The organism is Streptomyces sp. MS19, from assembly GCF_047200595.1.
In the GTDB taxonomy this organism is placed as follows: domain Bacteria; phylum Actinomycetota; class Actinomycetes; order Streptomycetales; family Streptomycetaceae; genus Streptomyces.
In genome coordinates this window covers 1-40,444 of record NZ_JBJZOH010000042.1, presented here as the reverse complement: position 1 = coordinate 40,444, position 40,444 = coordinate 1, and the positions used below count along the sequence as shown (strand labels likewise).

Below are 40,444 nucleotides of genomic sequence, written 5' to 3'. Positions count from 1 at the left end.
ACGCACCGCATCCCCCCACCCTGCATCAGGCAGCACACCGGCTGCGCCAAGCGAGACCGCCAGGGCCGCACGCAGCTCCCCGGCCTCCACCTCGTCAACGGGGTGACGGCTCACCGCTCGTCTCCTCTTCCATGAGGACATCCGCGAACGCCGCCGCGATGTCCGGTGCGTCGGGCAGCCAGCCCCACTGCCCGTTGGGATTGCATTCGATCCAGATCCAGTGCTTCGGATTGTCGGCCGCACCGGTGAGGGCGAAGTCGAAGCATCCGAAGGCCAGGTCGAAAGCCGTCAGGTAGTCAAACAGAGCAGCTTCGATCGATGGCGGAAGCGGGACGGGGATGTGTGTCAGATCTTCCCAGTCGCCTCGCCGCCAGTCCAAGTCGCCGTGCGGTGCGGTGATGCGGGTGGAGAAGGCTTTCCTGCCCACCACCGTCACGCGCACGTCGCTTGTCTTCGGGACCTGCGCCTGAAACAGGTGTGCTGTGACAACGAGCGAGCTGTCAAAAGACCTCGGGTCCACTTGCTGGGTCCAGATCGCACCGGCGGTACCGTCCTCCGAGAGAGGCAAACCGCGAAAGGTCTTATAGATCACCGGTCCTTGCTCAGAGGCGAAACGTCTGGCCGCCTGGACATCGTTGGTGATCAAAGTCGGAGGGACGGTGAAGCCGATTCTGGCGGCAGCGCGGAGCTGCGCCGGTTTGAAGTCCGCTGTGGTCACTGCCAGCGGGTGATTCACATATCTGGCCGCTGGAAGGTTGGCCAACACGCTGCCCAATCCGTGTCTGGCCTCGGTGGCGGCAAACGCCCGCTGCTGTGTCGGCAGGTGCCCGAACCGGTCGGTGTACGGGGTGGGGCGGCGGTGATAGACCGCCGTGATGTCCTCCAGCGCGACGCTTCGAGTGGGCGTACGCAAATGCCCGTGCCATCGCCCGTTGGACGCGTCGAGACGGGCCTCGAAGACGAGGCCCTGCCCGATGTCCGCCGGATCGACCCGCACGACAGAGGCACCGCGCTCGTTCAGCGCCTCGATGACGTCATCGGCCGTGATGTCCTCCAGAGCCGTGACGACGAGGACAGTCGGGCCCACTCGTCGTCAGTCCGACTCGTAGTCGGTCGTGTGATCGTCCTGCGTCAAGGTCTGAGGCGTCTGGCTGTCCCCGCCCCCGGACTTCGAAACGGTGCCCTTCGTCTTGGAGGAACCGTGCTTCCCCATCTCCACGATGCGCCCGCTCGTATCCGTGTAGACGGCGATCTGTGTCTTTCCGTCCAGCCTCACGTTCTCGTACGCTGGGGGCGAGACAGGAAGCCGGTCAGTGACGAGCCTCATCCCCCACGGGATATGGTTCCTCGACGATTCCACTCGATGCTCCTTCGACCAGTACGGAACGGCGGATGGCTACCCGAGTGCAGGGACATCGACTCGTCTCATTCCGGCCGTAATGGGGGCCCTGTTCGCCGGTGCACTCCCCCCTTTTCGTGCCAGCCGAAGGCGTCGGGTGGAAGGGGACATGGACATATGGGCAAACATCGGAGACCCGGCCGCCCGAACCAGCCCTCCCGCGCTGTGCCCGGCGTCGATCCGGCAGATCCGCTCGGACCTTACGAACAGCGACGGCGTCCGCCTGCGGACGAACGGCGGCGACAGCGGCCCGTGTCCGGCGGCGCAGCGCACCTTCGGCCGGAGGAACCCCGGCTGCTGGAGGAATGGAACGGCTTCGCGTACGTGGCGGTCGGCATCGCGGCGAATCGGGCGGTCGCTGAACGCTGGGTGCACCAGGACCGCCCGGACCGGTGAGGTTCACGGGCGGCGGATCGCTGGAAGTCTTCCGGTGGAAGTCAGCTCCCCGCGACCTCGCCGCCCGGAGGCCGGCTCAGGGGAGCAGGAGGTTGGCCTGTCCGTTGCGGATGCCGCCGGTGTAGGCGCGGTAGTCGTCCTCGGAGAGGAGGAGGACGGCGGCGTCGGGGTTGCCGATGTCCTTCGAGTCGCGGAGGGCAACAACGCCGTCTACGAAGGCGACCTCAAGGCAGTTGTCGCCCCCATCACTGAGCGTGCTCTTGGCCCAGGTGGCGTGGGTGAGGTCGACCTTCTTGATCATCAGTTCTGTTCCTTGATCACGTCGTGGATGAAGCCGCGTGAGGCGTCTACGTCGAGCGCTTCGGAACGGAGATGGTTGAAGCTCGTCTCGTAGCGCCCGATGTCGCTATCTTCCTCCAAAAACAGAGTCGTTGTCATCGGCTCGACGACCACCACGGGCGGTCCGGCCGGGAAGTGCAGCAGGTGGAAGCCACCGTCCATGGCCGCGTGCGAGCCCCGGCTGAACGGAAGGACCTGCAAAGTGATGTGCGGGTGCTCGTCGGTGACCGTCAGCAGGTGGTGCAGTTGCTCCTTCGTGACGTCCGGGCCGCCGACCTGCCTGCGCAGCGCCGACTCGTCCAGCACGCACCACAGATGCATCGGGTTGTCTCGGGTGAGGACCTTCTGCCTTGCCATCCGAAGCTTGATGAAGTTGTCGATCTCCCGGCCGGTCTGCCACTTGCGGCTGCCCTGAACGACGGCGCGAGCGTAGTCCCGGGTTTGAAGCAGTCCCGGCACGATGCTGGTGAAGCGCTCGGAACGCGAGGCCAGTTCCTCCAGTTGGAGATAGTCGGCGAACGGGTCGCGGATCGCCGTGCGGTACTCCTCGAAGAGGTTGCTCTGCTTCCCCGAGGCCGCCAGCTTCGCCAGGTACATCAGATAGTCCCGGCGCTCGGTGTCCTGGAGGCCGTAGACCTCGAAGTAGCCGTAGATCGCCATCGGCTGGACGCGCTGGCGGCCGTGTTCTATCCGGCTCAGCGCCGATTCGCCGGACAGGGCAAGCAGCTCGGCGGCCTCCTTGAGCGTGAGGCCGGCGGCGGACCGCAGGCCCTTCAGGGCCAGCCCGAGCCTGCGGCGGTGGATGTTCGGCTGAGCGTCTGTCACTGCGTACCCCTCCCTGGGCGCGTACCTTAGCGTCCCGCCCGCTGGCATATGCCAGATTCCCCGTAGTGCAAGTTTTCGAATGTCCCTGGCTTGCGAGCAAGTTTGCTGGACTGCCATGCTGGTTGAACGCTACCTTACGTAGCCGCGCCGCGACACAAGGATGCGCGCTCTTGGCGACCGCCCTGGAGGAACCATGACCGTTCAGGCATTTGCTCCGTCGAGCCAGCAGGCGTACGCCTGGGCCTTAACGGCTCGTGAGAGGGAGATCGGGGTCTGGCGGCGTGTTGTCGCGGATGTGTTCGGTGGGTGGGGGGCGGCTGAGGAGGCCGTGGAACTCGCGCGGCTGGGTGTCTCCGAGCTGCTGACCAACGTCTGCCGCCACGTGGACGACCCCGCCTGCTACCTCCAGGTCGTCCGCGACGCCGGGCAGGCCGTGGTCCTGGTGATCGACCGTTCGCGGCGGATGCCGAAGAACACCGAGGAGCCCGACTGGGCGGCGGCGACCGGGCGCGGGCTGTGGATGCTGCGCGAGATGGCGGGCGAGTTCGGCGTGCAGACGCTGCCGTACCGGCAGGGGAAGGCCGTCTGGTTCGCCTGCGACCTCGGGGAGGTCGTGAAGTGACGGCGCGGGGGCGGACGTTCAGGTTCCGGGAGTGGACGGTCCGGCCGGAGAACGGCCAGTTCCACTTCTCCGCCGAGTGCGTCGTGTGCGACCAGTACGGGCCGGAGGAGGAGTCGTCCGACGCCGCCCTGCGGTGGGTCTTCGGGCACCTCCGCGACAACCCGGGGCACCACGCGTACCGGGAGCGGATCACCCGCCCCTACCGCGCCGTTCCCGGGAGGTGGCTGTGAGGCGGTGCGCGCTGGTCGTGGCGACGGCCGCTGTCGTGGCCGGGGCGGCGGTGTTCGCCTGGCGGCGTGCCCGTCCGGCCCCCGGCGGCCGCTGTGTCGCGTACACCGGCGACCCGCCCCCGGCGCCGTTCCCGCCCCCGGCCGTCATCAACGTGCCTACCGAAGAGGCGCTGTTCCGCCGGATGTTCCCCGACGGCTGACCCCGCCGCGTACGACGAAGTGTGCAGGCGGGGTCAGCCGGCGGGGGGAGGATCGCCGCCGGGCCGGCTCGTAGCGTCGCAGCATGAACAGCGCTGGAAGGAACCTGGTCGAAGGCGTGGTCACCGGTCTTGGCGGGCTCGCGCTGTGGCAGTTCACGGACGGGGTGGACACACCCGTCGTGACGCTGACCAAGGTCGGGGTGGTGATGATGTGGGTCGGTGGCGCGTTGGTCCTGTGGGGGGCCGCCCAGGCCGCCTATGTCATACGGACCAGGAGCGGAACGTGAACGAACGGGAGCGCGTCCACCGGAAGGTGGCGGCGGAGCTGGCCGGGCTGGACGATGGGCGGCTCGATGCGCTGGTGCGGGGTGCCGAGCCGCTGGGGGCCGGGATCGGGGGGCGTTCGGCGGCGCTCGACGTCGCCGGGGCGCGGGTGTTCGTGAAGCGGGTGCCGCTGACGGACGTCGAGCTGGAGCCGGGGAACGTGCGGTCCACCCGCAACGTCTTCGGCCTGCCCCTGCCGTACCACTACCGGGTCGGGTCCTGCGGGATCGGGGCGTGGCGTGAGCTGGCCGTGCACGAGATGACGACCGCCTGGGTCCTCGGCGGCGCGTACGGCGGCTTCCCGCTGACGTACCACTGGCGTGTCCTGCCCGACACGCCGCCGCCCGGGTTCGTGGACGAGTTCGGCGGGATCGACGGCTCGGTGGCGTACTGGGGCGGTTCACCCGCCGTACGGGCGCGACTTGAGGCGATCGCCGGGTCCCGGCACAGCCTCGTGCTGTTCCTCGAACACATCCCGCACACGCTCGCCGCCCACCTCGCCGGGCAGTCCGACCCGGCCGAGTGGGCGCGGGTGGAGCGCGAGGTGCTGCGCGGCGCGGACTTCATGGCGGATCGCGGACTCGTCCACTTCGACGCGCACTTCGAGAACGTCCTCACGGACGGCGGCGCGGTCTACTTCGCGGATTACGGGCTCGCGCTCAGCGACCGGTTCGAGCTGGCGCCAGACGAACGGGCGTTCTTGGCAGACCACTTGGGCTACGACCGTGCCACCGCCGCCTCCCAACTCCTGCGCCACCCTGTGGTGAAGGGCGTCAGCACGCTCCAGGAGCAGGGCGCGTTCCTCGACCGCTGGGCGGCGGGGGACAGGCCGCCCGGGACGGCCCCGGAGGTGGCGGCGATGATCGACCGGCACCTCGGGCCCGTACGCGCCCTCGGTGACTTCTGCCTGCGGCAGTTGGCGGACAGCCCGTGGGTGCCCTACCCGGCCGCCGACATCAGCGGGGCAGCCTGACCTCCATCAGCGGCAGCACCCGGCCGGGGATCGACCCGGACGGCGTCTCGCCGATCCGCACGGCGCCCATCGCCTCGTAGAACCCCACGGCGTGCGGGTCGGCGTCGAAGACGAGGCGGCCGCAGCCCGAGGCGCGCGCCGTGTCCACCGCGTGCGCGAACAGCAGGCGCCCGACGCCCGCGCCCATCGCCTCGGGCGCCACGAACATCATCCCCAGCACGGCCTGCGGCGGCGCGCCGTCCACCGTGGTGAACCCGACGAGCGCGCCGTCCGCCCGCTCCGCCACGGCCGAGCGCTCCGTGCGCCCGGCCGTGAGCGTCAACTCCTCGCGGCAGGCCGCCATGAACGCCTCGTCGTACCCCCAGTGCGCCTTGGAACGGAGGGCGAGGTCCGTCAGCGCGGCGGCCTCGTCGCGGCGCGCGGGCCTGATACGTACGGTGTCGGTGCCGGTCATCGCGTGGCCTCTCCGGTGGGGGCGCCTGTCCGGCGCACCCTACGGACAAGGGCGCAAGCCGTCACCGGATTTACCGGCGGCCGGCTCAGCCCGCGATCGGGCCGAACAGCAGGCTGCCGGGGGCGTTCAGGTCGGACGAGTAGTGGAACTCCCGTGTCGCGCGCAGGAATTCCTGCTGGCTCACGTACCCGTCGCCGTCGAGGTCCAGCTGGTCGAACGCCTCCACGGCGCCCGGGTGGGCGATGCCCCACACCGTGAGGTACTGCTGGAACTCCGACCTGCCGATGGCGTTGTCACTGTCGCGGTCCATGATGTCGAAGACCGCGTGCGACAGGCCCTCGACCGCGTTGAAGCGGCTGGTGTCCACGCTCGCCAGCCGGTTCGCGTCGATGAACTGTGCGCGGTTCAGGAGCCTCTGGCCGTCCGCGTGCCGCAGCAGCTCCAGCCAGTACATCTGGTAGCCGGCGGTCAGGGCCTGCGCCCTGCGGTCGTCCTTGTCGATCCCGTAGCCGGTCAGGAAGCGGTCCACGATCCGCTCGAAGTCGGACCGTGACGTGCTCGTCGGTGTCGGCGTCGGCGTCGATGGCGGTGAACATCCGGTCCAGCTTGAGCGCGATCGGGTCGGTGGTGGCGGTGGCCATGGGCGGGTCTGCTCCCGTGGGTGTGGGATCCGGCACGTTCCGGACACGCGTCACGCTGGTCACGCCCGCACCGGCCGCGGGGGGATCGGGGCGGGCGGTCCCACGACCGTGTGAACTGTCACGCGCGCCCCGCCGTCCACTGCTCGCGCGTCACCGCGTACTCCACCTCGCCGTGCTCCGAGCCGGGGATACGCTCCGGCCAGTCGCCGTGGTACGCGCGGACGAACGACAGGCCCGCCTTCTCCATCACGCGGCGGGAACCCGCGTTCACCGCCATGGTGTTGGCCGTCACGCGCCGGACGCCCAGCTCCGTGAAGCCGTGCGCGACGAGCGCCCGCGCGCCCTCGGTGGCGTAGCCGAGGCCCCAGGCGGCGCGGCACAGCCGGTAGCCCAGCTCGACCGTGCCCGGCTCGCCGTCCACCGCGACCAGCTCGAACCAGCCCGCGAACGCGCCCGTCCCCCGTTCCCGCGCCGTCCAGTAGCCGGGCCGCCGCAGGCGGGGGAGTGCCACGGCCAGGACGTCCGCGCGGGACTCGGGGACCCCGCCGGTCAGGAAGCGCATCACCTCGGGGTCGGCGTGCAGCGCGGCGATGTCGTCGGTGTCCGCGTCGGTGACGGGCCGCAGGTCGAGACGGTCGGTGGTGAGGGTGCGCATGGGCCGATCCTGGCGTGAACGGGCCGGGCCCGCCACGGGGTTTCGTGACGGGCCCGGCGGACTGCGGTGTTCTTACCTGGTGCGGTAGGCGTCGATGACGGTCTGGGTGCTGGTGTTGCCGTCCTCGTCGGTCGCGGTGGCGCGGAAGGAGACGCTGCCGCCCGCCGCCGGGTTGGCGACCCTCACCTTGCCGTCGCGGACCCGGACGTCCGTCCACGTATCGCCGCTGTCGTACGAGACCTCCACGGCCGGGACCGTCCCGGCGGCCGAGCCCTCGACGGTCACCGGAATGCGGAACGCGCGGTCCGCCGGGGCCGTGCTGTCCGGCGCGAGGCGCGGCGAGAAGCGGACGGCGGAGGAGGGCAGGCGCACCTCTTCGTCGTCCCCGGTGCGCGCCGAGGTGAACGTCCACGCCGAGGTGACAGTGGAGGAGACAGGCGCCCCGCCGCGTTCCACGGTCGCGACCAGCTCGTACTCGGCCTCGCCGGCGGGCAGTTCGAGCGACGACCAGTCCAGCGAGTCCCTGGTGGAGACGTACTCCTCGCCGTTCCGGTAGAGGGTGGTCGTGTAGGTGTCGTACCAGCCCGAGTGGGAGTTGCCGCCGCCGTCGCGGAGTGTCGGGAAGTTCGTGTACAGCCAGTCGCCGCCGCGGTACAGGCCCTCGTCCGGCGAGCGGAACGACGGGCCGAACACACCCGTGTTGAACGTCTCGGTGGTCCGCTCGCGCGGCGCGTACTCCCGGTACGGGCTCTCGAACGAGATCGAGGCCCCGTCCGCCGCGAAGTACTCCACCTGCTGCTGCCAGGCCCCGGCCGCCACCTCCACGTACACGTCCACGGTCCGCGGCACTGGCAGGGCCACGGCGGCGCCGCCCCACACGTTCTCGTTCATCGTGTAGAGCATGCCCTCCGCGTCCGGGACCGGGGAGCCGATCTCCGTCCGGATACGCGCCAGGTCGCGGGGGCGCAGCCGCTTGTCCAGGCCCGTGTACAGCGGGGTCCCGCGGAAGTCCACGGAGTGGTACTCGGCGCCGCCGGCCGCCCAGGTGCCGGAGTAGTACGTGTCGGCGGACCAGCCGCCTGGCAGCCCGCCGATCGTGGCGGTGCCCAGGCTGTCCGCCGCGTCGAGGCCGCCGACGGAGGCGGACCAGCTGACACCCGCGGCCGTGACCAGGTCGTAGCCCACCGTCAGGTCGGTCGCCTCGGTGTCCGGGTCCGGGGTGCGGACGTCGAACGGGCGGGCGTCGGCGGCGTCCACCGTGACCGACGTGTCCTCGGTCAGCGACAGGCGGGGCTGGACGATCCAGTCGGTCGACGCCGGGTCGGCGTCCTCGGGGGAGGCCCAGCCGCGGATCGTGGTGTCCACCACGTAGTCACCCGGGGTGACGCGGAGGCGGGCGGTGCCGTCCCAGTCGGGGTAGACCCAGTACCCGTCGCCCGTGGACGTGTTGTAGAGGACGCCGCTCCAGTCGAGGGCGGTCTCGCCGTCGCGGCCCGTCGCGGTGATGTCCAACTGAAGCTGCGTCGCCTCGCGTTCGACCACGCCCGCGGTGCGGACGGTGGTGCCGTCGTCGCCGGTCGCCGTGACCCACACGCCGAAGCCGCCCGACCCGTCGCCGAGCCGTCCATCGGCTGTCACCTGGACGGTGGCGGTGTCACCCGCCGGGACGGTGACGGTGTCCTGGGCGAGGGTGAACATGCCGTCGGGTGCCGGGTTTCCGTCCGGGCCGAGGCTGGTCGTCGCCAGGTCGAGTGTGGTGTCGGTGTCGCCGAGGTTGCGGTAGGTCAGGTCGCGGGTGACGGGCTCGGCCGTGTCGTGGGGGTAGGGGACGACGCCGAAGCTGAGCGGGCCGGTCTCGGCGATGATGTCCTGGGTGAGGGCGGCGGGGATGTCGATGCGTCCGGTGCCCTGCTGGAATGGGGTGTACGCGCCGGTGGAGATGGCGGAGGAGGTCAGGGCGGCTTTGATCTGCCGGCCTGTCCAGTCGGGGTGGGCCTGGGCGAGGAGGGCGGCGGCGCCGGACACGTGCGGGGTGGCCATGGACGTGCCGCTGATCGCGACGTACCCGTCCGTGACCGGCGTGCCGTAGTCCCAGATGGCGGCGCCCTCGGCCCCGGCGGCGGCGATGTCCACGCCGGGCGCGGTCACATCGGGCTTCACGAGGCCGTCGCCGGCCGTGGGGCCCGCGGAGGAGAAGTCGGCGAGGACGTCCTGCTTGTCCACCGCCCCCACCGTCAGGGCCGCCTCCGCCGTCCCGGGGCTGCCGACCGTACCGGCGCTTGGGCCCTCGTTGCCCGCCGCGACGACGAAGAGGGTGTCCGAGTCGGCCGACAGGGTGTTGACGGCCTCTTCCATCAGGTCGAGTTCCGGGGTGGCGGTGCCGCCGAGGCTCATGCTGACGATGTCGGCGCCCTGGCCGACGGCCCACTGCATCCCGGCGACGATGCCGGACTCCCAGCCGGAGCCCTCGTCGTCCAGGACCTTGGCGTTGAGGAGGTCCGCGCCGGGGGCGACTCCGGTGTAGGTGCCGTCCGAGAGGGCGCCGGTGCCCGTGGCGGTGGACGCGACGTGCGTGCCGTGGCCGTCGTGGTCCTCGGCGTCCGCCGCGTCGGAGAAGTTCTCGGACGCGATGACGTGGCCGGCGACGTCCGGGTGCGTTGAGCTGATGCCGGTGTCCAGGACGGCGACGGTGACGCCCTGGCCGTCGTAGCCCGCCGCCCAGGCTTCCGGCGCCCCGATCTGCGGGACGCTCTCGGCGAGGGACTTGGTGACGATGCCGTCCAGCGCGATCGCCTCGATGCCGGGCGCCGCCGTCAACGCGCGGGCGTCGTCGGCGGGTTCGGTGAGCTGCCGCCAGAGGGCACCGGCCTGGCCGGCGTCCACCGTCAGGGCCTCGCCGTCGATGGCGGGCAGGTCGGCGCGTACGTCCGCCGCCCGCAGCGCCGCCGGGCGTTCGCCGTCGTAGGTGACGATCAGCGGCAGCCCGGCCGCCTCGCGGTACGGGGCGCGGCTCAGCTCGGTGACGTCGAACAGCCGCCGGTCGAGCGTCCCTTCGGCGACGAGGCGTTCCGCGTCGGACGGGATGACGTACGTCGCCCCGTCCGCGCGCTGGACGCGGAAGGGTATGCCTTCGCGGCCCTCCGCCGGTAGGAACTGCACGGGCCCGCCCGTGCCGTTGGTCGCCACGCGGTCACCCGTGACCAGCGTGACGAACGCGGACGGACCCCCGGCCGCGGGCCGTTCGCCCGCCCCCTCCGCCGGTCCGGCCGTGAGCGCGGCGGCCACGGCGGCACACGCCGCCACGGCCGCGACGCGCGCGCGGTGTCGTTGCGTCGACAAGATCTCCCCCACTTCCCCGGGCTGTCCCGATCGGGTCCCGGTCTCTCAACAGACACGTGTGGCAAGGGAGTTCGGTGTCACGGGCCGAAGTCAAGGTTTGGCAAAGGGCCTGGAGTTGCCGGAGAGGCACGGCGGACGGCCCGCGCCGGGTGGGGCGCGGGCCGTCCTGTGGGGGGTGGGGGAAAGGTCAGCGGGTGCGGTAGGCGTCGGTGATGGTCTGAGTCGTGGTGTTGCCCGCCGTGTCGGTCGCGGTGGCGCGGAACGACACGGTGCCGTCCGCCGCCGGGTTCTCCACCGTCACGGCGCCGTCCGCCACCGGGGCCGCCGCCCAGGTGGCGCCGCCGTCGTAGGACACCTCCACGGCCGGGGTCGTCCCGGTCGCCGCGCCCTCGACCGCGACCGGCACCCGTACCGTCTCCCCGGCGGGTCCCGTGCTGTCCAGGGCCAGTTCGGGCGTGAACCGGACGGCGGACGCGGGCAGCGCCACCGTCCCGCCGTCCGCGACGGCCGCCGACGCGAAGGCGTACGCGACGGTGACGCGCGTGCTCACCGACGCGGCGAGACCCGTGCGGTCCACGGTCGCGACCAGTTCGTACGCCGCCTCCTCGGCGGGCAGCGTGAACTGCGCGGTGCCCAGCGGGTCGTTGCTCGCCGCGTACTCCTCGCCGTCGCGGCTGAGGGTCGTGGCGGCGGAGACGTACGCGCTGTCGCCGCTGTTGCCCGCGCCGTCGGCGAAGAGGGGCAGGACGGCGAACAGCGTGTCGCCCGACCGGAACAGCCCCTGGTCCGCGCCGATACGCGGCCCGAACACGCCGACGTTCAGCACCGTCTCGTAGCTCCCGCCCGCCTCGTACGGCACGAAGCCCGTCGTGTGCAGCGTCTCCGGCGTGCCGTCCGGGGCGTCCTGCCACAGGTCCTGGCTCCACGCGCCGGAACCGGCCTCCACCAGCACGTCCGTCGTCACCGGCAGCGGCTCGCCGCGCGCCGACGACCAGGGGACCACCTCGGACGCGGCGAACAGCGAGCCCGTGCGCTCGGGCAGCGAGGCGCCCGCCGAGGTCGCGATGCGCGCCAGCTCGTCCGCGCCGACGCGGTGGGTCAGGCCGGTGTAGAGGGTGCCGGGGCGGCTCTCGGCGAGGTGGTAGCGCGCGCCCTCGCGCTCCCAGGTCGCGCCGGCGTACGCCGTGCTCGTCCAGCCGGCGGGGATGTCGCCGAGCGCGGCGGTGCGCAGGCCGTCGGGCAGCCCGGCGGCCACCCAGGTCGTGCCGAAGCCGACGCCCTCGGGGGAGAGCAGGTCGATGCCCACGGTCAGGTCCGTCTGCTCGGTCGCGGCGTCGGGACCCGTCACGTCGATCGGGCGGGCGTCGGCCGCCGCGGGGGCGACGGTGGTGTCCTCCGTCAGGTCGAGGACGGGGTGGAGCAGCCAGTCCCAGCCGGTCGGCTCGGCGGTGCCGCCGGGGAGGTACGGGATGCTGGCGTCCACGGCGTAGCTGCCCGCCGGGAGGCGGAGGGTGGCGGTGCCGTCCGCGCCGGGCGTGACGTGGTGGAACGTGCCGCCGGACAGGTCGTAGACCATGCCCGTCCAGTCGGCGGCGGGCGCGCCGTCGCGGCCGGTGGGGGTGAGGGCGAGGTCGAACTTCTCCTCCTCGCGCTCCACCGCGCCGACGGTGGTGACCGCGGTGCCGTCGTCGCCGGCCGCGGTGACGGTGAGGCTGTGGGCGCCGTACGTGTCGCCCGCGCCGGTGTCGGCGGTGACCTGGACGGTGGCCGTGCCGCCCGCCGGGACGGTGACGGTGTCCTGGGCGAGGGTGAACATGCCGTCGGGTGCCGGGTTTCCGTCCGGGCCGAGGCTGGTCGTCGCCAGGTCGAGTGTGGTGTCGGTGTCGCCGAGGTTGCGGTAGGTGACGTCGCGGGTGACGGGCTCGGCCGTGTCGTGGGGGTAGGGGATGACGCCGAAGTTCAGCGGGCCGGTCTCGGCGATGATGTCGTGGGTGAGGGCGGCGGGGATGTCGATGCGTCCGGTGCCCTGCTGGAATGGGGTGTACGCGCCGGTGGAGATGGCGGAGGAGGTCAGGGCGGCTTTGATCTGCCGGCCTGTCCAGTCGGGGTGGGCCTGGGCGAGGAGGGCGGCGGCGCCGGAGACATGGGGGGTGGCCATCGACGTGCCGCTGATCGCGACGTACCCGTCCGTGACCGGGGTCCCGTAGTCCCAGATGGCGGCGCCCTCGGCCCCGGCGGCGGCGATGTCCACGCCGGGCGCCGTCACATCCGGCTTGACCAGTCCCTCACCAGAGGTCGGCCCCGTGGACGAGAAGCCGGCCAGCGCGTCCTGCTTGTCCACCGCCCCCACCGTCAGCGCGGAGGCGGCGGTACCGGGGCTGCCGACCGTACCGGCGCTTGGGCCCTCGTTGCCCGCCGCGACGACGAACAGCGCGTCCGACGACGCCGACAGGCTCTCCACCGCCTCCTCCAGCGGGTCCACCTCCGGCGTGGCCGTACCGCCGAGGCTCAGACTCACGATGTCCGCGCCCTCGTCCACGGCCCACTGCATGCCTTCGACGATGTCGGACTCCCAGCCGCTCCCCGTGTCGTCGAGCACCTTGGCGTTGATCAGATCGGCGCCGGGCGCGACGCCGGTGTACGTGCCCCCGGAGTGCGCGCCGGTGCCCGTGGCGGTGGACGCGACGTGCGTGCCGTGGCCGTCGCGGTCGTCGGCGTCCGCCGCGTCGGAGAAGTTCTGCGCGGCCACGACGTGGTCGGCCACATCCGGGTGCGTGGAGCTGATCCCGGTGTCCAGGACGGCGACGGTGACGCCCTCGCCGTCGTAGCCCGCCGCCCAGGCTTCCGGCGCCCCGATCTGCGGCACGCTCTCGGCCAGCGTCTTCGTCGCCACGCCGTCGAGTGCCACGGTCTCGATGCCGGACGCCAGGGTGCGCGGCCCGGTGAGCTGCTCCCACAGGGCGGTCGCGTCGCCCGGCGCGACGGTCAGCGCCTCGCCGTCGAGGGCGGGCAGGTCGGCGCGTACGTCGGCCGCCCGCAGCGTCGCCGGGCGTTCGCCGTCGTAGGTGACGATCAGCGGCAGCCCGGCCGCCTCCTGGTACGGGGCGCGGCTCAGCTCCGTCACGTCGAACAGGCGGCGGTCCAGCGTGCCGGCCGCGATCATCGGGAGCGCGTCAGCCGGGATCGTGTATGTCGCGCCGTCGTCCTCGAAGACGCGGAACGGCACGTCCTCCCGGCCCTCGGCCCGGATCAGCCGCCCGGCCCCGCCGCCGTCGCGGACGACGACGCGGTCGCCCGTGACCAGCGTGACCGTCGTCCCCGTGGCGGCGGCGCCCGGTGGGGCGGCGTCGGGTCCCGCGGCGCCGGCGGGCCCCGACAGCGCGGCGGCCACGGCGGCGCAGGCGGCCGTGACGGCGATGCGTGAACGGTGTGGTGATGTCCTCAACGTGTCCCCTTCGGCTCGTCGGTCCGCGCTCCCGTATCGATTCACGCACCGGGCGCGCGCCATGGGCGCAGAGGGGACAGTGAGAGTTGTGTGGCAGTGGGACGCGGCGCGCGCACGGGTGTGCGCGCCGTCCGGAGGATGGGGAAGTGTCGCCGAGGAGGTGCGGCAAGCGTCGACGCGGGTTTGGCGGCGGCACCGGGGGAGGGGGCGGGCTCAGCCGACCGTGAAGTGGACTCCCAGGTAGCACAGCGCCGCGACGATCCCCGCCGCCGGCATCGTGATGAACCAGCCGGCCACGATGCTCTTCGCCACACCCCAGCGCACCGCGCTGACCCGCCGCGTCGCGCCCGCGCCCATGATCGCCGACGTGATGACGTGCGTCGTGGAGATCGGCGCGTTGAACACGTACGACGCCGAGTACAGCACCGAGGCCGCCGTCGTCTCCGCGGCGAAGCCGCGCGGCGGGTCCAGCTCGATGATGCGGCGCCCCAGCGTCCGCATGATGCGCCAGCCGCCCGCGTACGTCCCGAGGGACAGCATCGTCGCGCAGGACAGCTTCACCCACAGGGGAATCGCGTCGCTCTCGTCCTCGACGTCCGCGATGATCAGCGCCATCACGACGACGCCCATCGTCTTCTGCGCGTCCTGGAGGCCGTGCCCGAGCGCCATGCCCGCCGCCGAGACGGTCTGCGCCATGCGGAAGCCGCGCTGCGCACGGTGCGGGTTCGCGCGGCGGAAGATCCACAGGATCGCGACCATCACGAGGTAGCCGAGGATCAGCCCGATCAGCGGCGAGGCGAACATCGGGATGACGATCTTGGTGACCACGCCGTCCCAGTGCACCGCCGAGCTGCCCGCCAGCGCCGCGCCGATCATGCCGCCGAACAGGGCGTTCGACGACGACGAGGGCAGCCCGTAGTACCAGGAGACGAGGTTCCACACGATCGCGCCGAGGAGCGCGGCGAACAGGATCGTCATGCCCTGCTTGCCGGTCGGCGTGTCGATGATCCCCTCGCTGACCGTCTTGGCCACCCCGCTGCCGAGGAAGGCGCCGGCCAGGTTCATGACGGCGGCCATGCCGAGGGCGACACGCGGGGTGAGCGCCCGGGTCGAGATCGAGGTCGCGATGGCGTTCGCGGAGTCGTGGAAGCCGTTCGTATAGGTGAAGAACAGCGCGGTCAGGACCACGACGACCAGGGCGAAGGTGTCCACGGGCGGGTTCAGGACTCCTTGACGACGATCGTCTCGACCGTGTTGGCCACGGCCTCGAACGCGTCCGCGGCCTCCTCCAGCACGTCCACGATCTGCTTGAGCTTCATGACCTCTATGGCGCCGTAGCTGCCGTTGAAGAGGTGCGCGAGGAGGCGGCGGTGGATCTGGTCGGCCTGGTTCTCCAGGCGGTTGACCTCGATCCAGTACTCGTTCAGGCGCTCCATGGTGCGAAGGTTCGGCATCGCCTCGGCGGTCAGCTCGGCCGCACGGCCCAGGACCTCGATCTGCTGCTCGACACCCTTCGGCAGCTCGTCGATCTCGTAGAGGACGACGAGGTCGACGGCCTCCTCCATGAAGTCCATGATGTCGTCGAGCCGGGAGGCCAGCCGGTAGATGTCCTCGCGGTCGAACGGGGTGATGAAACTGGAGTTCAGCTGGTGGAAGATCGCGTGGGTCGTGTCGTCACCCGCGTGCTCGGCGGCGCGCATCCGGTCGGCGATCTCCACGCGCGTAGCGGGTTCTGCGCCGAGCAGCTCCATGAGCAGTTTCGAGCCACTGAGCACATTGTCGGCCGCTGCGGCGAAAAGTGCGTAGAAGCTTGTCTCCCGTGGTGTCAGGCGAAAGCGCACTACTTTTCCTCTGGCGTTCATCAAGCGGGTGTCCCCGATGATGCTAAGGGCTGTTTCCGGCCACGGCTAACCCTCGGTACGTGGGCTTTTTCTCACCCGCCACCCCTCCGCGCCGTGTGCGGACGGACCGCGGAGGGGGCTCAGCGGTTGCCGTTGTACGGACCATACGGCCCGTCGCTGCTGCTCCAGCCCCCGCCCCTGCTCCCGCGCCCGCCGCCGCTGACCGCGCGCAGGGCCGGACGCACGTCCACCAGGTACACGATCGTCGCGACGGTACCCGCGAGCACCAGCAGCAGCATGCCGACGAAGAGCTGCACCGCGACCGTCACGCCGAGGATCAGCAGCCAGAAACGCTTGGTCTGCTTGTCCGCCGCCCGGTAGGCGTCCTCCCGCTGGAACGCCGCGTTGATCAGGGCGTAGACGCTGAGGATCAGGAGGCCAAGAAAAATGAAGCCCACTACGGAGTTGAAGCTTCCCAACAGCATTCCGTCACCACCATGTCGATTGACCGACCGTCCCCTCCACGCTACCGGCCGGAAGCCTCGGCGCGTAATGCCCGCTCGACCGGCCGGTACCCAAGCGTGGGGACGGTCATGCCTGCGGCGGAGTCTTCTTGGCCGCGGGCTTGCGCGGCGCGCTGCGGCGCTGCCGGGGCACGGCCTTCTCCTGGGAGGCGGCGGGCTCGGTGACGGGCTCGGCGACAGGCTCCGAGACGGGCTCGGCGACCGATGCGGCGACGGTCGGGGCGACCGGCTCGGCGACCGGCTCGGTGACGAGCGTGTCGGCCGTGCCGTCCGTGTCGGTGGCGTCCGCCCCGTCCTTCTCCTCGCGGCGCCGCTCCACCACGGTCCGGCCGCGCTCGGCCAGCCCGTCGTACGTCTCGCGGGCCTTCACGGCGTATTCGAGCGCGATGCCCGCGCCCTGGAGCGCGAGCGTCTGCGCGCGCTCCCGCAGCTTCGGCAGCCGCTCCGGCGCCTCACTGCGCAGCCGGTCGAACGTGGCCGGCAGGTCCCGCAGCTTCTGGGCGGCGAGGTCGGCCGTGCCCGCGGCGAAGTAGAGCGGCGAGGCGTTGGCCAGGGACTTGCGGAGGTCGTCGGTCAGAGGCATCAGCGGTTCTCCTTGCGGAACGATTCGTAGATCTGGAGCAGTGCCTGCTTCTGCGGTTCGGTGAGGGCGGGATCGGCCAGCACCGCTTCCCGCACCCCGCCCGGCGGTTGCCCCCCGGCGGCGTCCTGCACACGTTCGTCGAGGATTCCGGCCTGGACGTAGAGCGTCTCGGCGGAGATCCGCAGGCCCTTCGCGATCTGCTGGAGGATCTCCGCGCTGGGCTTGCGCAGCCCGCGCTCGATCTGGCTCAGATACGGGTTCGAGACCCCCGCCGCCTCCGCGAGCTGCCGCAGCGACAGCTTCGCCTGCCGCCGCTGCTCCCGGAGAAACGCCCCGAGATCCCCCATACCGATCGAAGCCATGCCCCCAGCATGCACCCAACTGCTAACTCTTGCAAGCGCCCGCTTGCGCCAGGCTATCCAGGCGAACCGTCGGGAGCGCGTCCGCGCGCTCGCCGAAAACGAGTGACGCCGAAGGGACGCTCGCCTAGCGTCCCGCCCATGACCGCACCGGACGACTGCACCGACGATGCGGCGCGCGTGACCGTCCGCTGCCAGGACAACGTGTCCGTCGGCGTGACCTTCCGCGACCGGTTCAGCTTCGACGCGGACTCCGTGCACTATGCCGTCGAACTGCGCGCTCCCGGGCTGACCGCCCGCGTCGGCGAGGTCGTCGCCTGGATCTGGGACAGCGACCTCACCGCGTTCCTGGACGCCCTCGCCACCGACTACCGGGGGTGGGACGGCGAACGGAGCTGGCACACCCACGACCGTGACCTGACGGTGGCGGCGGCCTTCCGTTCCGGCGGCTACGTCGGGCTGACCTGGACCGTGCGGCCGTGGACGCCGGCCGCGGGCGGCTGGAGCGCCTCGGTGACCACCTGGCTGGAGGCCGGCCAGCAGATGACCTCCCTCGCGGCCGACGTCCGGGCCTTCTTCGCCGGGGCGCACCGGTGACATCCGCTGTGCGCGTCGCCCGGACCCGCGTGCCGGGAACTGCGTCCGCTGTGGCCGGGACGGGGCGGGCGGGCGCTGCTAGCTTGCGGGCGTGGATCTCTTCTCACGCTCCTGGGCGGCGCTGCTCGCGGCGGTCGCCGGACTCCCGGACGAGGACTTCGCGCGGCCGTCCGGCTGCACCGGCTGGCGCGTGCGGGACCTGGTGTGCCACCTGGTCATCGACGCGCAGGATGTCCTGATCACCCTCGCGACCCCCGCCGCGACGGAACCGACCCGCGACGCGGTGACCTACTGGGACGTCTCCGACACACCGCCGACCGGCGACGACCCGCTCGACGCGCTGACCGTCCGGCTGGCCGCCGCGTACGGGGAGCCGTGGCTGCTCAGGTTCCACCTCGACGACGTCGGCTCCGCCGCCGGACGGGCCGCCGCGCTCGCCGACCCGGGCCTGCGGGTCGGCACCCGCGACGAGGTCCTCACCGTGGACGACTACCTCTCCGCGTACGTCCTGGAGTGGACGCTGCACCACCTCGACCTGGTCGCGCACCTGCCCGGCGCGGCCGGGCCGCCCGCGGAGGGCCTGCGCCGGTCGCGCGAGCTGCTGGAGGCCATCGCCGGAGCCGCGTTCCCCGCCTCGTTCCCGGACGAGGACGTGCTGCTGGTCGGCACCGGACGGCGTGCCCCGACCGGCGCGGAGCAGGCGGAACTGGGCGAGCTGGCCGCACGGCTCCCCCTCGTCCTCGGGTGACCGGGGAGGGGCGTCAGCCGGTCCCGGCCGGCGGTTCCTCCGGGGACGCGGCCCCCCTGGCGGCGCGTTCGACCGCCGCGCGCCGGTCGGCCCAGAACGCGGCGTCCCTGCCCATCGACGCCACCGTGCCGTCGAGCCGCTCGCGCAGGATGTCGGCGTGGCCCGCGTGCCGGCTGGTCTCGGTGAGCATGTGGACCAGGACGTCGAACAGCGTCACCCCGGGCCGCGGCCACCACGGCACGCGCCCAGGGGCGTCGAGGGCCAGGGCGTCGATCGTCGCGTCGGCGTGGTCCGCCGCGCGGCGGTACCGTCCGGTGATCTCCGCGCGCGTCTCGTGCTCGGCCGCCCACATGTCGGTGCCGCGCGCGGCCGCGTCGTCCCACCGGGGCAGGGGCTCGGGGAACGGGCGGCCGAAGACCTCGCCGAAGTACCTGGCCTCCCACAGCGCCAGGTGCTTGACCAGGCCGAGGAGGTTGGTCCCGGTAGGGGTCAGCGGGCGGCGGGAGTCGTAGGAGGAGAGCCCGTCGAGCTGGGAGAGCACCGCCTGCCGGGTCCAGCGCAGGTCGGCGTGCAGGCGGGTCTTCGCGTGGGCGTCGATCATCGCGTCCCACCGCCGGTCGTGGTGGGGGACGCGGTCCCGTTGGCGCGCCGGGTGACGCCCCCGACGCCGCCCGTGAACGCGCCCGCCACGCAGATGAAGTCGACGCAACTCACAACGCTCGCCCCCACGTTGCCGCGCCGCCGGTCTCCTCCGGCGGCATCGGAAGCCGAACGATACGGCCCGCCCCGCCCGGTCAGGCGCCGACCCCGCCCTCCGGCGGGACGGCGAAGGCGCCGGCGGCCGCGGCCAGGGCGGCGGCCCTGGCCGCGCGCCGGGGGAGCGCGGGGTCGGGGGGCGTGCGCAGGAGCACGAGGTGGTGGTACACCGGCGCGGTCGCGGCGATGAGCAGCCTGCGCGCGTCGGTGCGCGCCGGGAGTTCGCCGCGCCGGATGGCCCGGCCCACGATGACCTCGCAGCGGCCGTACCGGTCGTCCCAGAGCCGCCGCTGGGCCTCGGCGGCCTGCGGGGAGCGGAACGAGGCGGCGATCAGGGCCTCCATCACCGGCGGGTCCGCGGTCATGGCGGCCTGGATCTCGTCGCCCAGCGCCGTCAGGTCGTCCTCCAGCGAGCCCGTGTCCGGCGGCTGCCAGTCGTCGTCGCCCGCCGCGTCGAGGACGTCGGCGAGCAGGCCGCCGACGTCCTTCCAGCGCCGGTACACCGTCGTGCGGTGCACCCCGGCGCGGGCGGCGACGGAGTCGGGGGTGAGGCGGTCGTAGCCGTGCTCGGTCAGCTCGGCGAGCACGGCGTCGAGCACCTGCGCGCGGACGCGTGCGCTGCGGCCGCCGGGGCGGGTCCGCGGCGGGCGCGGCCGGTCGTCCTGCGGTTCGAGGTTTCGGGGTGCGGGGTCCTGGGGTGCCGTCATCTGGTGATCCCGATTGCTCGGCGGGGCTGAGGTGTGCCATCTTAATGCATCAGTTGTAGCGATAGTGGGCCGGCCGGTCCGCCGCCGGAGAGGAAGCACCCCGTGACACACCCCGTCCCCGCCGACCCGACCGTCGTCCACCCCATGCCGGACCAGCCGCGCGTGGTCCTGCTCAAACCGCTCATCACCTCACCGCTGATCGACGTCGGCGACTTCACGTACTACGACGACCCCGACGACCCCACCGCCTTCGAGACGCGCAACGTCCTCTACCACTACGGGCCCGAGAAGCTGGTCATCGGCAAGTACTGCGCGCTCGGCGAGGGCGCGCGCTTCCTCATGAACGGCGCCAACCACCGCATGGACGGCCCCTCCACGTTCCCCTTCCCGATCATGGGCGGCTCCTGGGCCGACCACTTCGACCTCATCACCGGGCTGCCCGGACGGGGCGACACCGTGGTCGGGAACGACGTCTGGCTCGGCTACCGGAGCCTCGTCATGCCCGGCGTCCGCATCGGCCACGGCGCGATCGTCGCCTCGGGGTCCGTGGTCGTGGACGACGTGCCCGACTACGGCGTCGTCGGCGGCAACCCGGCCCGCCTCATCCGCCGCCGCCACCCCGACGCCGACATCGAACGGCTCCTGGCCCTCGCCTGGTGGGACTGGCCGCTCCCGCACGTCACCGCGCACCTGCGCACGATCATGTCCGGCAGCGTCGACGACCTGGAGGCCGCGGCACCCCGGGCCCGCTGAGCGGCGGCACAGCGGTTCCACCCACTTTTTTGTGGGTACTTGGCGGCCTCCCCCGCGCCGGGACAGGGTGGGGGAGGCGAACGGGACGGACGGGCGGTGGTGCTTCAGCCGGCGGGCCGGCCGCCGGCGAGGGCGTCAAGGCGCCGGTGACCCCAGTCGGCCAGCGGGGCCAGCGCGTCCGCGAGGTCCTGCCCGAAAGGGGTCAGGGAGTACTCGGTCCGCAGCGGCAGACCGGCGTACACCTCCCGGTGCACCAGGCCGTCGTGCTCCATCTCGCGCAGCGCCTGGGTCAGCACCTTCTTGGTGAGGCCGGGCAACTGCCGCCGCAGCTCACCCGGGCGGCGGGGGCCCGACTCCAGCTGCCAGAGGAGGACCGTCTTCCACTTGCCGTCGATCACCGCGATCGCGGCGGTCACCCCGCACACGCCGGGGTCCTGGGCTCGACTGCGTGTCATGGCCGTCCTCGCTGTCTCGTACGCCGCTGCATGCCGTTTCCGAAAGCCGTGTCCGCAAGGGAGTCGCGCGATGTCCTCGCACACCGAACAGTCTGAAGCCTCCGACCAGACCGACGTCACCGTCATCGGCCTGGGACCGATGGGCCGCGCGCTGGCCGCCGCGTTCGTCGGCGCCGGGCTGCGCACCACCGTCTGGAACCGCACGCCCGGCCGCGAGGGCGACCTGGCCGCGCGGGGTGCCGCCGTCGCGCCGTCGCCCGAGGCGGCCGCCGCCGCGAGCCCGCTGACGGTCGTCTGCGTCGTGGACTACGACGCGTCCGACGCCGTCCTGCGGCGCCCCGCCGTCACCGCCGCGCTCACGGGCCGCACGGTCGTCAACCTCAGCGCCGACACCCCGGACCGCGCCCGCGACACCGCACGCTGGGCCGACGCGCACGGCGTCCGTTACCTCGACGGCGCCATCATGACGCCGACACCGACCATCGGCACCCCGCACGCCGTGCTCCTTGTCAGCGGCCCCGCCGCGCTTTACGAGGCCCACCGGCCCGTGCTGGAGGCGCTCGGCGGCACCCACACCCACCTGGGCGAGGACCCGGGGCGGGCGGCGGCGTACGACGTCGCGCTGCTCGACGTCTTCTGGACCGCCATGGCGGGCTGGGCGCACGCGCTCGCGGTGGCCGAGGCGGAGGGCGTCGGGGCGCGGGAGCTGGCGGCGTTCGCCGGGGGCATCGCGGCGATCCTGCCGCCGCTCTTCACGGAGACGGCGGCCGAGACGGCGGAGGGACGTTTCCCCGGCGACGGCAACCCGCTGACGTCGGCCGCCTCCTCGATGACGCACATCGTCCACACCTCGGAGGCGCACGGGATCGACGCGGGCGTGATGCGGGCGGCCGAGGGGTGGGCGCGGCGGGCGATCGGGCTGGGGCACGGCGGGGACGGGTTCACGCGCGTGGCGGAGGTCATCGCCCGCCGCTGAGCCGGGGCGGCGGCGGGGTCAGGTGGTCCGCGCGGGGGCGCTGTCGGTGGCCAGCTTCACCGCGAGGACGCCCAGGGCCGTGCCCATCACGTACCGCTGCACGCGCAGCCAGGCGGGGTGGCGGACGAGGAAGACGGCGATGGTCCCGGCGGCGAGGACGATGCAGAAGTTGACTGTCACGGCCACGGCGATCTGCACGCCGCCCAGCGCGAAGCCCTGGAGCAGGACGTTCCCCGCCTCGGGGTCGATGAACTGCGGTATCAGCGACAGGTACATGACGGCGATCTTGGGGTTCAGCAGATTCGTCATCAGGCCCATCGTGAAGAGCCGCCTGGGAGAGTCCGCGGGCAGGTCGCGCGGGGCGAACGGGGAGGCGCCGCCGGGCCTGACGGCCTGCCAGGCGAGCCACAGGAGGTACCCGGCGCCGGCCAGTTTGACGGCGGTGTACAGCTCGGGGACGGCGACGAGGACGGCGGACAGCCCGAGGTTGGCGGCCAGCAGGTAGCAGAGGAAGCCGACGGCGACGCCGCCCAGGGACACGACCCCGGCACGGCGGCCCTGGGTGATGCTGCGGGAGACGAGGTACACCATGTTCGGCCCGGGGGTGAGGACCATACCGAGGGCGACCATGGCGACGCCGGTTGCGCCGTGCTGGCTGATCATGCGGGGAGTGCTTCTTCCGTGAGCAGGTGGGCGAGGGTGCGCAGCAGTTGGGCGGTGAGGGTCTCGACCGTGAAGGGGGCTGCCGCGGGGCGGGGGTCGTGGCGGCTCCAGTCGGCGGGGGAGAGGAGCGCGAGGCGGTCGGCGAGCGCGTCGGCGGCGGCCCGGAGTTCACGCGCGACGCGGTGGGGGTCCTCGTCCCGGTAGGCGGGGGGCTCGTGAGGCGGGGTGCGGGGGAGCGCGGTGGACGGCGGGAGCCCGAGGGTGATGGCGAGCCGGGTTTGGAAGGTGAGGCAGATGTCCCGGGCGTGGCAGGCGCGTTCCAGCAGCGGGCGGCCGGGTGGGGCGTACGGGTCGGTGAGGGCGCGCTGCGCGTGCGCGGCGTAACGGCGCAGCCGGGCGGGCGCGCTGACGGGGTCGAACGGCGGGTGACGGCCGGGGGACGGGCGCACGGGCACCTCGGGCGGGGGTCGTGGGAAATGTCGTCGCGGCGGCCGGGAAGGCCGGAGCAATGCGAGCTTATGGACGCCCACTTGGTCAGTGCAATACTTCCTATTGATCTCAGTGCAATGCTGTGCTTCGATGATTCGTGTGCAGGACATCCAGGGCCATGACCTCCAGGAACACGACATCCATGGGCAGGACTTCCGCAAGGTGGCCGACCTCGTCGCGGCGCGGATCCGCGCCGGCGCGCTGCGGCCGGGCGACCGGCTCCCGACCCAGCGGGACTTCGCACGCCACCACGCCATCGCCCCCTCGACCGCCGCCCGTGTCTACCGCGAACTCGCCCGCCGTGGCCTGACGGTCGGCGAGGTCGGACGCGGCACCTTCGTCCGGGCCGCCGCCGCGCCCGACGCCCTCGCGCTCACCGAGCCCGCCACGGCTCGCGTCGACCTCGAACTCAACCACCCCGTCGCCCCGGACCAGGCCGCCCTCCTCGCCCCCGGCCTCGGCCCCCTGCTGCGGCCCGACGTCCTCGCGGACGCGCTGCGCCCGGTCGGCGTCGCCGGGACGCCCGCCGCCCGCCACACCGCCGCCACCGTCCTCGCGCGCGGCGGCTGGCGTCCCGACCCCGGCCGAATCCTCTTCGCGGGGAACGCCCGGCAGGCCACCGCCGCCGCGATCGCCGCCCTCGTACCGCCCGGCGCGCGGCTCGGCATCGAGGAGCTGACGTACCCCGTGGTCAAGGCGGTCGCCGGGCGCCTCGGTGTCACCCTCGTCCCGCTGGCCATGGACGGCGACGGCGTGGTCCCCGAGGCCGTCGAGGAGGCGCACCGCCGGGCGCGCCTGCACGCCCTGTACCTCCAGCCGACCCTGCACAACCCCCTCTCCCTCACCATGCCCGCCACCCGCGCCCACCGCCTCGCCGACGTCCTGCACCGCACCGGCGTCCACGCCATCGAGGACGGCGTATGGGGATTCCTCCGGGACGACCTGCCGCCGCTCGCCGCCCTCGCGCCGGAACGCACCGTCCTCGTCGACAGCCTGACCAAACGCGTCGCACCGGGCCTCACCACGGGCTTCGCCGTCGCCCCCGCCGGAGTCGCCGACGCGCTGGCGGCCGCGCTGCGCTCCGGCGGGTGGACGGCGCAGCGCCTGGCGCTGGAGGCGGCGGCGCGCTGGCAGGCGGACGGGACACTCGACGCCCTGGCGCGCGCCAAGCGCCGCGAGGCGGCCGCGCGGCAGGAGACCACCGCCCGGCGTCTGGGCGGCTTCACCGTGCGGGGCGACCGGCACTCCTACTACTGCTGGTGGGACCTGCCGGAGCCGTGGCGGGCCGACACCTTCGTCGCGGCGGCGGCACGCCGCGGGATCGGCGTCACCCCCGCCGCCGCCTTCGCGGTGGGCCACCACCGCACCCCGAACGCCGTACGACTGGGCCTGGCCTCACCCCCCGCCGACGAACTCGACCACGCCCTCACCACCCTCGCCACCATCGCCCGCTCCACCCCCGACGACACCATGGCCGACTGACCCCCGCCCCCCACCCCCACCCAAGCCCCACTTCCTGGACGGACGCCTGACGGAACATCCCCGCGTGTGCGAGGAGCAGTCCTCCACCCGCCTCGGCAACGGATAGCGCCAGGGAACACCCCCGCGTGTGCGGGGAGCAGGCCGCGATGTGCTGCCGATTCAGGACGACGACCGGAACACCCCCGCGTGTGCGGGGAGCAGAGTGCGTGACCTGCGGGTTCAAGGATGGGGCAGGCGGATTTTGCTTAGCTTTGTCAAAGTTCGGGCTCCAGGTGCGGAGAAAGGACGGTGCGCTTCTGGGGTGGGTGGCCCACCCCACCTTCGCACCGGACAGGGACGGTGCGCGCCCGCGCCGGGCGCCCCGTAGCCTGGGAGCCGCGACACCAAAATGCTTTTGCCTCAGAGGCAAGGCCGTTTGCCCGGCGGGAAAGTCTCTGGCTCAATCGGAGACATGACCCCCGTCCCCGGCGGCACGGCCCACGGCCTTTCCGGCCACGACAGCCCCGCACCCGACAGCGTCGCCCCGCAGTTGCGGGCCCTGCGCCACCGCGCCGGACTGACGCTGGAGGAGGCCGCCGCCACCGCCGGACTCTCCCCCGCGCACCTGTCGCGCCTGGAGACCGGCCAGCGACAGCCCTCCCTGCCCATGCTGCTGAGCCTCGCCCGCGTCTATGGCACGACCGTCTCAGGGCTGCTCGGCGAGACGGCCCCCGTCCCCGACCCGGTGATCAGGGGCGGCACCTCCGGCGCCCGGGAGGCGGACGGCTGGACCTACCGCCGGGCGGGCGGCTCGGGCCGCGCCATGCAGGCACTGCACGTCCACGTGCCCCACGGCGGCCCGCAGGACTCGCTCGTCCGCGTCCACCCGGGCGAGGAGTGGCTGCACGTCCTGCGCGGACGGCTGCGGCTCTTCCTCGGCGAGGCCGAGTACATCCTCGACGAGGGCGACAGCGCCCACTTCGACTCGCTCACCCCCCATCGTCTCGGCGCCGTCCACCCGACGGGCGCCGAGCTGCTGTTCGTCCACACCCTGCTGCGCAGTGCCACGAGCGCCCTGTGCCTCGGGCCCGGGACCTGAAGGAGACACGACCATGGAACGACAGCAAGAGACCCAGGCGGCGGCCGGTCAGCGCCGTTTCATCAAGGACCGCATCCCGCGCGGACTGTGGGTCCGTGTCATCCTCTACGGCCTCGCCGGACACCTCTTCGCCGCGTTCCTGCTGCTGCTCTTCCAACTCGGCGAGTAGACCTCCCCGCGCGGCGCGCGAGCCGGTCCACCGCCACCAGGCCGCGGAGGCACCCGAGCATCCCGCCGACGAGCAGGAGGCGCGCGGCCGCGGCGACGCGGTCGGCGGGGCCCGGACGGACGGCGATCCGGTCGTCCGGCACGTCGTCCAGGTGCGCGGTCTCCCGGTGCCGCCCGCGGTCGGCGCCCGCCGCCACCCCGGTTGGCCGCTCGGGCCCGGTGAACGGGCAGTCGGCGCAGTGGTAGACGTACCGCACGGTCGGCCTCCCCCTCGGGTCGCGGGCCCGGCTGGCCCGTCCGCTGACGCCGCTGTCCATGAGCCGCCCGGCGGCCGTTCCCCTGCCACCTCCGGCCGCGGACGACCCTCCTCCCGGCGCGGGCGGACGGGCCCGGCCCGTGCCGGGGCGGTTCCGGTGTCGTGCCCGGGACCACTGCCGGGCGAAGCGCCGTACCGGCCGCGCCGCTCGTCCGGCCGGCCGCGCGCCGTGCCCTCACCCCTGGCTCCGGCGCCGAACCAAGTCGCCGTGCCCATGCCCGGTCCACGGCGATCCCCCTCCCGCCGCGGACGAACGGGCTTGGCCCGCACCGTGGGGGCCTCCGCGCACGAGCCGTGGCCCAGCCGCTCGTCCGGCCGGCCATGCGCCGTGCCCGTGCCCCCGGCGGCGCCGGACCCGGCCGTCGCGTCCACCGAACCAATCTGTGACTCTGCGTAAAGATTCATGTCACCACCGTAAGCGGACCGTAGCGGGGAGCGGTATCGCTCGTGCGGGTGAATCCGCCCGGCCGCCACCCGCCCGAGGCGCCCCTCGGGACCCGCGCGCTTGACCCCGACACGGATGTCAGGCCCTACGGTCCGCCCCATGACCACCCACGACGGCACACCCGTCAGCCCCGACACCCTCCTGCTCGGCACCGGCCCGGCGCTCCTCCTCGCCCACGGCGCCGGCGGCGGCATCACCGGCAACTACGGCCTCGTCCTCGACGATCTCGCCCGCGACCACACCGTCATCGGCCCGCACTACCCCGGTTCGGGCACGGCGCCCCCGTCCCCCGGCCCCCTCGAACTGGACGCCCTCGCCGACCTCCTGGTCGCGTCGGCCGCCGCCGCGGGACACGAGCGCTTCACCGTCATCGGCGAGTCCCTGGGCAGCGCCGTCGCCGTCCGCATCGCCACCCGCCACCCGGAACGCGTCACCGCCCTCGTCCTCACCGTCGGCTTCGCGACCGCCGACCCGCTGCTCGTCACCGCCGCCGAGCTGATGGGGACGCTCGACAGGGCAGGCGACCGCCACGCCATGGCGAGGTTCGCCGTCGCCGCCTGCTCGACCGAGGAGCAGCTCGCCTGCCTGACCCCCGCCGAGTTCGACGCCGCCACCGACGCCGCCGAGGCGGCCGTTCCGCCCGGCACGGCCGCGCAGTTCGCCCTCGCCGCACGCGTGGACCTCCGGGCCGAACTCGACCGCATCGCCGTCCCCGCGCTGGCCTTCGCCGCCACCGCCGACCGCCTGGTCCTGCCCGCGAGCCAGCGCGCCCTCGCCGCCGCCGTCCCCGGCGCGCGCCTCGTCGAACTGCCCGGCGCGGCCCACGTCCTGGGCGAGGCCGACCGCGCGACCTGGCTCACGCACGTACGCCGCTTCCTCGCCGAGACCGAACGCCCCCGCTGACCTCAGGCCGCGGCGCGCTCCGAGGACGCGAGGAGCGCGCCGAGCGACGCGCGCGCCCGCGTGAGGTCGTCGATCCGGGTGTCCATCTCGGCCAGCCGCCCCCGCAGGTGGTCGAAGACGCACGGTTCCAGCGCGTCGCCCCCGCTCCGGAAGCAGGGCAGGACGTCGCGGATCACCCGCGTCGGCAGCCCGGCGGCCAGCAGCGCCCGTACGCGCGCGACCGTCTCCGGCGCGTCGGCGCCGTACGCGCGGTGCCCGCCGTCGGTCCGCCGCGGGGCGAGGAGGCCCTGCTCCTCGTAGTAGCGCAGCAGCCTGACGCTCACCCCGGTCGTACGGGACAGCTCGCCGATCCGCATGTGACCGCCCTCACTCCGCCGCCGCTTGAAACTCACATCGGTGTGACATCTTACGTTCGTCCCATGAGCACACGGAACGCGCCGCTGGCGCTCTACGGATACCTGACCCCCCGCCCCGAGCGCGCCGCCGAGGTGCGGGCGCTGCTCGCCTCGCTGGTGGAGCCCACCCGTGCCGAGGAGGGCAACCTGGAGTACCACCTGCACGAGCAGGAGGACGGCCGTCTCTTCCTCTACGAGGTCTGGCGCTCGAAGGCGGACCTCGACCTGCACCACCAGTACCCGCCGCTGCGGGAGTTCCTCGACCACATCCCCGACTACCTCGCCGGGCCGCCCGACGGCTCGTTCGGGACGATGATCAGCCCCTATCCGGCGGCCCCTGCGGCCACTTCGGAAAAGTAGATTTGCGGATAATCCGCTTCGGACCGTCCCTCGCTATCCTGGGCCGCATGACTGCCCTGACCCCCGACCACGGCGCGACCGACCTCTCCTTCCTCCTCGACCACACCGGCCACGTCCTGCGCACCCGCATGGCCGCCGCCTTGGGTGAGATCGGGCTCACGGCGCGCATGCACTGCGTCCTCGTCCACGCCCGCGGCGAGGAGCGCACCCAGGCGCAGCTCGCCGAGATCGGCGGCATGGACAAGACGACGATGGTCGTCACCGTGGACGCCCTGGAGCGCGCCGGGCTCGCCGAGCGGAAGCCGTCGAGCACCGACCGGCGCGCGCGCATCATCGCCGTCACCGGGGAGGGGGAGAAGACGGCCGAGCGCAGCCAGGAGATCGTCGACGGGGTGCACCGCGAGGTCCTCGGCGCGCTGCCGGACGGCGAACGGGACGTGCTGGTCCGCGCCCTCCATCGGCTGGTGGACGGGGTCCTGGCGGTGCCCGTCGAGAGCCCGCGCCCCGTCCGCCGCGCCCGCCGGTCGGAGTAGCCCGGCGAAGCCCCGAAGCGGATGATCCGCCAAGGGATCGTCTACAACAAAACTATATGCTACGGTCGCACCTGTCGGTCCTCCCGCGACCCCAGGAGCCTCCCGTGGCACACCCGCGCACCCCCCTCGCCGAGCGCCCCACCGCGCCCCCGCCCACCACCCCCTCCCGCACCCTCGCCCTCGTCGTCCTGTGCGCCGGCACCCTGATGACGATCCTCGACGGCAGCATCGTCACCGTCGCCCTCCCCGCCATCCGCGACGACCTCGGCTTCGAGGCCGGGCAGCTCAGCTGGGCCGTGAACGCCTACCTCGTCCCCTTCGGCGGCCTGCTCCTCCTCGCCGGACGCCTCGGCGACCTGCTCGGCCGCCGCCGCATGTTCCTGTACGGCACCGCCGTCTTCACCGCCGCGTCCGTCCTCGCGGGCGCCGCCACCACCCCGGCCGTCCTGATCGCCGGCCGCTTCCTCCAGGGCGTCGGCAGCGCCATGGCCACCGCCGTCAGCCTCGGCATCCTCGTGTCCCTCTTCCGCGAGCCGGGCGAACGCGGCCGGGCCATCGCCGCCTTCGCCTTCACCGGCTCGGTCGGCGCCTCCCTCGGACAGGTGCTCGGCGGCGTGCTCACCGAGGCCGTCAGCTGGCACTGGATCTTCTTCATCAACGTGCCGATCGGCATCGCCGTCGTCGTCCTCGCCCTGCGCGCCGTCCCCGCCGACCGCGGGGCGGGCCCCGCCGCGGGAGCCGACCTCGCCGGCGGCGTCCTCATCACCTCGGGCCTGATGCTCGCCATCCTCGCCCTCGTCGGCACCGACTCCCACGGCTGGACCTCCGCCCGGACGCTCGGCACCGCCGCCGTGGCCGCCGCGCTGCTGGCCGCGTTCTTCATCCGCCAGGCACACGCCAGGACGCCCCTGCTGCCCCTGCGCCTCCTCCGCTCCCGCGAGGCGGGCGCCAACCTGACGCAGATGCTGATGGTCGCCGCTCTCTTCGCGTTCCAGATCGTCCTGGCCCTCCAGCTCCAGAACGTCCTCCACCTCGGCGCCGCCAGGACCGGCCTCGCCATGCTCCCCGCCGCCGTGTCCATCGGCGTCGTGTCCCTCGGCGTCTCGGCGCGCCTGTCCGCCCGCTTCGGCCACCGCGCCGTGGCCGTCACCGGCCTGCTGGTCCTCACCGTCTTCCTCGCCCTGCTCACCCGCGTCCCCGCCGACGCCGACTACGCCACGCAGGTGCTCCCGCTGCTGCCCCTCGCCGGCGGTTTCGGCCTGGCGCTCCCCGCCCTCTCCGCACTGGCCATGTCGCAGGCACGGGCGAACGACGCGGGGCTGGTCTCCGGCCTGTTCAACACCTCGCAGCAGGTCGGCGCCGCACTCGGCGTCGCCGTCCTCACCACCCTGGCCGCCTCCCGCACCGAACACCTCCTCGCCGGCGGACACGACGCCGCCGACGCCCTCACCCGCGGCTACCACCTCGCCTACGGCGTCGGCGCGGGCCTGATGACCGCCGCCGCCCTCGTCGCCCTCACCGTCCTGCGCCGCGTCAAGCCCGCCGCGTCACCCGCCGCCTGAACCACGAACCCCCGAGGAGACACCACCATGTCCACCACCAGCGCCCCCGGCCCCCGCCCCCTCACCGACACCGAAGCCTCCGCCCTGCTCGCCTCCCAGCGCTTCGGCGTCCTGGCGACCGTGCGGCGCACCGGCCACCCGCACCTCACCACCGTGCTCCACAGCTGGGACCCCGACACACGCACGGTCCGCGTCTCCACCACCGCCGACCGCCTCAAAGTCCGCCAGCTGCGCGCCGACCCACACGCCACTCTGCACGTCCAAGGCCCCGACCCGTGGTCGTTCGCCGTCGCGGAGGGCGAGGCCGAGGTGTCCGCGCCGACCACCGAGCCAGGCGACGCCGTGGGCCGCGAACTCCTCGCCCACGCCGGCGGGTTCCCCGACCCTGCGGAAGAACGCGCGTTCCTGGAGCAGCAGGTGGCCGAACGGCGCGTCGTCATCCGCCTCCGCGCGACGCGGCTGTACGGCACCGCGCTGGAGTTCACCGCCTGACCGCGCAAACGCCACGGTCCCGCCCCCGCTGCCGTACTCCCGGGGCGGGACCGTGGCGCACATCACCTTCGCAACGGGCCCCGCGCAGTGGAGAGTACAGACCATGCGCGAACTGGGGACGGTCACCGGCCGACTGCGACGTGACCTGCTGGAGCACCGCACCGCACCGGCCGCCGACGAGCCGCACGCCGACGGCACCTGGCCCGACATCGACTACACCGGCCGCGACCGCGCGGCCTGGCCGCCGTACGAGCACCTCGAACGCACCCTCGACCTCGCCCGCGACCCGGCCCGCCACCCCGCCGCCGCCCGCGCCCTGGACGCCTGGGCCCGCCTCGACCCCCGCGCCGACAACTGGTGGTACAACGAGATCGGCGTCCCCCGCCTCCTCGGCGACATCCTCCTGCTCACCGCCGACCACCTCGCCCCCGCCCGCGTCACCGCCTGGGCCGACCGCCTCGCCGCCGCCGCGGGCACCGTCCCCCTGACCGGCCAGAACCTCGTCTGGTCCCAGGGCATCACCCTGCGCCGCGGCCTCATCACCGGCGACCCCGCCCTCGTCGCCCGCGCCGCCACCGCCATGGCCACCGTCCTGCGCGTCACCGACGCCGAGGGCATCCAGGCCGATCTCAGCTTCCACCAGCACGGCGCGCAGCTCTACGGCGGCGGCTACGGCCGCTCGCTCGCCCTCGACCTCTCCCGCTGGATCCACGCGCTGCACGGCACGCCCTGGGCGTTCGGCGCGGAGGAGGTCGCCCTGTTCACCGCCTTCACGCTCGACGGGCAGCGCTGGCTCGTCCACGGCGACGGCTTCGACTTCACGACGATGGGGCGCGAAGTCGCGCGCGCCGGGGCGCACCACATACGGGACGAGCTGCGCACCGTCGTACGGCGCCTGCTCGCGGCCGGGGCGCCGCGCGCGGACGAGCTGGCCGCGTACGCCGCGCAGCTCGCGGGGGAGGGCCTCGGGCCGTCCGGCAGCCGCGCGTACCCCCGCTCCGACTACCTGGCACACCGGCCGCCCGGCTGGTCGCTGTCCGTCCGCATGGCGTCCACACGCACCGCGCCCACCGAGAGCATGAACGGCGAGAACCTGCTCGGCCGCCACCTCGGCGACGGCGTCGCCGCCCTCCGCGTCGGGGACGCCGACGAGGACGGCTACCGCGCCGTCCTCCCGCTGTGGGACTGGGCCAGGCTGCCCGGGACCACCGCCGAGCAGATCCCCGACCCGGCCGCGCTCTTCCCGCGCCCCAACGGGCAGCATGGCGCGTCCGCCCACGTCGGCGTCCGCACGGACGGCCGCCTCGCCGTCGCCGCGTACGACCTCACGGGGACCGACCGGTTCACGGCGGGCTGGAAGGCGTGGTTCTGCTTCGAGGACGCCTACGTCGCGCTCGGCGCCGGGATCGCCGCGCCGGGAGCCGTGCACCCGGTCGTCACCACCGTCGACCAGCGCCTCGCCACCGGGCCGCTGACGACCGGCCACGGCTGGGCGCACCACGGGCGGGCCGGGTACGTGGCGCTCGCCGGGCCCGCCGCGCTGACCGCGCGGGTGCGCGAACGGTCCGGCAGCTGGGAGGACCTGTCCACCACGGGCGACGGCGCGCGGCTCACCGCCGACGTGTTCTGGGCGGGCTTCGACCACGGCCCCGCACCGGCCGGCGCCGCGTACGCCTGCCTCGTCCTCCCCGGCGCGGACGCGGAGACCACGGCACGGCGGGCCGCCGCGCCCGGCGTCACCGTGCTGGCGAACGCGCCCGGCGTCCAGTCCGTACGCCACGACGCGACCGGCGCCGTGCTCACCGCGCGTCACGACGGGGACGGCCTGACCCTGGATATCGCCTGATCAGAGCCGGGTTGGACGGCACTGTCAGTGGCGCGTGCTTCACTCTGCGTATGGATGAGAACGAGCAGTGGATCGTCAAGGAGTTCCGGGAGCGGCTCGCCGCCGGCATGGACGCCGCCGCCCTGCTCCTGCTGACGTACGCGGGCGCGCGCACCGGCGCGCGCCGCATCACCCCGCTGATGCGCCTGTGGCTCGGCGGGCGGCTGTACGTGATCGCCTCGGCGGCCGGCGCGGCGCGGCACCCCGCGTGGTTCCACACCCCGCCGGCCCACCGCGCCGTCGTCCCGGCGGGGCGCGAGCGCGACGCGCTGTTCGCCGAGGCGGTGCGGGCACGGCCGTGCCGCGCCGACCACCAGGCGCGCAGGGACCGGGCGATACCCGTGGCCGGGCCGCGGCGCGCGGACGGCCGCTGACGCGGACCCCGGCGGCGTCGCACGGGTGACCGGGTGCCGCGCGGCCTCCCCGGCGGGCCGCCGTTCCCCGACACTCGACCGGTACGGGTGGCCGGTCCGGGGTACGCGACCGGCCACCGGACGCCGGACGAAGGAGTCCCGCCGATGACACGCCCCGCCATGCCCCTGGACGACCTCGACCGCGGGATTCTCACCGCCCTCGTCGCCAACGCGCGCAGCAGCTTCGCCGAGATCGGCGCGGAGATCGGCCTGTCCGCGCCCGCCGTCAAACGCCGCGTGGACCGCCTGCGCGAGACGGGCGTCATCACCGGCTTCACCACCGTCGTCACACCCGCCGCGCTCGGCTGGCGCACCGAGGCGTATGTCGAGGTCTACTGCGACGGCGCCGCGCCCCCGCGCCGCCTGGCCGAGGTCGTCCGCGACCACCCGGAGATCACGGCCGCCATGACGGTCACGGGCGGCGCGGACGCGCTCCTGCACATCAGGGCGAGCGACATCGGCCACTTCGAGGAGGTCCTCGAACGCATCAGGGCCGAGCCGTTCATCCTCAAGACCGTCAGCCAGATCGTGCTCTCCCACCTCATCCCCACCAGCCCCGAGGCAGGCGCAACGAACAGCCGCTGAGACAGGCCGCCACGCAACGACGCTGCGCGTACGCGCAACGCCGCTTCCTTGTCGCGGAGCGTGAGCGTTCCTACCGTTACAGGTGGACTGCACCGCCCCATCCCTCGCATCCCTCCCATCCCGCGCATTCCTGTGCATCCCCCGCAATCCCCGCCCCACTCCGCATGCCTCGCGGGCCCCACGCCCGCACCCCACCGGAACAGGGAGGACGCCGCCCGTGCCCAGAAACGCCCCGCGCCGCGCGCGCCCCAGGCACTACCTCACCTGCGAACCCCGCCACTTCGCCGTGGAGTACGCCATCAACCCGTGGATGGTCCCCGGCACGGCGGCCGACACCGCACTCGCCCGCGCCCAGTGGGCCGAGCTGATGCGCACCTACGAGCGGTACGGCCACACCGTGGACACCGTCCCGCCCGCCCCCGGACTGCCCGACATGGTCTTCGCAGCGAACGCGGCCGTCACCCTCGACGGCCTCGTCCTCGGCTCCCGCTTCCACGCACCCCAGCGCCGCCCCGAGGCCGCCGAGTACGCCCGCTGGTTCGCCGCCGCGGGCTGGACCGTGCGCCGCGCGGGCGCCGTCTGCGAGGGCGAGGGCGACTTCGTCCCGGTCGCTGGCATGCTGCTGGCCGGCCACGGCTTCAGGACCACCCGCACGGCGCACGCGCGGGCGCAGGAGTTCTTCGGCGTCCCCGTCGTGTCGCTGCGCCTGGTCGACCCGCGCTTCTACCACCTGGACGTGGCGCTCTTCGCGCTGGACGACGACACCGTCGCCTACTGGCCCGGCGCCTTCTCGCCCGGCAGCCGCGCCGTGCTGCGGCGGCTGTTCCCCGGCGCGCTGCTGGCGGACGAGGCGGACGCGCTCGCGTTCGGCCTCAACTCGGTCTCCGACGGACGGCACGTCTTCCTCGCCCCCCGCGCCACCGGCCTCGCCGCACAGCTCGCCGCGCGCGGCTACGTACCGGTGCCCGTGGACCTGTCCGAACTCCACAAGGCCGGGGGCGGCATCAAATGCTGCACCCAGGAGATCAGGCCCGCGCGCGTCCCCGCCACGACCCCCGTCCCGACCCCGACCGCACAGCTCCCGACCGCACAGCTCCCGACCGCACCCGGCCGGACAATCCAGGAGGCCACCCCGTGACCGTCGCCCCGCCCCGCGGCTCAGCCGAGCTGATCCGCGCCGAGCAGCCCGTCCTCGCCCACAACTACCACCCGCTGCCCGTCGTCGTGGCCCGCGCCGAGGGCGCCTGGGTCGAGGACGTCGAGGGCCGCCGCTACCTCGACATGCTCGCGGGCTACTCGGCGCTCAACTTCGGCCACCGCCACCCCGCGCTGATCGACGCCGCCCGGCACCAGCTCGACCGCGTGACGCTGACCTCCCGCGCCTTCCACAACGACCGCCTCGCCGGTTTCGCCGAGAGCCTCGCCGCGCTCACCGGCCTGGAGACGGTCCTGCCGATGAACACCGGCGCCGAAGCCGTCGAGAGCGCCGTCAAGGTCGCCCGCAAGTGGGCGTACGAGGTGAAGGGCGTCCCGGAGAGCCAGGCCACGATCGTCGTCGCGGCCGGTAACTTCCACGGCCGCACCACCACCCTCGTCAGCTTCTCCACCGACGCCGACGCCCGCGACGGCTACGGCCCCTACACCCCCGGCTTCCGCGTCGTCCCCTACGACGACCTGCCCGCCCTCACCGCCGCCGTGGACGACACCACGGCCGCCGTCCTCATCGAACCCATCCAGGGCGAGGCCGGCGTGATCATCCCCCGCGACGGCTACCTCGCGGGCGTCCGCGAACTGACCGCGCGCACCGGCTGCCTCTTCATCGCCGACGAGATCCAGTCGGGCCTCGGCCGCACCGGCACCACGCTCGCCGTGGACCACGAGGGCGTACGGCCCGACCTGCTGCTCCTCGGCAAGGCGCTGGGCGGCGGGATCGTGCCGGTCTCCGCCGTCGTCGGCACCCGCGACGTGCTCGGCGTGCTGCGCCCCGGACAGCACGGCTCCACGTTCGGCGGCAACCCGCTGGCCGCCGCCGTCGGCACCGCCGTGGTCGAACTGCTGCGCACCGGCGAGTACCAGCGGCGGGCGGCCGAGCTGGGCACCGTCCTGGACGAGGGGCTCACCGCGCTGCACGGGCACGGCGTCCTCGCCCACCGGGCGCGCGGCCTGTGGGCGGGCGTGGACGTCGACCCGGCGATCGGCACGGGCCGCGAGATCGGCGAGCGGCTGCTGGGGGAGGGGGTGCTGGTCAAGGACACCCACGGCTCGACCCTCCGCGTCGCGCCGCCGCTCACCGTCACCCGCGAGGAGCTGGAACGCGCGCTCGCCGCGCTGCGCACCGTCCTGGCCGCGGGCTGAGCCCGCCGCCGGGGCGGCGGTCAGGCCCCGGCGGCGTCCGCCGCGGCGGCCTCGCGCGCCTGGTGGGCGGCCGTGAGCAGCTCGGTCGCGACGGTGAGGGACGCCGCGCTCAGCTCGGCCTCCTCTGCGTCCAGGAGGTGCGCCCAGAAGAAGGTCGCGTGCATGGCGAAGAGCGCTGTCAGGCCGCGCACCTGGTCCGTGACCGGGTCGTCAGAGCCGGTCATCAGGTTGGTCATCGCCAGCATGCGGTGTTTGAACGTGGCACCCACGCTCAGCTCGCGCACCGCCGCCTGGTTCTCCTGCATGAAGCGGAAGAGCGGCGCGCCGCGCCGGAGGGCGGCGCTGTAGCGGCGGAGGATCTCCAGCCTCGTCTCCAGCGTCTGCGGCTGCTGCCGTCCCCACTCGGCGATCTCGTCGATCGGGCGCGCGAGGTCGTCGAAGAGGCTGATGACGATGTCCTCCTTCGCCTTGAAGTGGTAGTAGAGGGCCGCCTTGGTCACACCGAGCCGTTCCGCGATCTCCCGCAGTGACGTCTTGTCGTATCCCTGCTCGGCGAACAGCTCCAGGGCGATGTCCTGGATGCGCTGCCGGGTGTCCGACCTGCGCTGCTGGTGGCTGTGTGCCATGCCTCTCCTCAGGAACCGATGGGCCGATGGGACCGACGGGCCGGTGGACCGACGGCATCAACTAACTTGACGACCGGCTAGTGACCGTTCTACCGTCCCCAGCGTAACGGACACTTGCCGGACGGCAAGTAAGTGCACACGAGAGGCCAGTGGGGGATGTCCCAGAGCACCGCCGCCGTCAGCGACGCGGCACCGGGTACCGAAGAGCCGAGGACGCGCAGTGTGCGCGTCGTCCTCATGGCCCTGCTCATCGCGATGATGCTCGCGATGCTCGACAACATGATCATCGGTACGGCGATGCCGACCATCGTGGGCGAGCTGGGCGGCGTCGCCCACCTCTCCTGGGTCGTCACCGCCTACACGCTGGCCACGGCCGCCTCCACGCCCATCTGGGGCAAGGTCGGCGACATGTACGGCCGGAAGGGCGCGTTCCTCTCCTCGATCGTCATCTTCCTGATCGGCTCCGCGCTCTCCGGCATAGCGCAGAACATGGGCGAGCTGATCGCCTTCCGCGCGGTCCAGGGCCTCGGCGCCGGTGGCCTGATGGTCGGCGTGATGGCGATCATCGGCGACCTGATCCCGCCGCGCGAGCGCGGCAGGTACCAGGGCATGATCGCCGGTGTCATGGCGCTCGCGATGATCGGCGGCCCCTCGCTCGGCGGCTTCATCACCGACCACTGGGGCTGGCGCTGGACCTTCTACATCAACCTGCCGCTGGGCGCCGTCGCCCTCGTGATGATCACGTCCGTCCTGCACCTGCCGAAGCGGCGCGCCCAGGGGCGCATCGACTACCTCGGCGCGGGCCTGCTGACGGTCGGCATCACCGCGATCGTGCTGGTCACCACGTGGGGCGGCTCGGAGTACGACTGGGCCTCCGGGCAGATCATCGGCCTGGCCGTGCTGGGGGTGCTGGCGCTGGCCGCGTTCCTGTTCGCCGAGCGCCGCGCCGCCGAGCCCGTCGTGCCGCTGCACATCTTCCGCAACCGCAACTTCACGCTCGTCGCGATCGTCGGCTTCGTCACCGGCTTCGTGATGTTCGGCGGGACGCTCTACCTGCCGCTGTACCAGCAGGCCGTGCAGGGCGCCTCGGCGACCAACTCCGGCCTCCAGCTCCTGCCGATGCTGCTCGGCATGATGATCGTCTCGATGCTCGCCGGACGCTGGACGAGCAGCACCGGGCGCTACCGGGCCCTGCCGATCGTCGGCAGCGTGCTGATGGTCGCCGGGATGCTGCTGCTGTCCACGATGGGTGTGGACACCTCGCGCGTCACGTCCGGCGTGTTCATGGCCGTGCTCGGCGCGGGCATGGGCTTCCTGATGCAGACGTCGATGCTGATCGCGCAGAACAGCGTCGAGATGAAGGACATCGGCGTCGCGTCCTCGACGTCCACGCTGTTCCGCACGCTCGGCAGCTCGTTCGGCGTCGCCGTGATGGGCGCGCTGTTCACCAACGCGGTGCAGGACGAGATGGCGTCACGCGTCGGGGCGGACGCGGACGCGGCCACCGGCGAGAGCGCGCAGCTCACGGCGGACGCCCTGGCGGCGCTCCCGGCACCGCTGCGGGAGGCGTACGAGTACGCGGTCTCCTCCGGCACGCACATGGCGTTCCTCGTCGGCGGTCTCATCGCGGTGCTGTCGCTGGCCGCGGCGCTGTTCGTCCGCGAGACGCCGCTGCGGGGCAGCGGTCCCGCGAAGGCGGCCGAGTCCGGCGGTCCCGCGCCGGCCCCCGCCGCCGCCTGACCGCTCCGTCCGTTCCCCTCCCCGCGTCCCGCCCGCACGGAGCCCGTCCGCCCTCACCGGGGGACGGGCTCCGGCGTGTACTGCCAGGATGGCCGGATGAGAGCCGCGACCGCGTACCACGGCGAGATGGGCAGGCTGTTCGCCGCCCAGGCCACCGACAGCGCCTACAACGCCCACACCGAACGCCCCGCCATGCTCGGACTCGCCGGTGACGTACGGGGACTGGACGTCCTCGACCTCGGGTGCGGCGCCGGGCACCTCGCCGCCGAACTGCTGCGCCGCGGCGCCGTGCGCGTCGTCGGCGTGGACGGGAGCGAGAGCCTGCTCGACGCCGCACGGGACCGCCTCGCGGACGTCCCGGCCGGGGGCCGTGAACTGCGCCTCCACGACCTGGAGGAGCCGCTGCCGTTCCTGCCGGACGCGTCGGCCGACCTCGCGGTCCTCGGCCTCGTCCACCACCACGTCGAGGCGCGCGGCCGACTCCTCGGCGAGATACGGCGCGTCCTGCGGCCCGGCGGCGCGCTGCTCCTCTCCGTGACCCATCCCACCAGCGACTGGACGCACTTCGGCGGCTTCTACTTCACCGAGGACCGCGTGGACCTGCCCATCGGCGACGGCTTCGCCCTCACCTACCGGCGGATGACGCTGGAGACGCTCCTCGGCGAACTGCTCGGCGCCGGTTACGCGCTGGAGCGGCTGACCGAACCGCGCGCCACGGAGGAGGCCGCGCGGACCGACCCGCGCCGGTACGAGAAGACGCGGCGCCAGCCGATGTTCCTGTGCCTCCGGCTCCGCCGCCCCTGAGGCCGCCGGGCCGTCCCATACCGTCCGAAAACCGCCAGCCAGGCGCTCCCGCCGCTGCTGGGATGGAGCCATGACCGCACCCCACGAAGCCCAGCGCGCCAAGGCGCTCCGCCTCCGCGCCCTCCACACGCCCGACCCCGCCCTCGTCCTCGCCAACGTCTGGGACGCCGCCGGGGCGCGGATCGTCGCGGCGGCGGGCGCCTCCGCCGTGGCCACGACGAGCGCGGGCGCCGCCTGGGCCCTGGGCGCGCCGGACGGCGACGCTCTGCCGCGCGAACGGGCGCTCGGACTGGTCGCCCGCGTCGCCGCCTCGGTGGACCTCCCGGTGACGGCCGACATCGAGAGCGGCTTCGGCGCCGCGCCGGAGGACGTCGCCGAGACCGTGCGCGGCGTCCTCGCGGCGGGCGCGGTCGGCGTGAACATCGAGGACGCCGCCACGGCGGGCCCCGGCCCGCTGCGGCCCGCCGCCGAACAGGCGGAACGGCTGCGCGCCGCCCGCGAGGCCGCCGACGCCGCCGGCATCCCCCTGTTCCTGAACGCCCGCGTGGACACCTACATCCGCGAGGCGGGCGACCCCGCCGACCGCCTGCGCGCCACGCTGGAACGCGCGGCGGCGTACGTCGCCGCCGGTGCGGACGGCATCTTCGTCCCCGCCGTGCGCGACCTGCCCACCGTCTCGGCGCTCGCGGCGGGGATCACCGTGCCGCTCAACGTGCTGGCAGGGCCCGGCAGTCCGCCCGTCGCCGAGCTGGCGGCGGCGGGCGCCTCCCGCGTCAGCCTCGGCTCGTCCGTCGCCGCAGCCGCCTACGCCGTGGTGCGGCGCGCCGCCGAGGAGGCGTTCTCCCAGGGCACCTACACGTCGGTGTCGGACGCCCTGCCCTACGCCGAACTGAACGCGCTCCTCAGCTGACCCGCGGCAAGCGAGCCCGCCGGAGCCGCTTTTCCCCGGGAGCCGCCCCCGGTGTGGGGGGGGGGGGGGGGGGGGGGGGGGACCCCCCCCCCCCCCCGG

At 73.4% G+C, this 40,444-nt stretch carries 47 protein-coding genes; 26 read left to right on the top strand and 21 right to left on the bottom strand.

Features of this window, described 5'->3' with window-relative positions:
• Positions 1-94: 94 nt before the first annotated feature.
• Entirely contained in the window at positions 95-1,087 is a 993-nt protein-coding gene (gene tgmB / locus ACL02R_RS26415) for an ATP-grasp ribosomal peptide maturase (protein WP_412799476.1), read from the bottom strand.
• A 6-nt stretch (positions 1,088-1,093) separates the two neighbouring features.
• Complete coding sequence (locus ACL02R_RS26410) at positions 1,094-1,327, bottom strand: putative ATP-grasp-modified RiPP (RefSeq protein ID WP_412799475.1); 234 nt, start codon at positions 1,325-1,327, stop codon at positions 1,094-1,096.
• Between the two features lie 12 nt (positions 1,328-1,339).
• Between ACL02R_RS26410 and ACL02R_RS26405 the strand changes: the two genes are divergently transcribed.
• Complete coding sequence (locus ACL02R_RS26405; RefSeq protein WP_412799474.1) at positions 1,340-1,795, top strand: DUF6087 family protein; 456 nt, start codon at positions 1,340-1,342, stop codon at positions 1,793-1,795.
• Positions 1,796-1,871: 76 nt separating this feature from the next.
• Here ACL02R_RS26405 and ACL02R_RS26400 read toward each other — a convergent pair whose 3' ends face one another.
• Both ACL02R_RS26400 and ACL02R_RS26395 read right to left on the bottom strand, forming a co-directional pair.
• A complete protein-coding gene (locus ACL02R_RS26400; RefSeq protein WP_412799473.1) occupies positions 1,872-2,096 on the bottom strand; it encodes a DUF397 domain-containing protein in 225 nt (74 codons plus the stop codon).
• Complete coding sequence (locus tag ACL02R_RS26395; protein WP_412799472.1) at positions 2,096-2,959, bottom strand: helix-turn-helix domain-containing protein; 864 nt, start codon at positions 2,957-2,959, stop codon at positions 2,096-2,098. The genes ACL02R_RS26400 and ACL02R_RS26395 overlap by 1 nt, the downstream gene beginning before the upstream one ends.
• Positions 2,960-3,119: 160 nt before the next feature.
• Here ACL02R_RS26395 and ACL02R_RS26390 point away from each other — a divergent pair, with 160 nt between their 5' ends.
• From ACL02R_RS26390 to ACL02R_RS26370, 5 genes are all read left to right on the top strand, one after another.
• The gene (locus tag ACL02R_RS26390) at positions 3,120-3,581 is read left to right on the top strand and encodes an ATP-binding protein (RefSeq protein ID WP_412799471.1); all 462 of its coding nucleotides are present in this window, start codon (positions 3,120-3,122) and stop codon (positions 3,579-3,581) included.
• The gene (locus ACL02R_RS26385; protein ID WP_362965632.1) at positions 3,578-3,811 is read left to right on the top strand and encodes a hypothetical protein; all 234 of its coding nucleotides are present in this window, start codon (positions 3,578-3,580) and stop codon (positions 3,809-3,811) included. The genes ACL02R_RS26390 and ACL02R_RS26385 overlap by 4 nt, the downstream gene beginning before the upstream one ends.
• A gap of 17 nt (positions 3,812-3,828) precedes the next feature.
• Positions 3,829-4,011 (top strand): hypothetical protein, encoded by a 183-nt coding sequence (locus ACL02R_RS26380; RefSeq protein ID WP_412799470.1) that lies wholly within the window; start codon positions 3,829-3,831, stop codon positions 4,009-4,011.
• A gap of 83 nt (positions 4,012-4,094) precedes the next feature.
• The gene (locus ACL02R_RS26375; protein ID WP_398846465.1) at positions 4,095-4,298 is read left to right on the top strand and encodes a DUF5708 family protein; all 204 of its coding nucleotides are present in this window, start codon (positions 4,095-4,097) and stop codon (positions 4,296-4,298) included.
• Positions 4,295-5,308 (top strand): protein kinase family protein, encoded by a 1,014-nt coding sequence (locus tag ACL02R_RS26370; RefSeq protein WP_412799469.1) that lies wholly within the window; start codon positions 4,295-4,297, stop codon positions 5,306-5,308. The genes ACL02R_RS26375 and ACL02R_RS26370 overlap by 4 nt, the downstream gene beginning before the upstream one ends.
• Here the strand turns inward: ACL02R_RS26370 and ACL02R_RS26365 are convergent.
• The 10 genes from ACL02R_RS26365 to ACL02R_RS26320 form a co-directional block, all read right to left on the bottom strand.
• Positions 5,292-5,762 carry a GNAT family N-acetyltransferase gene (locus ACL02R_RS26365; protein ID WP_412799468.1) on the bottom strand — a complete coding sequence of 157 codons (471 nt, stop codon included), beginning with the start codon at positions 5,760-5,762 and terminating at the stop codon, positions 5,292-5,294. The genes ACL02R_RS26370 and ACL02R_RS26365 overlap by 17 nt on opposite strands.
• 85 nt (positions 5,763-5,847) lie before the next feature.
• Positions 5,848-6,291: an EF-hand domain-containing protein gene (locus tag ACL02R_RS26360; protein WP_412799467.1), complete on the bottom strand. Its 444-nt coding sequence runs from the start codon at positions 6,289-6,291 to the stop codon at positions 5,848-5,850.
• Between the two features lie 230 nt (positions 6,292-6,521).
• On the bottom strand, positions 6,522-7,058 hold the full coding sequence (locus ACL02R_RS26355) for a GNAT family N-acetyltransferase (protein WP_412799466.1): 537 nt from the start codon (positions 7,056-7,058) through the stop codon (positions 6,522-6,524).
• Between the two features lie 72 nt (positions 7,059-7,130).
• Positions 7,131-10,397, bottom strand: a complete 3,267-nt coding sequence (locus ACL02R_RS26350) for a S8 family serine peptidase (RefSeq protein WP_412799465.1) — start codon at positions 10,395-10,397, stop codon at positions 7,131-7,133.
• Positions 10,398-10,584: 187 nt separating this feature from the next.
• Complete coding sequence (locus ACL02R_RS26345; RefSeq protein ID WP_412799464.1) at positions 10,585-13,842, bottom strand: S8 family serine peptidase; 3,258 nt, start codon at positions 13,840-13,842, stop codon at positions 10,585-10,587.
• A gap of 213 nt (positions 13,843-14,055) precedes the next feature.
• Positions 14,056-15,054, bottom strand: a complete 999-nt coding sequence (locus ACL02R_RS26340; RefSeq protein WP_412799463.1) for an inorganic phosphate transporter — start codon at positions 15,052-15,054, stop codon at positions 14,056-14,058.
• Between the two features lie 8 nt (positions 15,055-15,062).
• Entirely contained in the window at positions 15,063-15,683 is a 621-nt protein-coding gene (locus tag ACL02R_RS26335; protein WP_362965608.1) for a DUF47 domain-containing protein, read from the bottom strand.
• 140 nt (positions 15,684-15,823) lie between these two features.
• The gene (locus ACL02R_RS26330; protein WP_412799462.1) at positions 15,824-16,168 is read right to left on the bottom strand and encodes a DUF2516 family protein; all 345 of its coding nucleotides are present in this window, start codon (positions 16,166-16,168) and stop codon (positions 15,824-15,826) included.
• Between the two features lie 106 nt (positions 16,169-16,274).
• Positions 16,275-16,790, bottom strand: a complete 516-nt coding sequence (locus tag ACL02R_RS26325; RefSeq protein WP_412799461.1) for a hypothetical protein — start codon at positions 16,788-16,790, stop codon at positions 16,275-16,277.
• Positions 16,790-17,152 (bottom strand): helix-turn-helix domain-containing protein, encoded by a 363-nt coding sequence (locus ACL02R_RS26320; protein ID WP_362965602.1) that lies wholly within the window; start codon positions 17,150-17,152, stop codon positions 16,790-16,792. Before ACL02R_RS26320 ends, ACL02R_RS26325 begins: the two co-directional genes overlap by 1 nt.
• Before the next feature lie 138 nt (positions 17,153-17,290).
• Here ACL02R_RS26320 and ACL02R_RS26315 point away from each other — a divergent pair, with 138 nt between their 5' ends.
• Complete coding sequence (locus ACL02R_RS26315; protein WP_412799460.1) at positions 17,291-17,746, top strand: DUF6228 family protein; 456 nt, start codon at positions 17,291-17,293, stop codon at positions 17,744-17,746.
• Between the two features lie 91 nt (positions 17,747-17,837).
• Positions 17,838-18,494: a maleylpyruvate isomerase N-terminal domain-containing protein gene (locus tag ACL02R_RS26310; RefSeq protein WP_412799459.1), complete on the top strand. Its 657-nt coding sequence runs from the start codon at positions 17,838-17,840 to the stop codon at positions 18,492-18,494.
• 13 nt (positions 18,495-18,507) lie between these two features.
• Here the strand turns inward: ACL02R_RS26310 and ACL02R_RS26305 are convergent, their stop codons facing one another.
• Together ACL02R_RS26305 and ACL02R_RS26300 are read right to left on the bottom strand one after the other, a co-directional pair.
• On the bottom strand, positions 18,508-19,095 hold the full coding sequence (locus ACL02R_RS26305; protein WP_412799458.1) for a DinB family protein: 588 nt from the start codon (positions 19,093-19,095) through the stop codon (positions 18,508-18,510).
• A 193-nt stretch (positions 19,096-19,288) separates the two neighbouring features.
• Entirely contained in the window at positions 19,289-19,957 is a 669-nt protein-coding gene (locus ACL02R_RS26300) for a TetR/AcrR family transcriptional regulator (RefSeq protein WP_412799457.1), read from the bottom strand.
• Between the two features lie 144 nt (positions 19,958-20,101).
• Between ACL02R_RS26300 and ACL02R_RS26295 the strand changes: the two genes are divergently transcribed.
• Entirely contained in the window at positions 20,102-20,710 is a 609-nt protein-coding gene (locus ACL02R_RS26295; RefSeq protein ID WP_412799477.1) for a CatB-related O-acetyltransferase, read from the top strand.
• A gap of 104 nt (positions 20,711-20,814) precedes the next feature.
• Here ACL02R_RS26295 and ACL02R_RS26290 read toward each other — a convergent pair whose 3' ends face one another.
• The gene (locus ACL02R_RS26290; protein WP_412799456.1) at positions 20,815-21,165 is read right to left on the bottom strand and encodes a winged helix-turn-helix transcriptional regulator; all 351 of its coding nucleotides are present in this window, start codon (positions 21,163-21,165) and stop codon (positions 20,815-20,817) included.
• A 70-nt stretch (positions 21,166-21,235) separates the two neighbouring features.
• Between ACL02R_RS26290 and ACL02R_RS26285 the strand changes: the two genes are divergently transcribed.
• Positions 21,236-22,141 carry an NAD(P)-dependent oxidoreductase gene (locus ACL02R_RS26285; protein WP_412799455.1) on the top strand — a complete coding sequence of 302 codons (906 nt, stop codon included), beginning with the start codon at positions 21,236-21,238 and terminating at the stop codon, positions 22,139-22,141.
• 18 nt (positions 22,142-22,159) lie between these two features.
• Here ACL02R_RS26285 and ACL02R_RS26280 read toward each other — a convergent pair whose 3' ends face one another.
• Positions 22,160-22,804, bottom strand: coding sequence for a LysE family translocator (locus ACL02R_RS26280; RefSeq protein WP_412799454.1), 645 nt, complete (start codon positions 22,802-22,804; stop codon positions 22,160-22,162).
• A complete protein-coding gene (locus tag ACL02R_RS26275; protein WP_412799453.1) occupies positions 22,801-23,253 on the bottom strand; it encodes a DinB family protein in 453 nt (150 codons plus the stop codon). Before ACL02R_RS26275 ends, ACL02R_RS26280 begins: the two co-directional genes overlap by 4 nt.
• 130 nt (positions 23,254-23,383) lie before the next feature.
• On the opposite strand from ACL02R_RS26275, the gene ACL02R_RS26270 reads away from it, so the two are divergent.
• The 4 genes from ACL02R_RS26270 to ACL02R_RS26255 all read left to right on the top strand — a co-directional run bounded on the left by ACL02R_RS26270 (position 23,384) and on the right by ACL02R_RS26255 (position 27,685).
• Complete coding sequence (locus ACL02R_RS26270) at positions 23,384-24,775, top strand: PLP-dependent aminotransferase family protein (RefSeq protein WP_412799452.1); 1,392 nt, start codon at positions 23,384-23,386, stop codon at positions 24,773-24,775.
• Between the two features lie 451 nt (positions 24,776-25,226).
• Positions 25,227-25,853: a helix-turn-helix domain-containing protein gene (locus tag ACL02R_RS26265; RefSeq protein WP_412799451.1), complete on the top strand. Its 627-nt coding sequence runs from the start codon at positions 25,227-25,229 to the stop codon at positions 25,851-25,853.
• Positions 25,854-25,866: 13 nt separating this feature from the next.
• Entirely contained in the window at positions 25,867-26,022 is a 156-nt protein-coding gene (locus ACL02R_RS26260) for a DUF6126 family protein (RefSeq protein WP_412799450.1), read from the top strand.
• A gap of 859 nt (positions 26,023-26,881) precedes the next feature.
• Positions 26,882-27,685 (top strand): alpha/beta fold hydrolase, encoded by an 804-nt coding sequence (locus ACL02R_RS26255; RefSeq protein ID WP_412799449.1) that lies wholly within the window; start codon positions 26,882-26,884, stop codon positions 27,683-27,685.
• A gap of 2 nt (positions 27,686-27,687) precedes the next feature.
• Here the strand turns inward: ACL02R_RS26255 and ACL02R_RS26250 are convergent, their stop codons facing one another.
• Positions 27,688-28,041 carry a MerR family transcriptional regulator gene (locus ACL02R_RS26250; protein WP_412799448.1) on the bottom strand — a complete coding sequence of 118 codons (354 nt, stop codon included), beginning with the start codon at positions 28,039-28,041 and terminating at the stop codon, positions 27,688-27,690.
• A 63-nt stretch (positions 28,042-28,104) separates the two neighbouring features.
• On the opposite strand from ACL02R_RS26250, the gene ACL02R_RS26245 reads away from it, so the two are divergent.
• From ACL02R_RS26245 to rocD, 9 genes are all read left to right on the top strand, one after another.
• On the top strand, positions 28,105-28,440 hold the full coding sequence (locus tag ACL02R_RS26245; RefSeq protein WP_412799447.1) for a putative quinol monooxygenase: 336 nt from the start codon (positions 28,105-28,107) through the stop codon (positions 28,438-28,440).
• 47 nt (positions 28,441-28,487) lie between these two features.
• On the top strand, positions 28,488-28,973 hold the full coding sequence (locus ACL02R_RS26240; protein ID WP_412799446.1) for a MarR family winged helix-turn-helix transcriptional regulator: 486 nt from the start codon (positions 28,488-28,490) through the stop codon (positions 28,971-28,973).
• Between the two features lie 56 nt (positions 28,974-29,029).
• Positions 29,030-30,535: an MFS transporter gene (locus ACL02R_RS26235; RefSeq protein ID WP_412799445.1), complete on the top strand. Its 1,506-nt coding sequence runs from the start codon at positions 29,030-29,032 to the stop codon at positions 30,533-30,535.
• Between the two features lie 27 nt (positions 30,536-30,562).
• The gene (locus ACL02R_RS26230) at positions 30,563-31,027 is read left to right on the top strand and encodes a pyridoxamine 5'-phosphate oxidase family protein (protein ID WP_412799444.1); all 465 of its coding nucleotides are present in this window, start codon (positions 30,563-30,565) and stop codon (positions 31,025-31,027) included.
• Positions 31,028-31,130: 103 nt separating this feature from the next.
• Positions 31,131-32,873, top strand: coding sequence for a polysaccharide lyase family 8 super-sandwich domain-containing protein (locus ACL02R_RS26225; protein ID WP_412799443.1), 1,743 nt, complete (start codon positions 31,131-31,133; stop codon positions 32,871-32,873).
• 50 nt (positions 32,874-32,923) lie between these two features.
• Positions 32,924-33,286 (top strand): nitroreductase/quinone reductase family protein, encoded by a 363-nt coding sequence (locus ACL02R_RS26220; RefSeq protein ID WP_412799442.1) that lies wholly within the window; start codon positions 32,924-32,926, stop codon positions 33,284-33,286.
• Positions 33,287-33,430: 144 nt separating this feature from the next.
• Complete coding sequence (locus ACL02R_RS26215; RefSeq protein ID WP_362965560.1) at positions 33,431-33,910, top strand: Lrp/AsnC family transcriptional regulator; 480 nt, start codon at positions 33,431-33,433, stop codon at positions 33,908-33,910.
• 217 nt (positions 33,911-34,127) lie between these two features.
• Positions 34,128-35,048 (top strand): dimethylargininase, encoded by a 921-nt coding sequence (gene ddaH, locus ACL02R_RS26210; RefSeq protein WP_412799441.1) that lies wholly within the window; start codon positions 34,128-34,130, stop codon positions 35,046-35,048.
• Positions 35,045-36,265, top strand: coding sequence for an ornithine--oxo-acid transaminase (gene rocD / locus ACL02R_RS26205; RefSeq protein ID WP_412799440.1), 1,221 nt, complete (start codon positions 35,045-35,047; stop codon positions 36,263-36,265). The genes ddaH and rocD overlap by 4 nt, the downstream gene beginning before the upstream one ends.
• Before the next feature lie 20 nt (positions 36,266-36,285).
• Here the strand turns inward: rocD and ACL02R_RS26200 are convergent, their stop codons facing one another.
• Complete coding sequence (locus ACL02R_RS26200) at positions 36,286-36,891, bottom strand: TetR/AcrR family transcriptional regulator (RefSeq protein ID WP_412799439.1); 606 nt, start codon at positions 36,889-36,891, stop codon at positions 36,286-36,288.
• 156 nt (positions 36,892-37,047) lie between these two features.
• Here ACL02R_RS26200 and ACL02R_RS26195 point away from each other — a divergent pair, with 156 nt between their 5' ends.
• The 3 genes from ACL02R_RS26195 (at position 37,048) to ACL02R_RS26185 (ending at position 40,345) form a co-directional block, all read left to right on the top strand.
• Positions 37,048-38,631, top strand: coding sequence for an MDR family MFS transporter (locus ACL02R_RS26195; RefSeq protein ID WP_412799438.1), 1,584 nt, complete (start codon positions 37,048-37,050; stop codon positions 38,629-38,631).
• A 96-nt stretch (positions 38,632-38,727) separates the two neighbouring features.
• Complete coding sequence (locus tag ACL02R_RS26190; protein WP_412799437.1) at positions 38,728-39,435, top strand: methyltransferase domain-containing protein; 708 nt, start codon at positions 38,728-38,730, stop codon at positions 39,433-39,435.
• Positions 39,436-39,505: 70 nt separating this feature from the next.
• Positions 39,506-40,345 (top strand): isocitrate lyase/PEP mutase family protein, encoded by an 840-nt coding sequence (locus tag ACL02R_RS26185; RefSeq protein ID WP_412799436.1) that lies wholly within the window; start codon positions 39,506-39,508, stop codon positions 40,343-40,345.
• Positions 40,346-40,444: the final 99 nt, after the last annotated feature.

Excerpts from the sequence above, each read along its gene's own strand:
- ACL02R_RS26250 (WP_412799448.1), bottom strand. The coding sequence starts at position 28,041 with ATGCGGATCGGCGAGCTGTCCCGTACGACCGGGGTGAGCGTCAGGCTG.
- ACL02R_RS26245 (WP_412799447.1), top strand. The coding sequence starts at position 28,105 with ATGAGCACACGGAACGCGCCGCTGGCGCTCTACGGATACCTGACCCCC.
- ACL02R_RS26305 (WP_412799458.1), bottom strand. The coding sequence starts at position 19,095 with ATGATCGACGCCCACGCGAAGACCCGCCTGCACGCCGACCTGCGCTGG.
- ACL02R_RS26240 (WP_412799446.1), top strand. The coding sequence starts at position 28,488 with ATGACTGCCCTGACCCCCGACCACGGCGCGACCGACCTCTCCTTCCTC.
- ACL02R_RS26400 (WP_412799473.1), bottom strand. The coding sequence starts at position 2,096 with ATGATCAAGAAGGTCGACCTCACCCACGCCACCTGGGCCAAGAGCACG.
- ACL02R_RS26190 (WP_412799437.1), top strand. The coding sequence starts at position 38,728 with ATGAGAGCCGCGACCGCGTACCACGGCGAGATGGGCAGGCTGTTCGCC.
- ACL02R_RS26375 (WP_398846465.1), top strand. The coding sequence starts at position 4,095 with ATGAACAGCGCTGGAAGGAACCTGGTCGAAGGCGTGGTCACCGGTCTT.
- ACL02R_RS26325 (WP_412799461.1), bottom strand. The coding sequence starts at position 16,790 with ATGCCTCTGACCGACGACCTCCGCAAGTCCCTGGCCAACGCCTCGCCG.
- ACL02R_RS26270 (WP_412799452.1), top strand. The coding sequence starts at position 23,384 with ATGATTCGTGTGCAGGACATCCAGGGCCATGACCTCCAGGAACACGAC.
- ACL02R_RS26200 (WP_412799439.1), bottom strand. The coding sequence starts at position 36,891 with ATGGCACACAGCCACCAGCAGCGCAGGTCGGACACCCGGCAGCGCATC.
- ACL02R_RS26405 (WP_412799474.1), top strand. The coding sequence starts at position 1,340 with ATGGTTCCTCGACGATTCCACTCGATGCTCCTTCGACCAGTACGGAAC.
- ACL02R_RS26195 (WP_412799438.1), top strand. The coding sequence starts at position 37,048 with ATGTCCCAGAGCACCGCCGCCGTCAGCGACGCGGCACCGGGTACCGAA.
- ACL02R_RS26185 (WP_412799436.1), top strand. The coding sequence starts at position 39,506 with ATGACCGCACCCCACGAAGCCCAGCGCGCCAAGGCGCTCCGCCTCCGC.
- ACL02R_RS26410 (WP_412799475.1), bottom strand. The coding sequence starts at position 1,327 with ATGAGGCTCGTCACTGACCGGCTTCCTGTCTCGCCCCCAGCGTACGAG.
- ACL02R_RS26255 (WP_412799449.1), top strand. The coding sequence starts at position 26,882 with ATGACCACCCACGACGGCACACCCGTCAGCCCCGACACCCTCCTGCTC.
- ACL02R_RS26315 (WP_412799460.1), top strand. The coding sequence starts at position 17,291 with ATGACCGCACCGGACGACTGCACCGACGATGCGGCGCGCGTGACCGTC.
- ACL02R_RS26260 (WP_412799450.1), top strand. The coding sequence starts at position 25,867 with ATGGAACGACAGCAAGAGACCCAGGCGGCGGCCGGTCAGCGCCGTTTC.
- ACL02R_RS26235 (WP_412799445.1), top strand. The coding sequence starts at position 29,030 with ATGCTACGGTCGCACCTGTCGGTCCTCCCGCGACCCCAGGAGCCTCCC.
- ACL02R_RS26365 (WP_412799468.1), bottom strand. The coding sequence starts at position 5,762 with ATGACCGGCACCGACACCGTACGTATCAGGCCCGCGCGCCGCGACGAG.
- ACL02R_RS26230 (WP_412799444.1), top strand. The coding sequence starts at position 30,563 with ATGTCCACCACCAGCGCCCCCGGCCCCCGCCCCCTCACCGACACCGAA.
- ACL02R_RS26225 (WP_412799443.1), top strand. The coding sequence starts at position 31,131 with ATGCGCGAACTGGGGACGGTCACCGGCCGACTGCGACGTGACCTGCTG.
- ACL02R_RS26285 (WP_412799455.1), top strand. The coding sequence starts at position 21,236 with ATGTCCTCGCACACCGAACAGTCTGAAGCCTCCGACCAGACCGACGTC.
- ACL02R_RS26290 (WP_412799456.1), bottom strand. The coding sequence starts at position 21,165 with ATGACACGCAGTCGAGCCCAGGACCCCGGCGTGTGCGGGGTGACCGCC.
- ACL02R_RS26220 (WP_412799442.1), top strand. The coding sequence starts at position 32,924 with ATGGATGAGAACGAGCAGTGGATCGTCAAGGAGTTCCGGGAGCGGCTC.
- ACL02R_RS26330 (WP_412799462.1), bottom strand. The coding sequence starts at position 16,168 with ATGCTGTTGGGAAGCTTCAACTCCGTAGTGGGCTTCATTTTTCTTGGC.
- ACL02R_RS26280 (WP_412799454.1), bottom strand. The coding sequence starts at position 22,804 with ATGATCAGCCAGCACGGCGCAACCGGCGTCGCCATGGTCGCCCTCGGT.
- ACL02R_RS26295 (WP_412799477.1), top strand. The coding sequence starts at position 20,102 with ATGCCGGACCAGCCGCGCGTGGTCCTGCTCAAACCGCTCATCACCTCA.
- ACL02R_RS26265 (WP_412799451.1), top strand. The coding sequence starts at position 25,227 with ATGACCCCCGTCCCCGGCGGCACGGCCCACGGCCTTTCCGGCCACGAC.
- ACL02R_RS26355 (WP_412799466.1), bottom strand. The coding sequence starts at position 7,058 with ATGCGCACCCTCACCACCGACCGTCTCGACCTGCGGCCCGTCACCGAC.
- ACL02R_RS26390 (WP_412799471.1), top strand. The coding sequence starts at position 3,120 with ATGCGCGCTCTTGGCGACCGCCCTGGAGGAACCATGACCGTTCAGGCA.
- ACL02R_RS26300 (WP_412799457.1), bottom strand. The coding sequence starts at position 19,957 with ATGACGGCACCCCAGGACCCCGCACCCCGAAACCTCGAACCGCAGGAC.
- ACL02R_RS26320 (WP_362965602.1), bottom strand. The coding sequence starts at position 17,152 with ATGGCTTCGATCGGTATGGGGGATCTCGGGGCGTTTCTCCGGGAGCAG.
- ACL02R_RS26215 (WP_362965560.1), top strand. The coding sequence starts at position 33,431 with ATGACACGCCCCGCCATGCCCCTGGACGACCTCGACCGCGGGATTCTC.